Source organism: Sorangium sp. So ce204 (assembly GCF_051526795.1).
Taxonomy (GTDB): Bacteria; Myxococcota_A; Polyangia; order Polyangiales; family Polyangiaceae; genus Sorangium; species Sorangium cellulosum_B.
In genome coordinates this window covers 8,602,566-8,659,933 of sequence record NZ_CP150317.1, presented here as the reverse complement: position 1 = coordinate 8,659,933, position 57,368 = coordinate 8,602,566, and the positions used below count along the sequence as shown (strand labels likewise).

Annotated in this window: 42 protein-coding genes and 1 other RNA gene (1 of these 43 only partly in view); 20 read left to right on the top strand and 23 right to left on the bottom strand. The window is 73.4% G+C overall.

From position 1 onward, the window contains the following. From WMF22_RS32265 to hisF, 5 genes are all read right to left on the bottom strand, one after another. Nucleotides 1–1,147, bottom strand: the 5' portion of a protein-coding gene (locus WMF22_RS32265) for an imelysin family protein (protein ID WP_438032273.1). The gene continues 305 nt to the left of window position 1, outside the view; 1,147 of the gene's 1,452 nt are visible here — the first part of the coding sequence; its start codon is at nucleotides 1,145–1,147; its stop codon lies beyond the left edge, outside the window. 184 nt (nucleotides 1,148–1,331) lie between these two features. Then, on the bottom strand, nucleotides 1,332–3,017 hold the full coding sequence (locus WMF22_RS32260; protein ID WP_437293801.1) for a hypothetical protein: 1,686 nt from the start codon (nucleotides 3,015–3,017) through the stop codon (nucleotides 1,332–1,334). Nucleotides 3,018–3,252: 235 nt separating this feature from the next. Next, nucleotides 3,253–3,636: a TerB family tellurite resistance protein gene (locus WMF22_RS32255; protein ID WP_437293800.1), complete on the bottom strand. Its 384-nt coding sequence runs from the start codon at nucleotides 3,634–3,636 to the stop codon at nucleotides 3,253–3,255. 170 nt (nucleotides 3,637–3,806) lie between these two features. Further along, nucleotides 3,807–6,227 (bottom strand): hypothetical protein, encoded by a 2,421-nt coding sequence (locus WMF22_RS32250; protein WP_438032272.1) that lies wholly within the window; start codon nucleotides 6,225–6,227, stop codon nucleotides 3,807–3,809. After that, nucleotides 6,224–7,036 carry an imidazole glycerol phosphate synthase subunit HisF gene (hisF, locus tag WMF22_RS32245; RefSeq protein WP_437293798.1) on the bottom strand — a complete coding sequence of 271 codons (813 nt, stop codon included), beginning with the start codon at nucleotides 7,034–7,036 and terminating at the stop codon, nucleotides 6,224–6,226. Before hisF ends, WMF22_RS32250 begins: the two co-directional genes overlap by 4 nt. 203 nt (nucleotides 7,037–7,239) lie before the next feature. On the opposite strand from hisF, the gene WMF22_RS32240 reads away from it, so the two are divergent. Continuing rightward, a complete protein-coding gene (locus WMF22_RS32240; protein WP_438032271.1) occupies nucleotides 7,240–9,231 on the top strand; it encodes a zinc-ribbon domain-containing protein in 1,992 nt (663 codons plus the stop codon). Continuing rightward, nucleotides 9,228–10,493, top strand: coding sequence for a hypothetical protein (locus WMF22_RS32235; protein ID WP_437293796.1), 1,266 nt, complete (start codon nucleotides 9,228–9,230; stop codon nucleotides 10,491–10,493). The genes WMF22_RS32240 and WMF22_RS32235 overlap by 4 nt, the downstream gene beginning before the upstream one ends. A gap of 91 nt (nucleotides 10,494–10,584) precedes the next feature. Here the strand turns inward: WMF22_RS32235 and WMF22_RS32230 are convergent, their stop codons facing one another. Further along, the gene (locus tag WMF22_RS32230; protein ID WP_438032270.1) at nucleotides 10,585–12,813 is read right to left on the bottom strand and encodes an alkaline phosphatase D family protein; all 2,229 of its coding nucleotides are present in this window, start codon (nucleotides 12,811–12,813) and stop codon (nucleotides 10,585–10,587) included. Between the two features lie 225 nt (nucleotides 12,814–13,038). Here WMF22_RS32230 and WMF22_RS32225 point away from each other — a divergent pair, with 225 nt between their 5' ends. From WMF22_RS32225 to WMF22_RS32210, 4 genes are all read left to right on the top strand, one after another. Further along, the gene (locus WMF22_RS32225) at nucleotides 13,039–14,472 is read left to right on the top strand and encodes a DUF6986 family protein (protein ID WP_438032269.1); all 1,434 of its coding nucleotides are present in this window, start codon (nucleotides 13,039–13,041) and stop codon (nucleotides 14,470–14,472) included. A 56-nt stretch (nucleotides 14,473–14,528) separates the two neighbouring features. After that, nucleotides 14,529–14,870, top strand: a complete 342-nt coding sequence (uraH, locus tag WMF22_RS32220; protein WP_012238509.1) for a hydroxyisourate hydrolase — start codon at nucleotides 14,529–14,531, stop codon at nucleotides 14,868–14,870. 239 nt (nucleotides 14,871–15,109) lie between these two features. Continuing rightward, on the top strand, nucleotides 15,110–16,321 hold the full coding sequence (locus tag WMF22_RS32215) for a formylglycine-generating enzyme family protein (protein ID WP_438032268.1): 1,212 nt from the start codon (nucleotides 15,110–15,112) through the stop codon (nucleotides 16,319–16,321). Between the two features lie 633 nt (nucleotides 16,322–16,954). After that, nucleotides 16,955–17,392 (top strand): CHRD domain-containing protein, encoded by a 438-nt coding sequence (locus WMF22_RS32210; RefSeq protein ID WP_437293792.1) that lies wholly within the window; start codon nucleotides 16,955–16,957, stop codon nucleotides 17,390–17,392. A gap of 97 nt (nucleotides 17,393–17,489) precedes the next feature. On the opposite strand, the gene WMF22_RS32205 is transcribed toward WMF22_RS32210, so the two are convergent. The 3 genes from WMF22_RS32205 to WMF22_RS32195 form a co-directional block, all read right to left on the bottom strand. Then, nucleotides 17,490–19,043, bottom strand: coding sequence for an allantoicase (locus WMF22_RS32205; RefSeq protein WP_438032267.1), 1,554 nt, complete (start codon nucleotides 19,041–19,043; stop codon nucleotides 17,490–17,492). Beyond that, nucleotides 19,022–20,377 (bottom strand): allantoinase AllB, encoded by a 1,356-nt coding sequence (gene allB / locus WMF22_RS32200; RefSeq protein WP_438032266.1) that lies wholly within the window; start codon nucleotides 20,375–20,377, stop codon nucleotides 19,022–19,024. Before allB ends, WMF22_RS32205 begins: the two co-directional genes overlap by 22 nt. Nucleotides 20,378–20,479: 102 nt before the next feature. Further along, nucleotides 20,480–21,361, bottom strand: coding sequence for an MBL fold metallo-hydrolase (locus WMF22_RS32195; RefSeq protein ID WP_437293789.1), 882 nt, complete (start codon nucleotides 21,359–21,361; stop codon nucleotides 20,480–20,482). Between the two features lie 374 nt (nucleotides 21,362–21,735). On the opposite strand from WMF22_RS32195, the gene WMF22_RS32190 reads away from it, so the two are divergent. Further along, on the top strand, nucleotides 21,736–22,560 hold the full coding sequence (locus tag WMF22_RS32190; protein WP_438032265.1) for a DUF3025 domain-containing protein: 825 nt from the start codon (nucleotides 21,736–21,738) through the stop codon (nucleotides 22,558–22,560). An 85-nt stretch (nucleotides 22,561–22,645) separates the two neighbouring features. On the opposite strand, the gene WMF22_RS32185 is transcribed toward WMF22_RS32190, so the two are convergent. Both WMF22_RS32185 and metH read right to left on the bottom strand, forming a co-directional pair. Further along, the gene (locus WMF22_RS32185) at nucleotides 22,646–23,452 is read right to left on the bottom strand and encodes a class I SAM-dependent methyltransferase (protein WP_438032264.1); all 807 of its coding nucleotides are present in this window, start codon (nucleotides 23,450–23,452) and stop codon (nucleotides 22,646–22,648) included. 118 nt (nucleotides 23,453–23,570) lie between these two features. After that, the gene (gene metH / locus WMF22_RS32180) at nucleotides 23,571–27,350 is read right to left on the bottom strand and encodes a methionine synthase (RefSeq protein WP_438032263.1); all 3,780 of its coding nucleotides are present in this window, start codon (nucleotides 27,348–27,350) and stop codon (nucleotides 23,571–23,573) included. Nucleotides 27,351–27,626: 276 nt separating this feature from the next. Between metH and erpA the strand changes: the two genes are divergently transcribed. Both erpA and WMF22_RS32170 read left to right on the top strand, forming a co-directional pair. Beyond that, nucleotides 27,627–27,950: an iron-sulfur cluster insertion protein ErpA gene (gene erpA / locus WMF22_RS32175; protein WP_437293785.1), complete on the top strand. Its 324-nt coding sequence runs from the start codon at nucleotides 27,627–27,629 to the stop codon at nucleotides 27,948–27,950. Between the two features lie 457 nt (nucleotides 27,951–28,407). Beyond that, entirely contained in the window at nucleotides 28,408–29,259 is an 852-nt protein-coding gene (locus WMF22_RS32170; RefSeq protein ID WP_012238497.1) for a sigma-70 family RNA polymerase sigma factor, read from the top strand. Between the two features lie 66 nt (nucleotides 29,260–29,325). On the opposite strand, the gene rnpB is transcribed toward WMF22_RS32170, so the two are convergent. Then, nucleotides 29,326–29,790, bottom strand: an RNA gene (gene rnpB, locus WMF22_RS32165) — RNase P RNA component class A. 196 nt (nucleotides 29,791–29,986) lie between these two features. Next, nucleotides 29,987–30,844 carry a pyrroline-5-carboxylate reductase gene (gene proC / locus WMF22_RS32160; protein ID WP_437293784.1) on the bottom strand — a complete coding sequence of 286 codons (858 nt, stop codon included), beginning with the start codon at nucleotides 30,842–30,844 and terminating at the stop codon, nucleotides 29,987–29,989. 274 nt (nucleotides 30,845–31,118) lie between these two features. Between proC and WMF22_RS32155 the strand changes: the two genes are divergently transcribed. Continuing rightward, entirely contained in the window at nucleotides 31,119–32,603 is a 1,485-nt protein-coding gene (locus tag WMF22_RS32155; protein ID WP_437293783.1) for a Do family serine endopeptidase, read from the top strand. 143 nt (nucleotides 32,604–32,746) lie between these two features. Here the strand turns inward: WMF22_RS32155 and WMF22_RS32150 are convergent, their stop codons facing one another. Then, on the bottom strand, nucleotides 32,747–33,976 hold the full coding sequence (locus WMF22_RS32150) for a lysylphosphatidylglycerol synthase transmembrane domain-containing protein (protein ID WP_438032262.1): 1,230 nt from the start codon (nucleotides 33,974–33,976) through the stop codon (nucleotides 32,747–32,749). 315 nt (nucleotides 33,977–34,291) lie between these two features. Here WMF22_RS32150 and WMF22_RS32145 point away from each other — a divergent pair, with 315 nt between their 5' ends. Both WMF22_RS32145 and WMF22_RS32140 read left to right on the top strand, forming a co-directional pair. Continuing rightward, entirely contained in the window at nucleotides 34,292–35,416 is a 1,125-nt protein-coding gene (locus tag WMF22_RS32145) for a 6-phosphofructokinase (protein ID WP_437293781.1), read from the top strand. A gap of 230 nt (nucleotides 35,417–35,646) precedes the next feature. Next, complete coding sequence (locus WMF22_RS32140) at nucleotides 35,647–38,877, top strand: response regulator (RefSeq protein WP_438032261.1); 3,231 nt, start codon at nucleotides 35,647–35,649, stop codon at nucleotides 38,875–38,877. Between the two features lie 34 nt (nucleotides 38,878–38,911). Here the strand turns inward: WMF22_RS32140 and cdd are convergent, their stop codons facing one another. Further along, on the bottom strand, nucleotides 38,912–39,376 hold the full coding sequence (gene cdd / locus WMF22_RS32135; protein WP_437293779.1) for a cytidine deaminase: 465 nt from the start codon (nucleotides 39,374–39,376) through the stop codon (nucleotides 38,912–38,914). After that, the gene (locus WMF22_RS32130) at nucleotides 39,373–40,224 is read right to left on the bottom strand and encodes a purine-nucleoside phosphorylase (RefSeq protein WP_437293778.1); all 852 of its coding nucleotides are present in this window, start codon (nucleotides 40,222–40,224) and stop codon (nucleotides 39,373–39,375) included. Before WMF22_RS32130 ends, cdd begins: the two co-directional genes overlap by 4 nt. A 50-nt stretch (nucleotides 40,225–40,274) precedes the next feature. Between WMF22_RS32130 and WMF22_RS32125 the strand changes: the two genes are divergently transcribed. The 3 genes from WMF22_RS32125 (at nucleotide 40,275) to WMF22_RS32115 (ending at nucleotide 43,260) form a co-directional block, all read left to right on the top strand. Next, nucleotides 40,275–40,712 carry a hypothetical protein gene (locus tag WMF22_RS32125; protein ID WP_438032260.1) on the top strand — a complete coding sequence of 146 codons (438 nt, stop codon included), beginning with the start codon at nucleotides 40,275–40,277 and terminating at the stop codon, nucleotides 40,710–40,712. Between the two features lie 335 nt (nucleotides 40,713–41,047). After that, nucleotides 41,048–41,989, top strand: a complete 942-nt coding sequence (locus WMF22_RS32120) for an RNA polymerase sigma factor (protein ID WP_437293776.1) — start codon at nucleotides 41,048–41,050, stop codon at nucleotides 41,987–41,989. Further along, a complete protein-coding gene (locus WMF22_RS32115) occupies nucleotides 41,986–43,260 on the top strand; it encodes a FecR domain-containing protein (RefSeq protein ID WP_438032259.1) in 1,275 nt (424 codons plus the stop codon). Before WMF22_RS32120 ends, WMF22_RS32115 begins: the two co-directional genes overlap by 4 nt. Nucleotides 43,261–43,268: 8 nt before the next feature. Here WMF22_RS32115 and WMF22_RS32110 read toward each other — a convergent pair whose 3' ends face one another. Next, nucleotides 43,269–43,574 carry a PilZ domain-containing protein gene (locus WMF22_RS32110; RefSeq protein WP_012238486.1) on the bottom strand — a complete coding sequence of 102 codons (306 nt, stop codon included), beginning with the start codon at nucleotides 43,572–43,574 and terminating at the stop codon, nucleotides 43,269–43,271. Between the two features lie 73 nt (nucleotides 43,575–43,647). Here WMF22_RS32110 and WMF22_RS32105 point away from each other — a divergent pair, with 73 nt between their 5' ends. Next, nucleotides 43,648–44,847, top strand: a complete 1,200-nt coding sequence (locus WMF22_RS32105; RefSeq protein ID WP_438032258.1) for a hypothetical protein — start codon at nucleotides 43,648–43,650, stop codon at nucleotides 44,845–44,847. A gap of 61 nt (nucleotides 44,848–44,908) precedes the next feature. Here WMF22_RS32105 and WMF22_RS32100 read toward each other — a convergent pair whose 3' ends face one another. From WMF22_RS32100 to WMF22_RS32090, 3 genes are all read right to left on the bottom strand, one after another. Further along, entirely contained in the window at nucleotides 44,909–45,472 is a 564-nt protein-coding gene (locus tag WMF22_RS32100) for a hemerythrin domain-containing protein (protein WP_438032257.1), read from the bottom strand. A gap of 189 nt (nucleotides 45,473–45,661) precedes the next feature. Further along, complete coding sequence (locus tag WMF22_RS32095; protein ID WP_438032256.1) at nucleotides 45,662–47,842, bottom strand: hypothetical protein; 2,181 nt, start codon at nucleotides 47,840–47,842, stop codon at nucleotides 45,662–45,664. A gap of 111 nt (nucleotides 47,843–47,953) precedes the next feature. Next, nucleotides 47,954–48,358, bottom strand: a complete 405-nt coding sequence (locus WMF22_RS32090; protein ID WP_437293771.1) for a PilZ domain-containing protein — start codon at nucleotides 48,356–48,358, stop codon at nucleotides 47,954–47,956. 59 nt (nucleotides 48,359–48,417) lie between these two features. Here WMF22_RS32090 and WMF22_RS32085 point away from each other — a divergent pair, with 59 nt between their 5' ends. The 3 genes from WMF22_RS32085 to WMF22_RS32075 all read left to right on the top strand — a co-directional run bounded on the left by WMF22_RS32085 (nucleotide 48,418) and on the right by WMF22_RS32075 (nucleotide 52,266). Further along, on the top strand, nucleotides 48,418–50,166 hold the full coding sequence (locus tag WMF22_RS32085) for a class I adenylate-forming enzyme family protein (RefSeq protein WP_437293770.1): 1,749 nt from the start codon (nucleotides 48,418–48,420) through the stop codon (nucleotides 50,164–50,166). 52 nt (nucleotides 50,167–50,218) lie between these two features. Beyond that, nucleotides 50,219–51,319: a molecular chaperone DnaJ gene (gene dnaJ, locus WMF22_RS32080; RefSeq protein WP_437293769.1), complete on the top strand. Its 1,101-nt coding sequence runs from the start codon at nucleotides 50,219–50,221 to the stop codon at nucleotides 51,317–51,319. Nucleotides 51,320–51,420: 101 nt separating this feature from the next. Next, on the top strand, nucleotides 51,421–52,266 hold the full coding sequence (locus WMF22_RS32075; RefSeq protein WP_437293768.1) for a pyruvate, water dikinase regulatory protein: 846 nt from the start codon (nucleotides 51,421–51,423) through the stop codon (nucleotides 52,264–52,266). Between the two features lie 19 nt (nucleotides 52,267–52,285). Here WMF22_RS32075 and larE read toward each other — a convergent pair whose 3' ends face one another. Next, nucleotides 52,286–53,146, bottom strand: coding sequence for an ATP-dependent sacrificial sulfur transferase LarE (gene larE, locus WMF22_RS32070; RefSeq protein WP_437293767.1), 861 nt, complete (start codon nucleotides 53,144–53,146; stop codon nucleotides 52,286–52,288). A gap of 100 nt (nucleotides 53,147–53,246) precedes the next feature. Here larE and WMF22_RS32065 point away from each other — a divergent pair, with 100 nt between their 5' ends. Beyond that, complete coding sequence (locus WMF22_RS32065; protein WP_438032255.1) at nucleotides 53,247–54,071, top strand: OmpA family protein; 825 nt, start codon at nucleotides 53,247–53,249, stop codon at nucleotides 54,069–54,071. 80 nt (nucleotides 54,072–54,151) lie between these two features. Here WMF22_RS32065 and WMF22_RS32060 read toward each other — a convergent pair whose 3' ends face one another. Together WMF22_RS32060 and WMF22_RS32055 are read right to left on the bottom strand one after the other, a co-directional pair. After that, entirely contained in the window at nucleotides 54,152–56,620 is a 2,469-nt protein-coding gene (locus WMF22_RS32060) for a fused MFS/spermidine synthase (protein ID WP_437293765.1), read from the bottom strand. A 102-nt stretch (nucleotides 56,621–56,722) separates the two neighbouring features. Beyond that, complete coding sequence (locus WMF22_RS32055) at nucleotides 56,723–57,274, bottom strand: hypothetical protein (RefSeq protein ID WP_437293764.1); 552 nt, start codon at nucleotides 57,272–57,274, stop codon at nucleotides 56,723–56,725. Between the last annotated feature and the right edge of the window lie 94 nt (nucleotides 57,275–57,368).

Below are 57,368 nucleotides of genomic sequence, written 5' to 3'. Positions count from 1 at the left end.
TGGCCTTGAGGTGCGCCGCCGAGGCGAGGGCGAAGCGCGACTCCAGCGCCTCCGGGCAGGTGGGCGTGACGCAGTCCTCGGTGAAGCCGAGCGGGCGCCCGAGCTTCCAGTCCTTCAGCTCCTTCTCGATATAGAACATCGCGTCGCTCACCGCGTTGAGCGCGTCCTGCTCGGTCGCGAAGACGGGGCTCCCCTGGCCGGCCCGGGTGAGCTTCTCCCGGAAGCTCCCCGCCTCGGGCGCCCAGGCGCGCGCGAGCGCGCCTGCCTGGGCGAGCACGTCCGCCGCCGCCGCCGCCGCGTAATCGGCCTTGCGCTGCGCGAGCTCTCCCGCGGAGAGCGCCGCCCAGGTGCGGTTCGCGTTGATGGGGGAGAACTGCGTGCAGGCGTTGTCGCCGCCGCCGTAGAAGACGAGGTACTCGAACGCCGCGAGGCCGCGCCCGTTGATGAGCGACGAGGAGAAGCTCGGCTGCGCATAGGCGCGGCTCACGATCTGCTCGTCGACCTTGCACCGGCTCACGAGGGGCCAGGAGTAGATCTGATCCCGGAGGTCCTGTCCTCCGGGCTGCGTGGAACTCGCCGCGGGGCCGAAGCGGAAGAGCTCCGCCTCCTGCCAGACCGTCATGGCGGCGAGCCAGGCGTCGCGCGCGGCGGCGGCGCTCGGCTCGCCCGGGCCGCGGGCGAGGGCCGCGGCGCTCTCGTGCAGCGCGCGCGCCTGCGCCTCGAACTCGCAGGCGCGGTTCAGCGCGCAGTCCGCCGCCGCGGTGATCAGCTTGGCCTTGCTGAAGGGGCCTTCCGCGACGGGGACCGGGGGGCACACGTCGCCGGGGACCGGCTCGCCGCCCCCCGCGCCCCCGGCGCCGCTGGCGCTCCCGGCGCCCCCCGCGCCAGCGGTCGTGGCGATCGCGGAGGAGGCCGCCGTGGTGCTCGTGGCGCCGCTCCCGGTCGAAGGCTCGGGGGTGGACCCGCCGCTGCCCGGCGGCTGCGCGACGCCGGGCCCCGCGCCCTGGCCCGTATAGACCACCTCGTCCGGGGGCGGCTTGCGGCACCCGGCGGCCGCGGCGACGCCGACGAGCGACAGCAGGAGCGCTGTCGAGAGGCGGCGGCCCGCCCTCCGGGCGCGGTTCATTGTCGGCCTCACGCTGTTCATGCAGCCTCTCCGAGATACGGGCGCTCGCCCGGGGCCCGCCGGCGTCGCGGCGGCCCCGAGCTCGTTTCGCGCGAGAATCGTCCGTCGTACCCCCGCCCGTCAACACGGAGGGAGCGCTCCCCGCCTGCCAGCACGGCGCGGCGGGGGGCGCCTCCCAGCGCGAGTCGAGTCGGTCGTGTGAGCGTCAGTCCCTCTGCGCCGGGACCGGCAGCAGGACCAGCGTCGCGTCGTCGTCCTCGGGCCCGTCGCCGTCGGACCGGTACCCGGCGGCCGCGAGCCATGCGCCGTTCGGCGACAGCGCGACGCCGTAGAGCGAGTCGTCGGGGCGATCGAAGCTGTAGCGCCGGTAGCCGTTCGGATCGAAGCGCGTGTCCAGGGCGCCGTTCTTGTCGAACAGGGCGATCATCCCGTCGACGTTGCCCGTCGCGGGGGTGGCGCTCCCGACCATCACGACGCGATCGTCGGGCAGGGCGAGGAGGTTGCGCCCGCGGTCGTTGTCGCCCGCCACGTCGAGGAGGACGCCGCCGCCCACGCCCCAGGAGGGGTCGAACCCGCCCGTGGCCGTGACGCGGAAGGACACGAGATCCACGGCCCCGCTCTCCTCGGAGCGCCCGTAGCCGGTGGTCACGTACTTGCCGTCCGACTGGCGAGCCGCGCCGTAGGCCTCGGCCATGCCGAGCGGGAACGGCGCGAGCCTCACGACGCCGTCCGACGAGAAGGTCGTGTCCGGGGTGCCGTCCTGGTTCAGCCGCAGCAGCACGATCTGGTTCCTGCCGCCCACGCTCGTGTAGCCGGAAGAGAAGATCTTGCCGTCGGCCTGCACGAACCCGTTGCGCGGGTTGTCACCCAGGTTCAGCCCGTCGACGTCGAGCGTGTGGACGCCCTCCGTCGCGAACGTGGTGTCCAGGGCGCCGTTCGCGGTGAGCCGCACGATCGCGCGATCCCGATCGGCGCGAGCCGCCGCCTTCTTGCTGGCGAAGAGGACCAGCCGATCGTTCGCGTCGCGGTCGACGCCCCAGAGCAGATCGCCCGTGTTGCCCTCGCCGGCGCCGAGATCGTGGATGGCGATGCCCTCCGTGCCGAAGGTCGTATCCAGCGTGCCGTCGGTGTTGAACCGCACGACCGCGAGATCCGCGTCCGACGGCGTGGCGCTCGGGTCGTGCTCGACCTGGCCGGCGAGCACGATCTTCCCGTCCGACTGCAGGACGATGCCGCGCGCGGTCTCCGTGGTCTTGCCTGCGACCACGTTGACCCTCGCGACCCCGTTCGCGCCGAAGGTCGTGTCGAACGAGCCATCGGTCTTGAAGCGCGCCACCGCCATGTACGTGTCGCCCGCCACGGCCACGTGCCCGGCAGCGTAAGCCCTGGACGCGGCGTCGAACGCGACGGCCCAGAAGCGGTCGTCCGTGGCTTCGTCGAGCGCCACGACGCCTGCGAATCCGGTCGACCAAGGCTCCTCGCCGGTGTCGCCGCCGCCGGTGCCGCCGCCCTCGCCAGCGCCGCCGCCGCCTGTGTCGCTGCCGCCGGTGCCGCCGCCCTCGCCGGCGCCGCCGCCGCCTGTGTCGCTGCCGCCGGTGCCGCCGCCCTCGCCAGCACCGCCGCCGCCTGTGTCGCTGCCGCCAGTGCCACCGCCCTCGCCAGCGCCGCCGCCGCCTGTGTCGCTGCCGCCTGTGCCGCCGCCCTCGCCGGCGCCGCCGCCGCCGCTGCTGCTCGTCGAGGGAGCGCCGCCAGCGCCGCCGCCCCCGGAGTTCTCTGGGTCGCCGGAGTCATCTCCGCACGCAGCCACTCCGCCGAGCAGCACGCACCAGGAAAGTCCGAACGTCGCGAGCACGGTCCGCTGCGCGGACAACCAGGTTCTCTTCACAGGCATGGTCGGCAACCCCTTCGTGAACATGAAAATGAAAGTCGTTATCTTTGTTGGATATCGTCTTGCATGCCGTCCACGCTGTCAAGAGATTCTGCTGTCGCTATCCCGCCAGGGCCTTTCCTTGCTGGAAATACCGCCTGGAGGTGAAGGTGTGGAGGTGGTGCGGTGGGTGGGGGAAGCGCGGCGGGAGTCCCGGCGGCGGCCGGGCCAGCTACGTTCAGGCGCCGCGAAGGCTGCGTCAGAGCAAGGTCAGGAGGCGTCGGGCGCGGGCCTCGGCCGCCTGGATGATCTCCGCGGACTCCGGCTCGGGGAGCTCGAGCTTCTTGCTCAGCGCTGCGATGTACTGCTTCTCCGCGTCGTGCTGCTCGCCGTCGACGAACGTGAGCAGCACGGCGTGCTGCAGCAGCGCGCGGCGGTCGTCGCCGCCGAGCTCGCCGAGCGGCACGTCGTCCAGGGTCCTTCGCTGGGAGGCGTAGGCGCGGATCTCCTTCGCCTGGTCCTCGTTCGCCTCGAACGCCGCGATCAGCCCCTCCACCATCTCGCGCTCGGCCTCGTGGAACTCGCCGTCCGCCCACGCCACGCTCACGAGCGACTTCACGATCGCCATGTTCTGCTCTTGCATGGCGACGAGTGTCGTCGCTCCCCCGGGGCAACGTCAATCGCGAGGGGAGCGACGGTCACCCGCTTCGGAGACGGGCCCACCTCGACGTTTTCGGTGCTCAGCGCACCGGAGTGCGCTTGCGCGCCGAAAACGCCGATCTGGGCCCGTCTCCTGTGCGGGTGACCGCCGCTCTAGAGCGCTCCCCGCGCGAGCGGCTCCGTCAGCGAGGCGAAGACCTCCGGCCGCAGCGTTCCAGCGAGCCCGGCGCAGAGCAGGGCGAGCGCGAGGAGCGCAAGCCACAAGGACAGACCTCGCCGGCGCGGGGCCACCAGCGGCACAGGCGGCCTGGTGGCGGCGTCCGTCGGGACGACCCGAGCGGATTCGGGGGGGGCGAGCTCGGATGCAACGGGGCTCAGCGCCCCGGCGAGCGGCGGGCGCGCGCCGGGGATTGCGCGCGCGGAGGTGCCGGAGACAGCAGCGACCGGCGGCGGCGTGAGGGTGAGGTCGAGGCCAGCGAGCGCCTTCATGCTGCGCGCCGCGCGGCGCTGCGTGCTCTGCTCGGACTGCGCGACGAAGCGCGCGACGAGCTCGTCGACCCGGGACGCGCCTGCGCCGACGCCATCCGCGGGAGGGCGCGCGCTCCGGGATCGCCGCGAGGCGTTCCACACGATCGCATCGATGGGACCGAGCTCCGCCGGGCACGGCGTCTCTTGCGGCTCTGCGTCGGCGGGAGGCTGCGCTGACGCTGCATCCGCGGGCGCGAGGTCAGCGGGGGGCTGCTCGGGCGGCAGATCGGCGGGCGGCTGCGCTGACGCTGCATCCGCGGGCGCGAGGTCAGCGGGGGGCTGCTCGGGCGGCAGATCGGCGGGCGGCTGCTCGGGAGGAGCTGCGTCTGCGGGCGGCTGCTCGGGAGCCAGATGAGCGCACGGTTCCTCGGGAGCTGCTGCGTCCGCGGACACTTCCTGGGGCGCTGCGTCCGCGGGCGGCGCGCCGGCGTGCGCGGTTTCCGGGCCGTCGGCCTCCGCCGCCGGCAAGGCCTCGATCGGCGCGGCCGGAGCCGTCGGGTGCGGCGTAGCCGGAGCGTCGTCGTCGCGCTGCGCCGGAAGGGGCCAGGGCAGCGTGTGGCGCGCTGCTGGCGTCTCGTCGAACGGCGCGACGGCCGCTCGAGGAACCGCGGGCACGACGAGGTCTGCCCGACGAACGAGCGGCCAGGTGCCATAGGCCGGTGTGACCTGGAGCGCCGCGTCCGCCGCCATGAACTGGATGGCGGGCGCGCGCGACGTCTCGATGGACTCCGGGACCTCGCTCACGCTGGCAGGCGCGTCCGCCATGTGCGAGAGCGCGGCCCCGTCGGCGGCCTCCCGTTCCTCCCAGACGGCCATGGCCACGGTCGGCGTCGGCTCCTGCGAGAGCGGCGCGACCTCGGCGGGATCCGGGGAGACCTCGACGAGGATCGAATCGGTCGGCGTCGGTTCCCGGGAAGACAGCGCGACGGCGGCGGGACCAGGGGTGAAGTCGACGAGGAGCACCTCGATCCCCTCGGGGCTCGTGAGCGCTTCGCTGCAGGCAGAGGGGCCGCTGACGACGAGCGATGGCGCGGGCACGGGCCGCGCTTCTTCAGGGGCGATCTCCGCCGCCGCGCGCGCGCGCGGCGCCACCGGCGCGATCGTCCGGGCAGGCTCGATGAGCTCCGGGATGGCCGGGATCTCGGCCGGCGCTGCGGCCTCATGGATCTCAACCACCGCCTGCACGACGGTCGGGGTCGGCTCCGGCAGCGCCTCGACCTGCTCGCCGGCGTCCGCAGGCGCTGGCGGGTTCTCGGGACACGGCGCGACAGCTACCGCCCCGGCAGCATCGCCCGCGCTTGCAGGCGCCGGGAGCGCCACCCCGGCGATTGCACACGCGACGAGCCCGGGGCTGAGCGTGAGCTCCACGACCGCAGGTGCGACCGGGCCGGGGCTGAGCGTGAGCTCCACGATGGGATTCGGCAGCGGAGCAGCGGGGGCGTCGCCGCGCGCGGCGGCGGGGGCGTCGCCGCGCGGAGCAGCGGGGGCGTCGCAGTGCGCGGCAGCGGCGATCGCATCGCGCCGCGCTTGCTCCGCTTGCGGCGGCGGCGGCACCTCGTCCGCTTCCGGCGCCGCAGGCCTCGCCTGGACCTCCGGGCGCGGGCGCCTCAGCCGGCCGGCCTCCTTGGCGCGCAGCGTCTCACGGGCGAGCCGCGCCAGCGCCCGCCGGGCGGCGTTGCGGTTCACCGGGATCAGCGCGGCCTCGAGCTCCCGCGCGACCGCTTCCGGGTCCTGCTCGTGCGCGGGGCGCGGGCGCGCCGTCGCCGTGAGGTTGGGCATGCTGCCGGCGGACGCGGCGAGGAGCCGGGCGAGCAGGTCGCGGAGCAGCCGCGCGGCCTCGGCCGGCGCCACCGCGTCGCCGCGCGTGCGCACCGTGACGGTGCCCTCGGTCGTGAGCAGCACCGCGCGATCGTCGAGCCTGAGCGGCAGGCGCGACGTCGCGTCGCTGACGGCGAGCGCGAGGTACCCCGAGGTCTCCGGCACCAGCGAGGCGCTCCGCGCGTGCGCCGCCGCGACGACCTCCTCCAGCGTGACGCAAGCGCTCACGAGCGCCCCCGGCCCGCCGCGTCGCCCGGCTCGCCCGCGCGCGCCGGCCTGACCGGCACCCCCGCCGCCTCGAGGTACGCCTTCGCTTCGCCGATCGTGTACTCGGCGTCGTGGAAGATCGACGCGGCGAGCGCGGCGTCGGCGCCTCCCTCGACGAGGCCGGCGCGCAGGTGATCCAGCGTCCCGACGCCGCCCGAGGCGATCACCGGGACCGGCACGGCCCGCGCGATGGCGGCGGTCAGCAGGAGGTCGTAGCCGTCCCGCGTGCCGTCGCGGTCCATGCTCGTGACGAGCAGCTCGCCCGCGCCCGCCCGCGCGATCTCCTCGGCCCACGCGACCGCGTCGCGCCCCGTGTCCCGGCGGCCGCCGTGGGTCACCACCGTCCAGGCCACGCGCGAGGGATCCGCGATCCGGCGCGCGTCGATCGCCACGACGATCGCCTGCGCACCCCAGCGGTCCGCGGCGCGCCGCACGAGGTCGGGATCGTTGACGGCGGCCGTGTTGATCGCGACCTTGTCCGCCCCCGCGTCGAGGAGCGCCTTGATGTCCTGCTCGGACTTGACGCCGCCTCCGACCGTCAGCGGCGTGAACAGCACCTCCGCCGTGCGCGCCACGACGTCGAGGATGATGCCGCGCTTCTCGTGCGACGCGGTGATGTCGAGGAACGTGATCTCGTCCGCGCCCTCGGCGTCGTAACGGCGGGCGGCCTCGACCGGATCCCCGGCGTCCCGCAGCCCCACAAAGCGGACGCCCTTCACGACGCGGCCGTCCTTGACGTCGAGGCACGGGATGATGCGCTTCGCGAGCATACGTCCCGCGTTAGCCTACCTGCCACGTCAGGGCCAACTGTTGCGCTGTGCGCCCGCTCCGGCGCCGCGGCGGGGGGCGTCCTCGCGCGCCTCTCGCACCTCTCGCACGTTTTGCCGGCATTTCCGGCCGCCGGGGAGGCGCCGCGCGCCGGCCGCAGCGCCCGGAGCCTGACCGCGCCGCGGTTCCTCGCTACCATGGCGCCATGCACTGCCCGCACTGCGGGAGACCCGTACCCGAGGGCTCGATCGCGTGCCCGCACTGCGGCGCCGCGCTCGCGCCGCCGGGCGGAGCGGCCGGCTATTACGGCATGAGGCCCGCGGCCCGCACCATGGTCGGCGTCACGCTCCCCGACCTGCTCCGACAGACGCCGTCCGCCCCCGCCGCTCCGGGCGGCGCGGGCCCCGGCCAGGCCGCGCTGCCGCCCATGGCCGGCGGGCCGGCCGCCGCCTCGCGCACGATCGTCGGTATGCCCGCCGCGATCTTCGGGGCAGCGCCGGCGCCGGCGCAGGCCGATCCGCGCCTGGCCGGGGGCACGCTCGTCGTCGGGACCCCGGCTTCCGTGGCCCCGGGAGCGCGCCTCGACGCGCACGCAGCGCCGGCCGCGCCGCTCCATGCAGCGCCGGCCGCGCCGCTTCACGCAGCGCCGGGCGAGCTGCGCCTCGACCACACCGTGCCGATCGTCCCGGGCGTCGCGGCGCCGCGCGCTCCGGTGCCGCTGCCCACCGTGTCGCGGACGCTGGTCGGCGTCGCCCGGCCGGGCATCGCGCCGCTCGCGCCCGGCGCCTCGGCCGACCCCGAGCCCGATTCCGAGCTCGACGCGCGCTACCAGCCGGCCGGAGAGCTCGGCGCCACGATCGCGCCGGCGCGCTTCCGCGCCCCTCCGCTGCAGAACCCGGCGCTCATGCGCCCCCATCGCCTGAAGCAGCGGCTCCCGCCGCCGAAGGGCGAGAGGCGCCCGCGCACGTCGCGCCGGGCCGTCGCTGTCGTCGTCGCGGGCGGCGTGCTCGCGCTCGGCGCGGTCCTGTTCGCGCTCCTCTGGCCGAGCGCGCCCCCGGTAACCGCGCGCGCCCGCGCCGACGCCGGGGGCCGCGAGGTCATCGAGCTCCGGTGCGACAGCTGTCCGGACGGCACCGCCGTCTCCATCGGCGAGGGGCGCGCGACAACCGCCGGCCGCGTCGCGCAGATCCCGCTCGCGAGCCCGCTCTCCGTCGGCGAAAACCGGATGAAGGTCGCCATCGACCGCCCCGGCAGCGGGCGCGACGAGACGGTCGGCGTCTCCATCCACGTCGCCTACCGGATCCGGCCCGACCTCGGCACCCTGCAAGGCGAGCGGCCCTCGATCCAGGTCGTCGTCGAGGCGAGCAAGGGCACGCAGGTGACCCTCGACGGCAAGGAGGTTGCGCTCACGAGCGGCCGGGCCATCGAGTCGATCGACGTCACCGACGCGGTCGCGGGGCCCTCGGACGAGACGAAGACGCTCAGCCGGCAGGTGCCGTACACCGTCACGCCGCCCGACGGCCCGCGCGAGCAGGGCATGGTGAGCGTCGCGGTCGGCATCGTCCCGCTCACCATCGAGTCGCCCGGCCCGAGCGTGGTCATCGACAAGGAGAGCTTCGTGCTCGCCGGGCGCACGGCCCGCGGCGCGCAGATCTTCGCCGGCGCGCACCCGATCGCGGTTCGCCCCGACGGCACCTTCGCGCACGTGATGAACGTCTCGTCCGTGGGCGCGACCCAGTTCGAGGTGCGCGCGAAGATGCAGGGGATGGCGCCGCGCATCGCGAAGCTCGCGGTGCGCCGCGTCGACCGGCTCGACACCGCCGCGAAGGAGTTCGCCGGCCGCGGCCCGATCGGGTACGCGGAGCTCGCCGCCGGCGGGAAGGACCCCATCGGCAAGCCGATCGCGCTGACCGGCGAGGTCCTCGAGGTGCGCCGGCAGGGATACGCGACGCTGATCCTGCTCTCGATCCCGCCCGCGTCCGGCTGCAAGGAGGGCGGCGCGGCCGCCGCGAGCGCGGGCGCCGCGCCGCGCTCTCCGGAGGCGTGCAAGGTCCGCCTCGTCCATGGCGCCGACAACCCCGCCCAGCGCGGGGACATCCTCACCGCCTACGGCAGCGTCGCGCCGCCGTTCGTCGCGCCGGGCGGCGCCGAGATCCCCGAGGTGCAGGTCGAGTTCACCGTGAAGGGCGGCCGATGAGCGCCGCGCGCGCCACGGCGCCCGGCCCGCGAAGGCCGCGTCGCGCCCGGACGGCGGGCCTCGCCGCGGCCGCGCTCCTGCTCTCCGCCGCGGCGCCGCTCGCCTTCGCCGACGCGGTCGACACGAGCCGGCCGCACACGATCGTCGTCGGCGCGCCCCGCGGCTTCGCCCCGAGCGAGCGGCTCGACGCGCGCCGCACGGGCCGCTCCGCCGCGCGGCTGCCCTTCCCGGCGCGCGAGGCGTGGCGAAAGCAGCTCCGCGGCGGGATCGACGCCGCGCCGCTCGCGGACGCCGCGGGCGATCTCCTCCTCACGCTGACGGTCCCCGAGGTCGTCAAGCTCGGCGCGGACGGCCGGGAGCGCTGGCGCGTCCGCATCGGCGACAGCGCGCCGCTCGCGCCCGCCGTGCTCACGAGCGACGGCACCCTCGCGCTGATCACCTCGTCCGGCGTCGCCGTCGGGCTCACGCCTGCGGGGAGCGTGCGCTTCGCCGTGCCCCTCGGCCTCCGGGGGCGCGACGCCGACGTGACGCCCCTCGCGCTCGACGACGGCGGGCTCGTGGCGGCCCTGGGGCGCTCCCTTGTCGAGCTCGCCGCGGACGGGACCGTGCGCGCCCGCGCCGAGATCGCGGAGCGCGCGACGGGCGCCTTGCTCGCGGGCCCTGAAGGCACGCTCGTGACCACCGAGTCGGGCGCGGTGCTGACCTGGCGTCCGCCCGGCGCGCCGAGGCGGCTCGGCTCTCTCGGGGGTATGCCTCGCCGCGGCGCTGCCCTCGCCGACGCCCGCACGCTGCTCGCGGTCGTCGACGCCCGCCGCCTGGTCGCGCTGGATCTGCCGACAGGGACCGCCGGGGTCCGCGCCGGCGCGGCCTTCAGCGCGCTCGACGGGCCGCCCGCCATCGGCGCCGGGGGCCTGGCCGTTGTCCTGTCGACGACCGGGCTGCTCCTCGGGGTCAACGCGTCGGGCGACGTGGCGTTCCGGGTCGCGATCGACAGGCCTCCTGGGTCCCCACCCGCCGACGGCGGGCTCTCCGGCTTCTTCGGCCCGGTGGACGCGAAGCCGAGCCCGCCGGTGGTGATCGATCGCACCGGCCGCGTCGGCTTCGTGCGCGCGGGCGGACGCGCCGGCGTCGTCGAGGCGGACGGCAATGTCTCCATCGCGGCCGAGCGCGTCTGCTCCGCGCCGGTCGCTGTCATCCCTGCCGGCGAGGAGCGGATGGCGATCGCCTGCCGTGACGGCACCGTGGTGATGCTGGCGCGCTAGCGCGAGCCGTCGCTCGTGCCCGGCGCCGTGTGCCGGCGGCCGAGAGGGTCGGCAGCGCTGACCGCCCAGCTCGGTCGATGGATCCTGCGTCCTAGCTCGCGGTGTCCGGGATCCACTGCTTCCAGGTGCCGTCGTCCTCCCGGTACAGCTCGGACTCGGCCGCCCTCGTCTTGTACCGCGCGATCGTGATCTGTCCGTCGAGCGCCGCCGCGCCGGCCTCGTCGTACAGGGGGGCGGCGAGCGCTTCTTCGGGGATCATGTGCATGCTCACGACGAACTCGTCGGCGTTCGCCTCGACGATACAGAACCCGTTGCTCGTGGCGTTGCTGAAGGCGAGGTACGGATTGGCCTTCTGCATGCTGTCGTCGATGTCCTCCGCCTCCAGGACGTCTTTCAGCGTCGGATGGCTCGCCAGCCGCTTCGCCAGCACCGAGCGGCACGTGGCCGACGAGATCGCGGCGCCGCCGAACTCCACGATCTTGGCCGTGGCGCCCTCCACAGCGGCCGTCCCTGCGAGGAAGGCGCCGAGATCGCCGGTGATCGACACCACGTTGCCCTCGACCGCGGCGAGCATCTCGATGAGCTCGTCCCGCTCCTTGCGGAAGCCGTCCCAGCCGTCGCAGCTCAGGTAGAAGCGCCGGGTGATCGACTCCTGCTCGGGCTCCGCGGGTTGCGTTGTGTGGGCGAGGACGAGCTGTGAAAGGGGGTATTCGGTCCCCCATACCTTCCAGGTGCTCTGGGACTCCTCCATCGTCTTCTGGAACCAGGCTCTCTGCGCTCCTCCCATGACATCCGCGTTGGCGGCGAACGGCAAGTACGGGTCGAAGGCATCCTTGATCACGAAGTAGCGCGACCCGAGCGCGCTGTAGTAGTCCGTCTTTCCGAAATCGGCGTAGGCGAACCCGCTCTCCATGAAGGCGAAGTCGCTCGCCGGGATGGGGGGAATCGGCTCCTTCCCTTGCTCGGCCCTGTGCTCGTTCAGCTTCGCCACGATCTCGTCGACGACCTTGGCGCTGACGGGGCGGAGCTCGCCCTGAGCGAAACCGAGGTTCGGGTCGAATCCGAACAGGACCGCAGCCTCATCCAGCGCCCTCTTGTAGACATCCCAGCCGTCGCCGTTGATGTCCGGGATGTAGCGGCTCGTGTAGGGCAGCAAGTCGGTCAAGCTCTCCCCGAGCTCCGGCTGCTGAACGACGACCTTTCCCGGGAAGGCGTCCTCCGGGATCAGGTGATCCGTGCGGTAGGAGCGGAGATCCGTCATCACGAGGTGGACGTGCTTCCCGAACGGGAAGTCCCGGTAGATGGTGATATCGTCCGGGTACTCGACCGCGCTGTCGTAGCGGAACTCGTCGCCCTTCGGATCATTCGGGTACTCGGCCGGCATGTACTCGAACCAGGCCTGGTTCGCCGCCTTGCGCCGGTACTCGTCCGTCTCCGGCTCTCGGCCGTCCAGGTAGACCGCCGTCGCGCCGTGGCCATCGTCGGAGAACTCGTGATCGCCCCAGACAGCGATCATGGGAAAGAGCTCGTGTACCCGCTGCAGCGCACGGTCGGACCGGTACGCCTTGTAGAGCTCCCGGTAATTGCTCAGCGACTTGGCGGCGTGGTAGGCCGCGCCCTCCGCCGGCTGGAAGGCGATGGCGCCGTCCACGTCGGAGAAGGAGATGCCGCGCTGCCCCGGGGGGGCCTGGAGGCTCGGGTCCCCGGTCGTCTCGTGGATGTAGCCCCCGAGGTGGACGACGAAGTCGAGCTCCTCTTTCGCCAGGGCCACATAAGCGTTGTAGTAGCGACCGATGTAGTCCTGGCCGGACACGAAGGCGAAGCGCACCGGCACGTCCGCGCCCGGCGCGGGCGCCGTCCGCGTCCGCCCGACGCGCGAGCTGACGCAGCCTTCTCCTGTCATGTAGTAGAAGCGGTAATAGTACGTGGTGCCGGGGCTCAGGCCGTCCACCTTGACCTTGACGCAGTGATCGAACTCCGCCCGCGCGGTCACGCGGAGCTGCGTGCTGCCCGACCCCGCCGTGGCCACGTTGTCGGAGCTCGGCGTGAGCACCACGAGCTGCGTGAACCCCTCGTCGAGCGCGACCACGAGCGCCAGGTTGAGATCCGACTGCGGCTGCTTGCTATCGATGAGCCGGGTCCACAGCACGACGCTATCGTGCCGCGGATCGCCGGAGGCCACCGACTGCGGGAAGAACGCGTCATCCTCGTGCACGTCGCATGCGCCGGTGGCGTCACCATCATCGGAGCAGGCAGTCGGCACGACCACCGCACCAGCGGTCACCAGCGTGGCGCGAAGAAAGTCTCGGCGTCTCATCATCGATTCAAGTCCTCCAACGACGGATACACCCCGAGCGCTGCGCGCGCAACGGCGGCGCCGGTGCCGCCGTTGCGCGCGCAGCGCCGCCGCCGCGCGCGGCGCTCCTCGCGCTCGCTCGAGCGGCGCGGGTCGCAGCATGGCGCCTCCTCGCGAGGAGCGCGAGCGCCACTTGACGTGCCGAGTCAGGCGGCATCTCGTGTGCGCCCTACCCGCTGAAGGCACACCATGTTCCAGACGAGCCTCTCCTCCGAAGCCCTGCGCGGCGCGCTCTCGCGCCTCCGCGGCGGGCGTTCTGTCTTCGACCCCACGGGCGCGCGCCAGCCGGTCCACACCGTCTACGGCGGCGCCCACCTGTTCAAGGCCGACACGGCCCGGAAGCTCGGGGCGGTGGCACTCCGCGCCGTCGAGGAGCACGCGCCCGACTTCGCCGCCTTCGCGCGGGCGATCGGCCTGCCGGGGGCCGAGGGGCTCCCGGAGGGGCGCGCCGACGCCCTCGCCCTCGCGGCCGCGATCGAGGCGGGCGCAGGCGCGGCCGAGGGCGCCTCCGGGGCTGCGCGGCTCGCGCACGCGGTGCACACGCGCGTGCTCGACAAGCTCCGCCGCGAGCCCGTGGAGGACCTGCGCATCGATTTCGAGGACGGTTACGGCGTGCGCCCCGGAAACGAGGAGGACGCGCACGCCGCCGCGGCCGCGCGCGAGATCGCCCTCGGCATGGCCGCGCGCAGCCTGCCTCCGTTCCTCGGGATCAGGATCAAGCCGCTCGGCGACGGGTGCGCCGAGCGGAGCCTGAGGACGCTCGACGTCTTCTTCTCGGCGCTCGTCGCCGCGTCGGGCGGCGCGCTCCCGCCCGCCTTCGCGGTGACGCTGCCGAAGGTGGTCGCGCCCGAGCAGGTCGCCGCCCTGGCCGACGCCCTCGACGCGCTCGAGGGCGCGCTGCGGCTGCCGGCCGGCTCGATCCGGATCGAGCTGATGGTCGAGACGCCGGCGTCGATCCTCGGCCCGCGCGGGGAGATCGCGCTGCCCGGGCTGGTCGAGGCGGCCCGCGGGCGGTGCGCGGCGGCGCACTTCGGGGCCTATGACTACACCGCGAGCTGCGAGATCACGGCCGCCCATCAGCACCTCGCCCACCCGGCGTGTGACTTCGCGCGGCACGTGATGCAGGTCGCGCTGGCCGGCTCCGGGCTCTGGCTCTCCGACGGCGCGAGCAACCTCCTTCCCGTCGGCCCGCACCGCGCGCGCCCCGGCGGCGCGCCGCTCACGCCGCAGCAGAGCGAGGAGAACCGTCGCGCCGTCGTGGGCGCGTGGCGCCTGAAGTACGGTCAGGTTCGCCGCGCGCTCGAGGGCGGCTACTACCAGGGCTGGGACCTCCACCCCGCGGAGCTGCCGGTCCGCTACGCCGCCACGTACGCCTTCTTCCTCGAGGGCGTCGATGCGGCCGCCGCGCGGCTGCGGAGCTTCGTCGAGCGGGCCGCCCGGGCGACCGTCGCCGGGACGGTGTTCGACGACGCCGCGACGGGGCAGGGGCTCCTGGGCTTCTTCCTGCGCGCGATCGGCGCGGGGGCGATGACGGAGGGCGACGCGGCGGAGAGGACCGGCCTCACGCCGGACGAGCTCAGGGGCCGATGCTTTCAGGCCATCGTGGCGCGCCGGAGCGCGTGATGGGAGAGCACCGGAATGGCCCGGGTCGCGGAGGGCCCGAGCGGCGAGGAGGACCGATGAGCGCGATCACGACGCACGTGCTGGACACGTCACGAGGCTGCCCGGCGAGCGGCGTGCTGGTGGTGCTGGAGGTCGGCGACGACGGCGGCTACCGGGAGGTCGGACGGGGCACGACCGACGGCGACGGCCGGCAGAAGGGGCTGCTGCCGCCCGGCGAACGGCCCCTCCAGGGCCGCTACCGTCTCACCTTCCACACAGGCGCCTATTACGCGGCGCTCGGATGCGAGAGCTTCTATCCCACGGTGTCGATCCTCTTCGAGATCCGGGACCCGGCGCAGCACCATCACGTCCCGCTGCTGCTCAGCCCTCACGGCTACACCACGTACCGAGGCAGCTGAGCGCGCATCCGCGCGAGAGCGCCGTCCCGCGCGGCGAGCGCGACGCGCGCCTGCCGTCCGTGGTGCGCCTGGAGGCGCCGCGAGGTCGACGGCCGGGCGGGGTGAAGGAGGTGTCCCACATGATACGCTGGCGGGTGCCCGTCGGTGGGCGACTGTGAGGGTGAACGGTGGGCGCTCTACGGATTCGTTCGGGTGAAGCTCGGGATCGCCGGCGCGGGGCTGGCTGGCTGGCCGTCGCGATGGCCACGCTCGGGCCGGGCTGCGAGCAGAAGGTGCGGAGCTTCGTCGATGGCGACGGCGGCGCTGGCGCCGCTGGCGGCGGAGCAGGCGGTGGGTCGGGCACGGCGGTCGGTGGCGGCGGGGCTGGCGGCGGGGCTGGCAGCAGCGCGACGGGGGCCGGTGCGACCGGCGGTGGCGCGACGGGTGGCGGCGCGACGGGTGGTGGCGAGGCCGGTGGCGCAGCGACTGGCGGCGGTGACGCGGGCGGGGGCGGGGGGACCCCTGTCGAGTGCTCTCCCGACGAGGCGCGGTGCGCCGGCGATCTCATCGAGGTGTGCGGCAGCGACGGGCGGTGGGGTCTCGCCGGTTGCGCTGGATGGTGCGGCGCGGGCCGGTGCATCCTGCCGCCGAGCTGCCGCCTAGGCGAGAGCGGGGCGGGCGAGACCTGCGGGCCGGAGCGGAACCAGCCCTGCTGCGCGAGCCTGCGCGTTCCGGGTGGCCGGCACGACCGGAGCAACGACGCGGCGTATCCGGCGGAGGTGAGCGACCTGCGCCTGGATCGCTACGAGGTCACCGTCGGACGGTTCCGCAAGTTCGTCGAGGCCTATCCCGCGAGCCGACCCGCGGCCGGCGCTGGAGCTCACCCGGCGATCCTGCGGAGCGGCTGGGACGCTGCGTGGGACGCCCGTCTGCCCGCGAGCCAGGCGGCGTTGAGGGACGACTTGAAGTGCAACCCGGGATTGCACTCGTGGACCGACGACGCGGGCGGGAACGAGCTCAAGCCGATCAGCTGCGTGAGCTGGTTCGTCGCGTTCGCCTTCTGCGCCTGGGACGGCGGGCGGCTCCCGACAGAGGCGGAGTGGGACTACGCGTCGGCTGGCGGGAGCGAGCAGCGGGCGTATCCGTGGGGCAACGCGTTTCCGAACTCGACCTACGCCGTGTTCAACATGACGGGCAGCGCCGTCGTCGGATCGAGATCGCCGAGGGGTGACGGCCGGTGGGGGCAGGCCGACCTCGCGGGGAACGTGTGGGAGTGGACCCTGGACTTCGAGGGGACGTACCCCCAGCCGTGCCGTGATTGCGCGAACGTCGAGCGCGGCTCCGCGCGGGTGATCCGCGGCGGCAGCTGGTGGCAGCCCAGACCGGAGGACCTCTCCGCTCGCTTGCGGACCGGCTGGGACCCGACCGATGTGACGGACGCGCTCGGCGTGCGCTGCGCCAGGAAGCTGTAGCCCGCGCCGCCCTTCGTGGGGCCGGCGCGCGCCGGGGAACGGGCGAACGCGCGCCGTTCAGGGAGAGATGAGGTAGATGACCGAGAAGGCCACGAGGAGCGTCGTGAACGCGAGCGCGATGAGCTTGGGCATGGTCCAGTCGTCGTTGTCGGTCTTCGAGATCTCTGTGCTCATCGTGTGCCTCCGCCGTGCTCTCCGCGCGCCTCGCGCGCGTCCGTCTCCTGGCAGAAGGCGGACTCGTCGTCAACCCTGAGCCCCCGCCCGCGACGGACCGGGCGCGCTCATGCGGATGCCTCCACCGCGGCTCTGGCCGCGCCCGCGGCCTCTCCGCCCGTGTGGAGCACGGGCCGCCTTGCTGGAGCACGGGCCGCCTTGCTGGAGCACGGGCCGCCTTGCCACCTCGCGCAGGCGACGCCGATTCCCCGCGTCGTGCGCCGATCCGGGTCCGCTGTCCGTCTCTATCTCTCTCCAGCGCGCCTCGGCGATCGGGGCGAGTCGCCGTGTCCGTCGCGGCCTCCTCGCCGCCCCTGCGATCGACCGACGTGCGGGGCGGCTCGCGGCGCGTGGGCGGCGTCGACTTTGCTCTTCGTGGCGCCCTCGAATCGCACATCCCGTGATGTGCAGGAGGGAGACATGCAACACCTCACGATGCTCGCGCTGGGCGCCGTCCTCCTCGCGGCGGCGCTTGCGCGCGCGGCGTTGCCTGAGCGCCCGGTCCGCTCGCTCACGGCGGCGCTCACGGGGCAAGACGAAGTGCCCGGCCCCGGCGACCCGAAGGGGAGCGGCACGGCCCACGTCACGCTCGATCTCGACCGCGGCGAGGTCTGCTTCGACCTCGCGGTGGCCGGCATCGCGCCGGCGACCGCGGCGCGCATCCACGAGGGCTCCGCCGGCCGCGCGGGCCGCGGGATCATCACGCTGATGCCGCCGACCGGCGGCAGCTCCAGCGGCTGCGTGAGCGCAGCCCGCGACGATCTGAGCGCGTTGCTCGGAGATCCGGAGAGGTATTACGTCGCCGTGCGCACCGCCGATTTCCCCGACGGCGCGCTGCGAGGACAGCTCTCGCGCTGAGCGCGCCACGCTCGGACACTCGATCGCCCGGACCCCCGGCGCGCCGGCGCCCCCCTCGCCCGACGCGCTCCCTTCTCGGAGGCCGCGCCCCGGGGCTTTACCCGCCCCACAGGAGCTTCTTCAGCCGGATCGCCGTGATCTTCCGCTGCTCGTCCGCGGCGATGGGCAGCTCCTGCTCCGGCGTGTGCTCGATCCGCGCGCGCAGCGCCTCCAGCATCTCGTCCGCGCTCTTCCCTGTGGCGCAGACGATGTAGATGAACCCGAACTTCTCGTCATAGGCGCGGTTCAAGCGCGCGAGCGCCTCCCGCGTATCGACCGCCGCGGCGCTCATCCCCGCCTGTTCCTGGCTGGAGAAGCGCCTCGCCGTCGCGCTCGCCTCCGCGGCCTCCGCCTGCGGCCTGGTCTCTCCGATGCGGGGGTGCGCGCGGAACGCCTCGATCCAGTCCTCCGGCGCGAGCCGCGCAAACGCCTGCGCCGCCGCCGCGGAGAGGTGCTCCTCGTCGCGGAACGGGCGCGCCGCCGCCACCTGCGACGCCCACGCCGACGCGCCGCACGCCACGCGGAGCTCCGCCTCGGCCTCCGGCTCCGTGAGCGCGTTGAGCCAGCGGAGCCGCTGCTCGGCCGCACCGCTCCGGGTCGCCTCGCCGAAGATCCGGAGCCGGCTCACGCCGCCGTCAGGATAGATGTTCAGGCGCACGTGCGTGAACGGCCCCGTCGCGCGGAGCGCTTCCTCGAAGAGATGACGCGTGTGCGCCTGGAGCTTCGTCCGCGGCACGATCTCCCGCCACTCGCCCGCGCCGGCGAGCTCCGCCGCGGAGCGCCCCGCGGCGTCGATCCCCTCGATCATGCAGCTGTCGGGGTAATTGCCCTTGAAGTGGTTCGTGTCGACCTCGATCCGCGCGATCTCGCCCTGAGCCGCGAGCGCCACGAGCGCCCAGTCGTACCCGGGCCCCCTCCGGCGCCGCGTCTCCCAGCCGTCTCCCATGTTCGCCGCCCGGCCGGGCATGATGAGGTTGTGGCGCACCCCGAAGAACATGTCGCTGCACGAGAGCACGCGCCCGCCGTTCTCCGCGGCCGCGAGGTCGATCTCCGCGCCCGGGCGGCCCTGCCGGCGAACGTCGGGGAGGGCGTCGCCGTGCACCCGGAGCCGCGCCACGCCGCCGTCCGGGTAGATGTTCAGGCGGAGGTGCGTGAACCGCGAAGCGCTGGTCAGCTCGAACGCGTTCTGCGCGTCGCCGGCCAGCGGCGAGCGCGGCAGGATCTCGACCCAGTGCGTCCGTGGGTCGAGCAAGTCCTCGACCCGCGCGTCGGGCCGCGCCGCGCACGCCTCGATGGAGCAGTGCTCGGGGTAATTGCCCCGGAAGAACGCTGTATCGACGATGACCCCGCGGAGGATCCCTGGCAGCCCCAGCCGGACGAGGCACCAGTCGAACCCGGGAGTCCGGCGCCGGCGCGTCTCCCAGCCATCCATCCACTTCCCGCGATCGGTGTACTCGTGCTCGAGGAACACCGCTTTCCCTGCCTTGAGCAGGTTCTCCTTCGGCGCGAAGAACTCGTCGTTCGCCGCGAGCACCGCGCCGCCCAGGCGCTCCGAGGCCAGATCGAGCGCCTCCGCGAACGCCGGCCCCGTCACCCCTCTCGCTTCAGCCATCGCCCTCTCGCCTTCGCGGGGAAGCTCCCGCGCTCATGGACCTTCTCGCCGCGAAGGTAGGTGGCCTCCACGACGCCGTGGAGCTCCTCCCCGGCGTACGGCGTCACCTTGTGCCGGTGCTGGAGGATCGGCGGCTCGACCCGGAAGCTCGCGTCGGGATCCCAGATCACCAGATCGGCGTCGAACCCGCGCGCGATCTCCCCCTTGCGGCGCAATCCGGCGAGCCTCGCGGGCCCGCGGCACAGCCAGTCCGCGAGCCGCTCGAGCGGGATGCCCCGGCGGCGGGCGTCGGTCCAGACGATCGACAGGCCGAGCTGCAGGCTCGAGATCCCGCCCCAGGCGGCGTCGAAGTCGCCGGCTTCGAGCCGCTTGAGCTCGGGGGTGCACGGGGAGTGATCGGAGACGACGAGATCGATGAGGCCGCCCGCGAGCGCGGCCCAGAGCTCCTCGCGGTTCTGCCGCTCCCGGATCGGCGGAGCGCACTTGAAGGGCGTCGCGCCGTCCGGGATCTCCTCGGCGGCGAAGTGCAGGTAGTGCGGCGTCGTCTCGGCGGACAGCGCGGCGCCGCCGTCGCGCGCCCGCCGCAGGACGTCGAGCGCCGTGGCCGACGAGAGGTGGACCACGTGCGCCGCCGCGCCCGTCGCCTGGCAGAGCGACGCGAGCAGGGCGATCGCCTCGTCCTCCGCCTCTCGCGGGCGCGAGCGCAGGTAGGCGGCGTACGTGCGCGGGTCCAGGCCGGCGATCGCCGCGCGCGCCGCGTCGATGGGGCCGGGGAGCTCGGCGTGGACGAGCAGCGGCGCCCCCGTGCCCGCGAGCACCTCGAGCGCCGCCCTGAGGTCCGCCTCGGCGACGTGGCCGAACTCCGCCACGCCCGAGTCGACCATGAAGCACTTGAAGCCGAGCGCGCCGGCCTCGAGCAGCGGGACGAGCTCTCCCGCGTTGCCCGGGACGGCGCCGCCCCAGAAGCCCACGTCGACGAGGCACCGGCCCTCCGCCGCGCGCGCCTTCTTCTCGAGGTGCGCGACCGTGGTCGTCGGCGGGATGCTGTTGAGGGGCATGTCGACGAGCGACGTGACGCCGCCCGCGGCCGCCGCGCGCGTCGCCGTCTCGAAGCCCTCCCATTCGGTCCGCCCGGGCTCGTTGATATGAACGTGCGCATCGACCAGCCCGGGCATCACCACCGCGCCCTGAGCGTCCACGACGGGGCAGCCCTCCGGCAGCTCGTCGTAGCCGGCGACGGAGACGATGGTGCCGCCCTGGATGTGCACCGAGGCCGGCCGCACGGCGCCCCCGGTGACCACCCGCAACCCGCGAACGATGAGGTCCGGCGTCATCAGGGACGCGATCGTACCACGGCGCCCGGCGGCCCGAGGCGGGCCGCTCGCCGGAGCGCGCGCCCGCGCGCGCACGTCGAGGCGCGTGGGCCTGTCCGCGCGTCACGCCATCTTCATGCGATCGATGAGCTCGGCGAGCTCGGCGCGCATGGCGTTCTCGGAGGGAGCGCGGTGCCGGCGGAGGTGGCCTGGCAGGACCCACGTGAACCGGTGCTGGAGGAGGCGCTCCATCGAGCGGATCTGCTCCGCCCAGGAATACCAGCAGACGTCGCGCGACGCGTGGAGTCGCCCGAGCTCGCCGGAGAAGAAGAGATGGTCCCCGGTGAAGAGGTATCGGTCCCGGAAGAGGAGCGCGACGCTGCCCCGCGTGTGGCCCGGGACGGGGATCAACGTGAGATCGGGCGCGAGGGCCACCGGGTCGAGCCCCTTGATCTTCACCTCGGCGAGCGCTGTTCCGTCGTCGATGTCGTCCTCGTGGATCACGCGGTCGCACCCGAAGTTGTCGCGGAAGATCCGGTGATCGGCGACGTCGTCGCGGTGGGTGAGCACCAGGGTCCGGACGCCGCCGAGCTCGCGGATGCGCTTCATGAGCGGCCTGGCGGCGCGGGGCGAGTCGACGAGCACGTTGCCCTCGGGTCGCAGGATGAGATAGCTCGCCGCGCCAAAGGAGGATGACGCGGTATAGCCGCAATAATGGACATCCTCGTCGATCGGCTCGGGGAAGGAGAATGTCGCGGCGGCCATCCCCGGCGCCGGTGCGGAGGTGCCGATGGAGGCGGTCGGACACGACACCAGCGCCATGGCCGCGCGGAGGTGCTCGTCCGGCGTCGCGGGCTGGCGAGCGACGACGCTCTGCTCGACGGCGGGCGAGCGCGCGAACACCGAGGGAGCGAGCTGGCGGCATACGTCGCAGTCGATGCACGACCGGTCGACGAAGTAATCGCCGGGGGCGTTCTCTGGCAGGCGGTCCTCGAGGCGAGCCATCTCTTTATCTCAGGATGACACGCGGGCGGCGGGCGTGGGGGCAGATCCGCTGCGGCGACGTCCTTGGCGAACGGCCATCATTCCAGGTTTGGCCAGGTTTGGCCAGGCTTGGCCAGGCTCGGCGCGATCTCTCGTTGCGTGATGGCTGCATGAGGGCGAGCATGGATATCCAGGGAAGCTGGGTGAGTTGAGACAGGGAGTCTCGGGATACCGGCGCTTTGCTGACCCGCTCTCTGCGCTTGGTCCACCGCGGGCCTGCCGGGCGGCCGGTGGCCCTGGTCTCCGCCTGTGGCCGCCGCCTCGCGATCAGCGCGTCCCGGCGCCGCCTTGCGCGCGGCTTGAGCTCTCGCCGCGGTGCTCCTACGCTGCGCCGCGTGAGCGCCGCCGGCCGAGCTGCGCCGCACCCGAGCGGCGCGCCAGGGAGCACCCCCGTCCCCTGGGAGCCGCTCTTCCACGAGAAGAGCCGGCTCTACTGGCCCATCCGCCCTCTGGCCGAGGCGTTCGCGGGGTGCGCCGGCTGGCCGCCGGTCGAGGACTACAACCGGGCGCTCGGCGAGGGGTTCCCCGTGCGCTTTGCGGAGCAAAAGCCGCGGCCTCGTCGGCGCGGGCGGCGCGGGCCCGTCGACCCCTCGGCGCTCTACGACGCGCGCATCCACGTCGAGGGCTGCGTGCCGACGCGTCCGAGGAACTGGCACGACTTCCTCAACATGCTGGTGTGGGGCGCCTTCCCGCGCGCCAAGGCGGAGCTCCATGCGCGCCAGCACCGGGCGATCGCCGCGCGCCTCCGTCCAGGCGCGGAGGCGCTCCCTCCGGCGCGCACGCGCGAGCTGGACGGGCTCGCGCTCCTCGACGAGGGCGGGCTCCTGCTGCTCCACAACAACGCGCGCGAGGCGCCCCTCCTCGGCGATGCCTCCGATCTGGAGCGCTGCGCCGGCGAGGTGCGGGACGCCGTGCAGCGGGGCGAGGCCGCGGCGCTCGTCTTCGGCCACGCGCTGTACGAGAGCCTCCTCCAGCGCGGACCGATGGTCTACGCGATGGTGCAGTCCATCCCGTGCGACGGACCGCTGCCCGCCGCGCCGGCCGCGCTCGTGGCGCTGGCCGACACGCGCCTCGGCGACGTGCTGCGGTCGCCCGACAGCTTCGCGCGCCCGGAGCGCAGCCCGCGCCTCCCCCTGGACGAGCGCGTCCTGTGCCCGTGATGGCAAGTGACGGCAAGTGATGCCAAGTGACCGCCGCGGCCGGAGGACGGCGACCCCCTGAGCGTGCGAGGGGCTCGCCCCGCTCTCAGACGCGCCGTCGCGCCGCGAGCGCATAGACGAGCGGCAGTCGGCGCTCGAACTTCTTCATGCGGAACTGCCCTGGCGGCCCTTCCACCATGTCCGGAAAGATGTCGTAGGGGGACCAGTCGAGCTCGCTCAGGCGCTCCAGCGTGAGGCCCGCGTCGAGGAGCGCCGACACCACCGTCCCGATCCCGTGGTTGAAGCCGACCTCCTTCAGCACCACGGGCGCGCTCCTGTCGGCGTACGTGCCTGTCTCCTCGGTGACGATCGGCTCCCCGTGTCCGTCGTATGCATAGGTGATCTTCTCGAATGCATCGTCGAAGGTCCACACGAGAGGGTGGAACTCGACGAGGTGCAGGACGCCCCCGGGCTTCAGGCACGCCGCGGCCGCGCGCGCCCAGCGGGTCATGTCCGGGAGCCACCCGAGGACGCCGTACGAGGTGAAGACGATATCGAACGTCTCGCCGCCGAGGGCCGCGGGGGCGTCGTAGACGTTGGCCTCGACGAAGCGCGCGTCCACCGAGAGCTCCTTCGCCAGCCCGCGCGCCGCCGTGATGGCCTCGTCGGAGAGGTCCAGCCCGGTGACGCGGGCGCCCAGCCGCGCCCAGGAGAGCGTGTCCTGCCCGAAATGGCACTGCAGGTGGAGGAGCGTCTTTCCGCGCACATCGCCGACCTGCTCGAGCTCGATCGGCTTGAGAGAGCTCGCGCCGGCCCGGAACGAGCCCAGATCGTAGAATTTCGAGGCCACGTGCACGCGGGTGCGCGCGTTCCAGGCGGCGCGGTTCAGCGCAAACCAGTCGGCTTCGGACATGGGGAGCTTGTTATCACAACGCTCGTCGCGCGGGCCGCGTCGGATCGCTGCCGCGCTCGGATCGCCGCCCCTCTGCTGGAACGTGCGCCCCTGGGCTCATCGCCGCTCCCGCCCGTCGTCACGCCGCCACGACGGCGCTCTCCCCCTCGACTGCCGCCTTCGGGTCATACCCCAGGTTCGGCGACAGCCACCGTTCCACCTCCTCGACCGTCATCCCCTTGCGCTTCGCGTAGTCCGCGACCTGATCCCTGCCGAGGCGCCCCACCATGAAATACCGCGCCTTCGGGTGCGCCAGGTAGATGCCGCTGACGCTCGCCGCCGGCGTCATCGCGCAGCTCTCCGTCAGCTCGATGCCGACTGACGGCGCGTCGAGCAGCGCGAACAGCTTGCGCTTCTCGGTGTGATCCGGGCACGCCGGGTACCCGAACGCCGGCCGGATCCCCCGGTACTTCTCCTCGATGAGCTCCTCGCTCGTCAGCGCCTCTCCCGCGCCGTACCCCCAGTCCTTGCGCGCGCGCTCGTGGAGCAGCTCGGCGAACGCCTCCGCGAGCCGGTCCGCCAGCGCCTTCGCGATGATCGCGCTGTAGTCGTCCCTGTCCTTCTCGTACGCGCGCACGATCTCGTCGAGCCCGAGCCCCGCCGTCACCGCGAACGCGCCGACGTGATCGGCGAGCCCGCGCTCCCGCGGCGCCACGAAGTCGGCGAGCGACAGGTGCGGCCTCACCCCGCCCGCGGCCTTGTCGCCGCCGTCTCCGTCCTCCTCGGCGCCGCCCTGCCCCTTCACCTGCTGCTGGCGCAGCATGTTGAACCGGACGAGCTCCCGCTCCCTCGCCTCGTCCGCGTAGAGCACGATGTCCCGCTGCTCGCCGCTCGCCGGCCAGAAGCCGTAGACGCCCCGCGCCGTGAGCAGGCGACCCTCGATGATCCGCCGCAGCACCTTCTGCGCGTGATCGAACAGCTCGCGCGCCGCCTCGCCGTACTGCGGGTGCTCCAGGATCTGCGGGAACGGCCCCCTGAGCTCCCACGCGGTGAAGAAGAACGTCCAGTCGATGTACCTCGCGACCTCCGCGAGCGGCGCCTCCACCACGCGGCGCCCCGTGAACGACGGCCTCGCGATGTCCTCCGGCCGCCACGCGATCTCGAGCCGCCCCCTGTCCGCCGCGGCGAGCGTCACGAGCGGCTTCGCCCGCTTCCTCGCGAAGAGCTCGCGCAGCCGGGCCTGCTCCTCCCGGTTCTGCGCGTCGAAGGCCGGCCGGTTCGCCCGATCGAGCAGGCTCGACACGACGCCCACGGCCCGCGACGCGTCGAGCACGTGCACCACCGTCCCGCTGAACTCCGGCGCGATCTTCACCGCCGTGTGCTGCCGGCTCGTCGTCGCCCCGCCGATGAGCAGCGGCAGCCGGATCCCGCGCCGCTCCATCTCGCGCGCCACGCTGACCATCTCGTCGAGCGACGGCGTGATGAGGCCGCTCAGCCCGATCATGTCGGCCTCCTCGCGCAGCGCCGCCTCCAGGATCCTGTCCTGGTGCACCATCACGCCGAGGTCGATCACCTCGTAGTTGTTGCACCCGAGCACCACGCCCACGATGTTCTTGCCGATGTCGTGCACGTCGCCCTTCACGGTCGCCATCACGACCTTCCCCTGCGACGACGAGCGCCCGGCGGCCTTCTCGGCCTCCATGAACGGCAAGAGGTGCGCGACGGCGCGCTTCATCACGCGGGCGCTCTTCACCACCTGCGGCAGGAACATCTTCCCGGCGCCGAACAGCTCGCCGACGACCTTCATCCCGTCCATCAGCGGCCCCTCGATGATGGAGAGCGGCCTCTCGTACTTCCTCCGCGCCTCCTCCACGTCCGCCTCGATGAAGTCGACGAGCCCCTTCACGAGCGCGTGCGAGAGCCGCTCCTCGACCGGGCCGTCGCGCCAGGCGAGGTCGAGCTCCTTCTTCTTGCCCTTGCCCTTCACCTGCTCGGCGAGCTCGACGAGCCGCTCGGTCGCGTCCGGGCGCCGGTTGAAGATCACGTCCTCCACCCGCTCGAGCAGGTCCCTCGGGATGTCCTCGTAGACCGCGAGCTGCCCCGCGTTCACGATGCCCATGTCCATTCCGGCCCGGATCGCGTGGAACAAAAAGGCCGAGTGCATCGCCTCGCGGACGACGTTGTTCCCGCGGAACGAGAACGACAGGTTCGACACGCCGCCGCTCACGCGCGCCCCCGGGCAGGTCGCCTTGATGATCCGCGTCGCCTCGATGAAGCTCTTCGCGAAATCGCTGTGTTCCTCGATGCCGGTCGCGATCGCGAGGATGTTCGGGTCGAAGACGATGTCCTGCGGATCGAAGCCCGCCTCCTCGGTGAGCAGCCTGTACGCGCGCTGGCAGATCGCGACCTTGCGCTCCACCGTCTCGGCCTGGCCGATCTCGTCGAAGGCCATCACCACGACCCCCGCCCCGTAACGCCGCACGGCGCGCGCCTTCTCGAGGAAGTCCTCGGGCCCCTCCTTGAGGCTTATCGAGTTGACGATCCCCTTGCCCTGGATGCACTTGAGCCCCGCCTCGATGACCGACCACCTCGAGCTGTCGACCATGACCGGGATGCGGGCGATCTCGGGCTCGGTGGCGACGAGGTTCAGGAAGGTCGTCATCGCCTGCTCGGAGTCGAGCATGCCCTCGTCCATGTTCACGTCGAGGAGGTTCGCCCCGCCGCGCACCTGATCGAGCGCCACCTCCAGCGCGGTCGTGAAGTCGCCCTTCTTGATGAGATCCATGAACCGGGCCGAGCCGGTCACGTTGGTCCGCTCGCCGATCATCAGGAAGTTCGTGTCGGGGCGGATGACGAGCGTCTCCAGGCCGGCGAAGCGCCCGAAGCCGTCGCGCTCCGCGGGCACGGGCCGCGGCGGCAGATCCGCCGTCGCCCGGGCGATCGCGCGGATGTGATCCGGCGTCGTCCCGCAGCAGCCGCCGACGATGTTCACGAGCCCGCTCTCCGCGAACTCCGCGAGCAGCCGCGACGTCGTCTCCGGGAGCTCGTCGTACTCGCCGAACGCGTTGGGGAGGCCCGCGTTCGGGTAGCAGCTCACCCGCGCCCGCGCGAGCTTCGCGAGATCCACGAGGTACGGCCGCATGTCGCTCGCGCCGAGGGCGCAGTTGAGGCCGACGCTGAGCGGGCTCGCGTGCTCCACGCTCGTCCAGAAGGCGTCGATCGTCTGGCCGGAGAGCGTCCTGCCGCTCCTGTCGGTGATCGTCACGCTGAGCAGGATCGGCAGGCGCCGCCCCTTCTCCGCGAAGACCTCCTCCATCGCGACGAGGCACGCCTTCATGTTCAGCGTGTCGAGGAACGTCTCCGCGAGGATCACGTCGACCCCGCCGTCGACGAGCCCGCGCACCTGCTCCGCGAACGCCCGCCGCAGCTCGTCGAAGCCGACGGCGCGGAACGACGGGTCGCTCACGCTCGGCGAGATCGACAGCGTCTTCGGCGTCGGCCCCATCGCGCCCGCGACGAAGCGCGGCTTGCCGGGCGTGCGCGCAGTCCACGCGTCGGCCGCCTTCCGGGCGATCTGGGCCGCGGTCAGGTTGATCTCGTAGGCGAGCGACTCGAGCCGGTAGTCGGCCTGGGCGATCGAGGTGCCCGTGAAGGTGTTCGTCTCGATGATGTCGGCGCCGGCGTCGAGGTACGCGCCGTGGATCTCGGAGATGACGTCCGGCCGCGTCAGCACGAGGAGGTCGCTGTTGCCCTTGAGGTCGATCGCGTGATCGCGGAAGCGCTCGCCGCGGTAGTCGGCCTCGCCCAGGCGGTAGCGCTGGATCATCGTGCCCATCGCGCCGTCGAGGCACAGGATCCGGTGTTCGAGGATCTCCTCGAGGCGCGCGGGGCGTTCGCTTCCGTTCGTGGCTCTGCTCATGTTTAATCTCTCAATCCGGATTAGCAGATTGAGTTCTGCCGGGCCTGCCTGCCGGCGTCAAGCGAAGGGGCGGCCAGGGCGCCGCCTGACGCCGCTCCGGCTGAGGCACTGGCGGATATCGCTGAAGGTGCGTATCTTTGACGAGCCCTGAGCACCCCACCCCAGGGCACGGCCGGCCGGGCTCGCCGCACGGTTCACCTTCCTGCGGGGGCGAGCGCCCCCCAGAGACAGGACCCGCCGTTCCCCGCCGACAAAGCACGCAGAGGAGATTCCAGGATGATCACGATCACGCAGAAGGCAGCCGAGAAGGTGATGGAGATCGCGACAGCGGAGGAGCTGCTGGGGCAGGGGTTGCGCCTGCGCGTCGTGGGTGGCGGGTGCGCCGGCTTCTCGTACGACCTGTACTTCGAGGACAAGCCGACGGAGTTCGACGAGGAGTTCGAGGACAGGGGCATCAAGCTCTTCATCGACCCGCTGAGCTTCCAGTACCTGGACGGCACGGAGATCGACTACGTGGAAGGCCTCCACGGCTCGGGCTTCAAGTTCAGCAACCCGTCGGTGAAGAGCACCTGCGGCTGCGGCTCCTCGTTCTCCGTCTGATCTCCGTCAGATTCCGTCAGGTTCCGTCTGAACACGCGCCCGCTCTCTTCGCGGGCGTCGCTTCCGTCCTGGCTCGCGCCGCTCGTCTCTCGAGCGGCCTACGCGAGATGCACACGGGCCGCGTGAGCGCGTCTGCCCGGAGCATCGCGGCCTTCCTGGCTCTCTAGCGCCTTCGGTTTGGCTCGTCCCTCGCTCGGGCGCGCCTCCGGCGCGTGCGCCAGCGCTTCGCAGCCATGGTGTACAAGCTGCCCGCCCGGGGCGGCATGCCAGCTGCATCGCAGCCTGGGTGGGCTGCTCTCTTCGGAATCTCGAACCAACCACTCCGGCGGCAAGTGCCGGCGGAGCGATCAACGCGATCGAGGCCCGGCCCCGGCCGACCTCGACAGCAGGAGACGGGGTCCGGCGTCGGCCGGCCTCACCAACCGAACCGGGGTCTTCGGACCTCGAAGGAAACCCTGTGCAAACGTCCCGAGATCAGGCCAGCGCGGTTTCGCGCTACATCACGCATGTTCGGCAGATCCCGGAGCTGTCGCGCGAGGAAGAAGTCGAGCTCGCTCGACGGTGGCGGGACCACGGCGACGAGCAGGCCGCAGCCGCGCTCGCGCTCGCAAACCTGAGGCATGTTGTCTCGATAGCGATCAGCTACCGGCGTTACGGGATCCCGCTCGCCGACCTCATCGCCGAGGGGAACTTCGGGATCGTCCACGCGATCCGCAAGTACGACCCGGACCGCGGAAACCGCTTCGTGACCTACGCGGCCTACTGGATCCGGGCGTACATCCTGAACCACGTCATCCACTCCTGGAGCCTGGTCGGCGTGGGCTCGGGCCCGCTCCGCTCGAAGATGTTCTTCCGGTTGAGGCGGGAGCGGGCGCGCATCGCGGGCCTCGTGGGCGAGGGGGAGGAGGGAGATCGGCTGCTGGCCGAGAAGTTCGGCGCGCCCGCGGAGAAGGTGCTGGAGATGGCTCACCGGCTGGAGGCCCGGGACGTCTCGCTCGACACGAAGGTGTTCGAGGACGGCGCCCGGTCGCTCGTCGACACGCTGCCCGCGGACGATCAGGACCAGGAGGAGCGCTTCTCGCGCGCGGAGGAGGGGGCCCTGCTCCGGGAGCGGCTGACGCAGGCAGTGGAGAACCTGGACCCGCGCGAGCGGTACATCGTCGAGACCCGGATGATGGCGGATCCCGAGGAGGAGCTGTCGCTCGCCGAGATCGGGCGTCGCCTGGGCGTGTCGCGCGAGCGGGCCCGGCAGCTCGAGGCGCGCGCCAAGAAGAAGCTGCGCGACCGCCTCCAGCCGCTGGCGGCGTAGCGACTTGCCACAGGTGAGCGGCGGGCGAGCACAAAAGCACGAAGCCCCGCCGGGGCGGAGCTTCGTGGTCGCAGGAGACGTAAGCCGAGTTCTGTTGCGCGGGGAGTCGCCCCCCTCGCGCCGGCGATCATTCCTCTAGGACGCGCGTCGCCGCGCGCCTCAAGCAGCCAACCCGGAGGCCTGGGGCGGGCAGCCCTTGCCGCGGCGGCTGTCGCCGTCGCGGACGCCTCCCTACGCGGCCTTGCTCCAGGTGGGGTTTGCCATGCCGCCCTTGTTGCCAAGGGCGCGGTGGGCTCTTACCCCGCCGTTTCACCCTTGCCGCGCGGCGCGCCTGCGGAGGCGCGGAGCCCGGCCCATCCGGGCTGGAGGCTCGTTGCCCTCGCGAAGCGCGCGGCGCGGCGGTCTGTTCTCTGTTGCACTTTCCTCGAGATCGCTCTCACCGGGCGTTACCCGGCACCCTGCCCTGCGGAGCTCGGACTTTCCTCCCGCGGCCGGGTTTCCCCGTCCGCCGGCGATCGCCTGTCCCGCTGCGACGCGGCGAACATAGTCAAGAGCCGGCCGAACGCCAACACCTGAGGTCGGAGAACGGATGGCGCGAATGCACGTCATGGAGCGACGTGCCCTGTGCTTTCAAGGCCGAGCTCCGGCGGTGACACCGCGCGTGGCGCGGCTGCTCCCCCCCTGGCTCGTGGTCAGCAGTCGGGGACAGGCCCGCTCCTCGTCGGGTTCAGGTGCGGCGGAGCTTCTGCGCCATCTGGGCGCCAAGCTCGGCCGAGCGGTTGGACGCCGCCTCGACCGCGTCGATCAAGGTGCGGCGGAGGCCGCCTGCCTCCAGCGTGTGGAGCCCCGCGATGGCCGTGCCGCCGGGGCTCGTCACCATGTCCTTCAGGCGGCCGGGGTGCTCGCCGGTCTCGAGCTGGAGCTTGGCGGCGCCGTACACCGTCTGCGCCGCGAGCAGCAGCGCCGCGTCCCGGCCGAGGCCGACCTTCACGCCGCCGTCCGCGAGCGCCTCGATCATCAGCATGACGTAGGCGGGGCCGCTGCCCGACAGGCCGGTCACCGCGTCGAGCAGCGACTCGTCGAGCACGACGACGCGGCCGACCGCCTGGAACAGGGTTCGCGCGATCTCGACGTCGTCGCTCGTGGCGTGGCTGCCGGCGGCGATCGCCGTGGCGCCGGCGAGCGCGATCGCCGCGGTGTTCGGCATGCTGCGGATGACGCGCGCTCCCTCGGGCAGGCGCGCCTCGATGGCGTCGATCGGCACGCCGGCCGCCACCGAGATCACGACGTCCGAGCGGCCGAGCCCCGACGAGATGGGGGCGAGAATGCGATCGACGATCTGCGGCTTGACGGCGATGACGAGGACGTCGGCCCACCGGCAGAGCGCGTCGTTGTCCTCGGTGGTCTCGATGCCGTAGCGCCCGTGAAGAAAGGAGAGCCGCTCGCTCTTGAGATCGCTCGCGCGGATCTGCTCCGGGCCCACGGCGCCCCCCTGGACGAGGCCGCGGATGAGCGCCTCGGCCATGTTTCCGCCGCCAAGAAACCCGATCTTGCGCCCTCGCAGCAGACCCTCATCGCTCGCCATCGCTCGCCTCCAGGAGCGCGCACCCTAGCAGCCTTGCCGAGCGCGCGGCTCAAATCTCGACGGACACCGCCGCGCTGCTACGTGCCGTGCGTGCCGCGCGTGCCGCGCGTGCCGTTACGGACGGGCAGGCAGGCGCGGCGCCCGCTTGCGCGGGCCGAGAAGAGCGCTCTTGTCAGCCGAGGCCGCGGCGTTATTGGTGCGGCGGAATGAACGCAGTCGGTCCCATGTTCGTCGATGGCAAGACGGGACCCTTCGACTGCCCGACGGAGATTTCATGATTCAAGCGGTTTCCTATCGCCCTCGCGCTTCGGCCCTCGCGCTGCTCACGGCGGCGGCGCTGGCCATCGGCGGTTGCGGTCAACAGGCCCACGCCACGCCTCCCTCCACCCAGGCCGCCGCCTCGCCGCAGGCCGCGGCGCCGCCGGTCGGGACCGTGACGCTCCCGCCGACGACGGCGCCGGTGCCGGCCACCTTCGATGTCGCCGCCCTGTCAGAGCGGGTCAAGCCGATGGTCGTCAACATCACGACGACGCATGAGGTCAAGGGGCCCGAGGGGCTCGACCCCTTCCAGTTCTTCTTCGGTCCGCAAGGCGGCGGACGGCTCAACCCGCGGGGCCAGCAGCCGACGCAGACGGCGCTCGGGACCGGCTTCATCATCGACCCGAGCGGCTACGTCGTGACGAACGAGCACGTCATCCACGACGCGTCCGGCGTCCGCGTGCGGCTCGCCGACGAGCGGGAGTTCGAGGCCGAGGTCGTCGGCCGCGATCCCAAGCTCGATCTCGCGCTCCTCCGCCTGAAGGGCGCGAGCGGCCTGCCTGTGGCGCCGCTCGGGGCGAGCGAGCAGCTGCGGGTCGGCGAGCACGTGCTCGCGGTCGGCAACCCCTTCGGGCTCGGCCACACGGTCACGCTCGGCATCGTCAGCGCGAAGGCGCGCGCGATCGGCGCGGGGCCGTACGACGACTTCATCCAGACCGACGCGTCGATCAACCCGGGCAACAGCGGCGGCCCGCTGTTCAACTGGCGGGGCGAGGTCGTGGGCATCAACACCGCGATCCGGGCGGGCGCGAACGGGATCGGCTTCGCGATCCCGATCGACGCGCTGAAGGACGTGCTCCCGCAGCTCCGCGAGAAGGGCTTCGTCGAGCGCGGCAAGCTCGGCCTCCTGTTCCAGCCCGTCACGCGCGATCTCGCCGCGGCGCTCCAGCTCGACGGGCCTCGGGGCGCGCTCGTCGCCGAGGTCGAGCCGGGCGGCGCGGCCGCGCGCGCCGGCATCAAGCCGGGCGACGTGATCGTGAACGTGAACGGCGTGCCCATCCACCACGCCGAGGAGCTGCGGCGCAACGTGGCGCGCAACGCGCCTGGCTCGGAGATCGCGGTGACGCTTGTGCGCGCCCAGAAGCAGCAGCAGGTCGTGGCCAAGCTGGACGCGCTCCAGGATGAGGAGGGCGACGCCGCGGGCCGCGCGCGGCCGAACCAGGGCGCCCGACCCGAGCGCCAGCTGAGCGCCGAGAAGCTCGGCATCCAGGTCTCCGAGGTCCCGGGCGGCGGCGTGCGGGTCGACGGGTTCGCCTCGGGCAGCAACGTCCAGGAGATCGAGGTGGGCGACGTGATCCTCGAGGTGAACGGCGCCCCGGTGAAGGACGTCGCCGGCCTCCGGGCGGCCATCGCCAAGCTCAAGGACGGTTCCGTCGCCCTCCTCAAGGTGCGGCGCGGGAAGCTCGTCCAGTTCGCGGCCGTGCCGATCTCCGCGCGCTGATCCTGCGCCGGGCGTGGCTGGCGCGGCTCTCGCGAGCCGGCCTGCGCCAGCCGCGCCGACCGCGTCACGCCATTCCCGCGTCACCCCGTTCCCGCGTCACCCCGTTCCCGCGCCACCCCGTTCCGCGTCACCGCATTCCCGCGTCACCCCACGCCTTGCTGCCGGTCGGTGGTGTCCTCTCCACCCAGCGGCGCCTTCGCGGCGCGCGCCGCCTCCGCGAGCGCGCGCTTCTCCGCCTCCGTCTGCTTCACGCGCTCCTCGAGCACGTCGGTGCCGAGGTAGCGGAAGACGTAGACCCCCCCGACGAACATGCAGAGGAACAGGGTGAGCACCCGCCAGAGGACGACGTACGGCACCACGAACGCGCCGTGGACCCAGGGCGACATGAGCGCGTTCGAGCCGAGCTCGGCGACGCCGCTCGCGCCGGGCGTGGGGGTCATGTAGAGCGCGAAGTTGAGCAGCGTCTGGATCAGGACGACCTGCACGATCGGCGGGCCTACTGAGACGAACGTCGAGGGCGAGGTCGGAATGCCGAGCCCGAGCAGGATGAAGTAGGCGACGGCGAACCGCGAGCAGAAGAAGCCGAACGTGAGCAGCAGCGCGGCGGCGTAGGCGCGCTTGCCGCGGCGCATGTAGATGCGGAAGCCGTGGTGGAACTCGTCCACGCCCAGCAGCAGGCGCGCGGTCGTGGCGCCGGGGGCGGCGAGCGCGGCCTCGGCGCGGGCCCGCAGCCGGGGCACGCGCCGGGCGCCCAGCAGGGCGGCGCGCAGGAGCGTCCCGAGCGGCACCGACAGCGCGCGGACGATCCCCTTGAGGAGCGGCGGGTACGCCGCCGCGGCGATGAGCGCGACGAGGGCCGAGCCGAACATCACGACGGTGAAGAGGAGCAGCCACTCGATCTGCGGGCCCGCCGGCACGACAAGCATCCCGCCCTGCTGCAGCGCGAAGATGGCCACGGCGGACAGGAGGAAGAAGGTGATCGTGCACGAGGCGGTGAGCAGCTCCGCCGTGGCCACGTCGACGAGCCGCATGCCGCCGTGCACGAGCACGGCGGCCTGCGACGGCGCCGCGCCGGCCTGTCCGGGGGTCACCCCGGCGCAGAACATCAGCACGAACTCCGAGGTCACCGCGGTGCGGACGCGGAGCTCGGGCCAGAGGACGCGCCCGAGGGTCCAGATCCTGAGGCCTCCGAACACGCCCTCTTGCAGCGCCAGCACGGCGCCGACGAGCAGCCAGCCCGGGCGCACATGCGCGAACGCGGCGGCGAGGCTCGCCTGCTTGTCGTGGATCTCGCTGTAGAGGACGTAAGCGAACGACGCGAGCGTCAGCGTGACGATGACCTGGATGCCTCGGATCAGGGTGGCGCGGTTCATACAGGGGCACGCAGCCGGGGTGATCGCATGCGCACGCCCCTATACCCTGTCGCCGGCGCTCGCGACCGTCATGCCTGCGCTCCTCCGGATCGACACCCCTCCCGTGGCGGCCCCGACCACACGGCGCACGCGCGCTGGGTGCGAAGGCCGCTTCGCGCAGGCGCTCCTCGCTCGCCGCGCTCCCCGGGCTCGTCCAGCGGGTCGCGATCGCCGCCGTCGCTCCGTCGCATCGCCACGCGCATGTGTGCCTTTCGAGGTCAGGTCGAGGAGATGTCTATTGCGTCGCCGGGGGCGGCTCGCGATCCTGCAAGCCTCATGGCGGCACGAAAGATCGCTATCAGTACCGGCGGAGGCGACGCGCCGGGGCTCAACGCTGTGATCCGCGCGGCCACGCTCGGCGCGCTCGAGCGTGGCTGGGAGGTGTGGGGGATCCGGCAAGGGTACCGCGGGTTGCTCGACGACGCTCCGGACGGGCTCATCCGCCTGGATCGCGAGCGGGTCCGGGGCATCGCGCACCTCGGGGGCACCATCCTGGGCACCGCGAACCGCGGCGATCCGTTCCACTACCCGACGCCTGGCGAGCACGGGCTCGTGCCGCGGGATCGATCCGAGGATCTCGTGCGGCGGTTCCGCGCGGAGGGGTTCGACGCGCTCATCTCGGTGGGCGGAGACGGCTCCATGCGGATCGCGCACGAGCTGCTCCAGCGCGGGCTGCCCCTCGTCATCGGCGTACCGAAGACGATCGACAACGACGTCTGCTGTACGGACCTCACGTTCGGCTTCGACACGGCGGTCTCCATCGCGACCGAGGCGCTCGACCGGCTCCACACCACGACCGAGGCGCACGAGCGGATCATGGTCGTGGAGGTGATGGGGCGGCACGCGGGCTGGATCGCGCTCAACGCCGGGATCGCCGGCGGAGCCGACGCCATCCTGATCCCGGAGATCCCGTTCCGGATCGAGGCGATCGCCGAGAAGATCCGCCTGCGGGAGTCGCGCGGGCGCCGCTTCTCCATCGTCGTGGCGGCCGAGGGGGCGTGCGCGCAAGGGGGTGAGCTGATCATCAAGGACGCGGGCGACGCGTTCCGCCGCACCGCCGTGCTCGGGGGCGTGGCCGAGCGCGTGGCCAAGGAGCTCGCGGCCCGCACCGGCAAGGAAGCGCGCTCGATGGTGCTCGGCCACCTCCAGCGGGGCGGCGGACCCACGACGGCGGATCGCTTGCTCGCCCTCCGCTTCGGCGCGGCCGCGGCGCGCTGCCTCGTCGAGGACTGCGGCAGCGGAATGGTGGCGCTGCGCTCGAACCGGATCGAGCTCGTCCCCCTCGAGGAGGTCGCCGGCAAGACGAAGACGGTGCCGCTCGACTCGGACACGGTCGTCACGGCCCGTGAGATGGGGCTGTGCTTCGGAGACGAGGCGCCCGGCCACTTCGTCGCGCCCTGATCGGCGGGCGCGCGGGTCTTCCGCTGTCTCCCTGCTCCTCGGCAAGAGTTATGTAGGATTGTGCGGTATCGCCCCCGGGCCGGGCGATTTCCGCTCAGCGCCCCGTCGGCAGGATTGGCAGGCGGACGGCGGCCGCGCGATCTGAGCTGCGCCGCCAGCCTCGTGTTTGACACTCGTTGAAGGGGGCCGATATCTTGGTTTCCCCTCCGAACCCGCGCACACCCCGGAACATGACGAAAGTCCTCGTATTTGAGAGCGATCCGGCGTTTGCCGGGGAGCTCCGCACGGAATTGGGCCGCCTCGGCTGCACCGTTCAGGTGGTCGACGACGGCAACGTCGGCCTGCAGGCGGCCGCGGCCGAGCGCCCCGACCTCATCCTGCTGTCGATCGAGCTGCCGCGCATGAACGGCTTCTCGGTCTGCAACAAGCTCAAGAAGGACGTGCAGCTCAAGGACGTCCCGCTCGTCATCATGTCGAGCGAGTCGAGCGAAGAGACGTTCGAGCAGCACCGCAAGCTCAGGACGCGCGCGGAGGACTACATCCACAAGCCGATCGCGTTCGGCGAGCTCCTCGAGCACATCCGCACCTACGTGCCGATCGACGGGGACGACGCGGAGGCCGATCCGATCATGATCGATGAGGCCGAGGTGCTCGAGGCCGACATCGACGAGGACTCCGGCGATCCCACGATCATCACGGCCGCCGTGGGCTCGGGCGGCGCGCCCGGGAGCGTCGCGCCTCCTCCCGTCGTTGCGCCGTCGGTCCCGCCGCCCGTGCCGAGGCCGCCGTCCGCGGCGCCGCCGCCGCCTGCCGCCGCCACGCCGTCCGCGGTACCGCCGCCGCCCGTGCCGAGGCCGCCGTCCGCGGCGCCGCCGTCTGCCGCGCCGAGGCCGACGTCCGCGGCGCCGCCGCCTGCCGCCACGCCGTCTGCCGTGCCGTCGGCGCCCCCTGCCGCCGCTGCGCAGGATCGCGCCCGGGCGTCAGCTCCGCCGAGGCCCCCGCAGGGCGCCGCGGCGCGGTCGGACGCCCGCAAGTCGGACGAGGACATCGAGGAGTTCATCGGCGGCGCGTTCACCCGGCTGATCCGCGACGAGGAGGAGGAGCGCACCGACGTCAGGCCCTCGGTCGCGCCGTCGTCTCGCACGCTGGCGCCCACGAAGACGCCCGTGCCGGCCTCGGCGCCGCCGCCCGTGAGCTCGTCGCCGGTGGCCGCGTACCGTGCTCCGGTCTCCGAGCGCGGGGCCGCGTACCGTGCTCCGGTCTCCGAGCGCGGGGCCGCGTACCGTGCTCCGATCTCCGAGCGCGGGCGGCTGACCCCTGCGCCGCCCGCGCCGCCTCGCTCCGACGCCGACGCGGCCGAGATCGAGCGCTTGCGTGGCGAGCTGGACAGGTCCAAGGGAGAGATCGTCCGCCTCACCAAGGAAGTCGCGGCTGCGCGCGCGACCTCGCTCCGCCTCGAGGGCGAGCTCTCCTCGGCGAACGACGGCAGCCAGGAGGCGGCCCGCCTGCGGCGCGAGCTCGACGAGCTCAAGGTGAAGCTCGCGTCCGGCTCCGGCGCCGGCTCCAGGCCTGGCGGCGTGTCGAGCCGCGAGTTTTTGGATCTGCGCGAGGCGCTCAACAAGAAGGACAAAGAGATCCTCGCGCTCCGCGACCAGATGTCGCGCAAGGACAAGGAGCTGCTGGAGCTCCGGGATCAGTCGCTGTCGCTCGAGCGGGAGAAGGCCGATCAGGTCGACAGGATCCTGGAGCTCGAGCGCGCGAGCGAGGACCTCGACGGACAGGTCGCGTCGCTCCGCGCGGACAAGGAGCTCGCCGCGAAGCGCGCGGACGACTTCAAGGCGCGCGCGGAGAAGCTGCAGGGGCAGATCGCGGCCCGCGACGCCGATCTCTCGTCGGCCCGGCAGGCGCTGATGGACGCGGAGGCGGCGCACACGGAGGCGCTGCGCGCGGCGACGGACGAGAAGACGCAAGCGATCGCGGCCGTCGAGGCCTCGGCGCAGCGCGAGCTCGAGGAGAGCGCGCAGGCGGAGCGCGAGCGCTTCGAGCAGGCGGCCGCGGCGCACCGGGCGGAGGTGGAGCGGCTCAACGCCGAGCACGCCGCCCGGCGCGAGCAGCAGGCCGCCGAGCACCGCGCCGCCATCGAGAAGCTGACCGGCGAGCACGCCGGCGCCATCGAGAAGCTGACCGGCGAGCATGCCACGGCGCTGGACCGCCTCCGGGCCGAGCATGCGGCGGCGGTGGAGGGGGCGAAATCCGATCACGCCGCGGCCATGGAGGGGCTGCGGGCCGAGCACGCCGGGGCGCTCGACGCGTCGAGGCGCGAGCACGAGGCCGCCGTCGAGGCGCTGCGGCGCGAGCACGAGGCCGCGACGGAGCGGCGCGACCGGGAGCACGCCGCCGCGCTGGACACGGCGCGGAGCGAGCACGCCGCCGCCGTGGAGCGCGCCCAGGCGGAGCACGCCGCCGCGCTCCAGGGGGCGCGCGACGAGCACGCCGCCGCGATCGAGAAGCAGCAGGCCGAGCACGCGTCCGCGCTGGAGTCGCTGCGGGGCGAGCACGCGTCCGCGCTGGAGTCGCTGCGGGGCGAGCACGCGAGCGCCCTCGAGGGGCTCCGGAGCGAGCACGCGGACGAGATCGGACGGCGGGATCGCGAGCACGCGGGCGCGCTGGAGTCGCTGCGGGGCGAGCACGCGCGCGCCCTCGAGGGGCAGGCCGAGGAGCATGCGCGGGCGATCGCGCAGCAGACCGAGGAGCACGCGAGGGCGCTCGAGGCCGCGCGAGAGAGCTTCGCAACGCAGCTCGCGGCGCGGGAGCGCGAGCTCATCGAGGAGCGCGAGCAGGCCGTCCGCGACGCCGAGCAGGCCCACGCGAAGCGGGTGGCCGAGCTCGAGGCGCGCGCCGCCGAGCGGCAGGCGCAGCTCGAGGCCGCGCACGCGCAGGCGCTCGCCGACACGCGCGCGGCGCACCAGGCCGAGACCGCCGAGCGGGAGGCCGCCTGGGCGGCGCAGCGGCGCGAGCTGGACGAGGTCGCCCGCGGGCTCTCCACGGAGCTCGGGCAAGCGCGCAGCCAGATCGCGGACCTCGAGGCCCGGAGGCAGGAGCTCGATCGGCAGCTGGAGCAGCGCGCGGGCGAGCTCTCCGCGGCCGCCGCGGAGCGCGAGCGCTTGCTGGGCGAGCTCGCCGAGCGGGCGCAATTCATCGAGGCGCTCCAGGGCCGGCTCGCCGAGGCGGAGCGGCGTGGGAGCGAGCTCGGCGCTCAGCTCTCGCAGCGGACCGAGGAGCGCGACACCCTGCGGGCGAACGGCGAGCAGCTCACCGAGCAGCTGGCCGTCGAGCGCGCCCGCCTCCAGAAGGCGCGCTCGAAGTGGGGTGAGGACCGCGTCTCGCTCGAGCGCGCGCGGGAGGCGCTCGCCTCGGCGCTCTCGCAGATCGATCAAGCCGAGGCGCTCTCGATCGAGTGAGCCCTCGGCGCTCCCTGGAGGGCGCTCGGGGCGATCAGCGCGAGAGCGCGGCCGCCCCGAACGCCTCGGGGAGCAGCGCCGCCAGCGAGGTGGTCCGCGGCGCCACGCCGTCGGCCTCGGCGGCGATGAGGCGGATCGGGAAATCCACGGCGAACTCCGCGAGGGTTTGCCTGCACATGCCGCACGGGCTGCCGAGCACGGGCCCGCTGGTGGCGACGGTGAGCGCGATCGGATCGCGCTCGCCGGCCGCGACCATCTGCACGATGGCGGAGCGCTCTGCGCAGATGGTGAGCCCGTACGAGGCGTTCTCGACGTTGCAGCCGGTGAACACGCGGCCGGATCGCACGAGGATCGCCGCGCCCACCCGGTAGCTGGAGTACGGCGCGTGCGCCCGCGTCCGGACGGCGAGGGCGGCCTGGTCGAGCGCGTCCCAGTCGATCGCCTGCGCCGCTTCGGCCGAGGCGAGCGCGTCGCCCGCGTCGCGCGGAGGGCGGCTCACGACGCCGTGCTCCCGGCCGCGACGTCGGCGCCGACGCGGCGGACCCACGCCGAGAGCAGCGCCGTGAACCGGGCGCGCGCCTCCCGGGCGGTCTCCTCGACCTCCTTGTGGTCGAGCTCGCGCTTGGTCAGCCCCGCGGCGAGGTTCGTGACGCACGAGATGGCCGCGGCGGGCACGCCCATGTGCCTGAGCGCGATGATCTCCGGGACGGTGCTCATCCCGACCGCATCGGCCCCGAGCGTGCGCAGCATCCGGATCTCGGCGGGCGTCTCGTACGTCGGCCCGAGCAGCGCGGCGTAGACCCCCTCGCGCAGGGCGACGCCCGCGTCGCTCGCCGCGGTCTTCGCGAGCTCGATCAGCCTGGGATCGTGCGCGTAGGTCATGTCGGGGAAGCGCTTGCCGAGCGCCTCGTCGTTCGGCCCGACCAGCGGGTTCGCTCCCATCAGGTTCAGGTGATCGGTGAGCAGCATGAGATCGCCGGCGGCGAACCCCGGGTTGATTCCGCCGGCCGCGTTGGTCAGGAGCACGGCGCGACAGCCGAGCCGGGCGAGCACCCGCACGCCGAACACCACCTTCGCCAGCGGGTGCCCCTCGTACACGTGCGCGCGCCCCTGCAGGCAGGCGACCTGCACGTCCCCGACGCGGCCGGCGCAGAGGAAGCCGGGGTGCCCGGCGACGGCCGGCCGGGGCATGCCGGGGATGTCCGCGTAGGGCACCTTCACCAGCTCGGCGAGCTCGTCGCCCCAGCCGCCGAGCCCTGATCCGAGCACCACACCGACGCGCGGAGGCGCTGGAATTCGTTCACGAATGACGCGAGCGGCTTCGTCGAGCTCAGGCAGGAGGGTCACCGTGACAAGCTACCCCAGGGCGGCGCAACGTCGCAGAGCAAACGTCGCAGATGCACGGCGGCGCCGCGCGTGATAGGGTCGCCGCCCTTTCGGGGCAAGTGACGACGATGGCTACCAAGATCGAAGATTTCTTGAAGGAAAAGAAGATCGACCCCCGCCGCATCATCGCGGCGTCGGCGAAGATCGAGCGGCTGCAGCCGGAGGATCGGGCGATCCGCCTGACCAAGCGGCTGGCGCGTGGCAGCGAGGATGCCGCCAAGAAGAAGGAGGCGGCCAGCGCCAAGAAGCCGCGCAGCGGTCGTCCCGTGACCGACCGCACGCTGAGCGCCGCGCTGAAGGGCAAGCCGATCAGCGGCCCCGCGAAGACGCGCGTTCTTCGCGCGGTCAACCGGCTCCTGGAGCAGAAGAAGCAGGAGAAGGTCGAGCTGTCGGCGCTCTTCGACCTGCCCAAGAAGGGCGGCGCGGCGGGGGCCGAGGCCGCGGGCTGAAGCCGACGGGGACGACCCGGACGGCGCCGCGATCACGAGTCGCCCGGCTGGAGCGCTCGTCGGCCTGAGGCCGGCGCGGGCTCCAGCCGGGCTCCTTTTTGTCAGGGGCTGAAGGCGCTCGCTACACGCGATCGCGGCGGCGGGAGCCCAGATCGAGCAGGTCGGCGGCGACGAGGGCCACGGTCAGCGATACGGCGATGAAGATCATGCGCCGGAAGGTCGCGCCGATGTGGCTCAAGGAACAACTTTTCTGCGTTCGGCGTAACCGCCGCCCTGGGGGGAGCGGCCGTGCGGCGCCATGAATGATCGGGCGGCTCGGCGCATCAGAGCCCTCCGTGCATACCGTGGCGGTCGAGACGGGGGCGCTGTGGGTGCACCTCTCGCGGTCGTTCTTCCGTGCTGACGCGGCTGCGCCGGACGGCCGTGGCGACGACCTGCCCGCGTGCGCTGCCAGAGACGCCCACGCGCCGCTCGATGTCGCGTTCGCGGACGGTGACCGCTCTCGTCGTCCGGCGCTCCTCGTCTCTCCGTCGAGCTCCATGAGCGCCGAGGGGGCGGGTAGGCTTCCGCAGGTGACCGAGCCCGACGACGTGGGCGAGTGGATCCGCCGCTTCCAGAGCGGCGACCCGACGGCGTTCGCGGAGATCTTCCGCCGCTACCGCCGCGACGTCGCGCGCCTCGTCTTCAGGATGCTCGGGCCGACCGCCGACGTCGAGGACGTCATCCAGGAGGTGTTCATCCAGGTGCACCGGAGCCTGGGTGACTTCCGCGGGCAATCGAAGTTCACGACGTGGCTCCACCGGGTGACGGTCAACGCCGTGCTGATGGCGCGGCGCGCCGCGCGCTGCCGGCCGGTGTTCGTGGGCGAGCTCGGCGCCGACATCGAGGTGGACCGCGGCATGCTCCCGGACGAGGACGCCGCTCGCGCTCGCAGGATCGACGCCTTTCGGCGGGTGCTGGAGCGGCTCCCCGAGAAGAAGCGGGTCGTCTACGTCCTGCACGAGCTCGAGGGGATCCCGCCGAACGAGATCGCGGAGATCGTCGGCGCGCCGGTCCTGACGGTGCGGACGCGCCTGTTCTATGCGCGCCGCGAGATCGAGGCGATGATGCGCGCCGAGCCCGCGCTCGCCCAGCTCGCCGCCGAGCTGGCCGAGGGCGGCGCGGACAAGGCGGATGGCGCCGGGCCGGCAGCGGCGCGCGCGCGCGTTTCCGTGGGGGGCGCCGCCGTGGGATACCCCGCGGCGGATCCATCGGCTGTCGACGCGGAGGACGCATGAGCGGCGCAGAGCATTACGACCGGGCACGCGAGCACATGGAGCGGCTGCTCCGCGCCGAGCAGCCGCCCGAGCCGCGCTGGGAGACCATCGAGCGCGAGCTGTTCGCGCGGATCGAGCGGGCCGCTCCGGTCCACCGCGCCGCGCCGCCGCAGCGCTCGCCGCTCGGGCGCGCGCTCGGGTTCGCGGCGGCGGCGGCGGCCATCGCGTTCGCGGTCCTCGCGGCCGGGCGCTCCGCCCCGCCCGTCACGGCGACGTCGGCGCCGTCGCGCGCCCGCGATCTCGCCGAGGTCCCCGCGGCAGCCGGCGGCGACCGGGCGTCCGGCGACCTGGACTTCCGCGCCCTCCGGCCCGGCGACTCCGTCGAGTCCGCGGACCACGCGGTCTCTTTCGTCGATGTCGGCTCGGTGCGCTGGACGCTCCTGCCGGACAGCCGCGCCGTCGTGCGCGCCCTGGGCGCGGCGGGGGTCGGCCACGTGATCTCGCTCGAGCGGGGCTCGGTGCGCGCCGACGTCGTCACGCGCGCGCCCGAGGAGGGGCTCGTCGAGGCGTTCGCCGTCGAGGTGGACGGCACCCGCGTCGCGGTGCACGGCACGCTCTTCACCGTGACCCGTCTGGAGGGCCGCGTGGAGGTCGACGTGGAGCACGGCACCGTCGCGGTCGGCCCTGCGGCGTACCGCGGCGCGACCACCGCGCACCTCCTCGTCGGCCCGTCGCGCGGCACCTTCTCGCTCGACGGCGGCCGCGAGGCGCGCCTCCTCGAGCGCCCCGCGCCGCAGGACGGCGCCGCCGCGGTCGCGCCGCCGGAGCCTGCGCCTGCGCCCGCTCCGCCCCAGCCGGCCGTCGGCGCGCGTCCGCCGGGCGGAACCGCTCTGGCCCCGGCGGTCGTGGCGCGCGCGGAGGAGCCCGCCGCCCCTGCGGTCGCCGAGCCGACGGCGCAGCTGTCGCCGCTGACGACCGAGCCCCCGCCCGCCGCCGCGCCGCCGGTCCCGGAGGCGCAGGAGGCGTCTGGCCCGCCGGCGCTCACGCCGGCCTCCGTGCAGTCGCTGCTGTCGAGCTGCTTCGCGCGGGAGAGCGCGGGCGGCAGGTCCTCGGTCCGCCGATCGATCGTCTCGACGCTGCACGTCTCCGTGCGCCCCGACGGCAGCGTCGCCGCCCTGCGCTTCAACCCGCCGCTCCGGCCGGCGCTGCAGGCTTGCGCCGAGGGCCTCTACCGAGGGCGCTTCGCGGGAGGCTCGAGGCAGCTCGACATCCCGCTGACCATCGACGACTGAGCGCCGCTCTAGAGGGAGCCGAGGAGCTGCGTCAGGGCGTAGGTCTCGCGTGCGCCCATCATGCCGAACTGCACTCCCATCCCCTCAGGGGTGGTCCATCGCACAACCGACGGGATCACGGCGACCTGCTTCAGGCCTTGCAGGGACAGCAGAACCTCGACGGTCGCGCCGAAGGGAGCCGGCGAGCTCGTCTCGATGAACATCCCGCCGAGGCTGAGGTCGCGGCATATCGCGTCGACGCGCGGGCCGTCACCGATCCGGAACGCGATCGAGAGCTCGATTTGCTTGCGCGGGTGCTTCCGGTGATCTCGCACGTTCCTCGCTGGCTAGCTGCGCGGCGCTGAGGCGCGCCGCGTGGGGTATTCTGGAGCGCAGAGGAGACGATCAATGTCGCGAGCCGAGAGCGTCGCTGTCAAGCGCCGGGAGCCGCGCTCGAGTTCTTCTTCGAGTCGCTCGAGTCGCTCGAGCCGCACGAGTCGCTCGAGCCGATCGAACAACAGCGGCAGCAGCACCCCCGCGGTCGGGGTCGCGTCGTCCACGAAGGTCGACGCGGAGGCGCGCCGCGGCTGGAAGCGGCACCTCGAGGGCTGGGAGCCGGGGCTCGTGGCCGTGTTCATCGCGGGCTCCGCGGCGATCCTCGCTGTGCCGCGGTCGGTCGAGCCGGCCGAGCTGCCGCTGCCGCTCACCGACGCGCGAGCCCTCGCGCGTGTGCGAGACACGGACATCACCCGCGCCCGCGAGGCCGAGGAGCTCGGGCTCGACGCCGAGGTGCGCGAGCTCGGCTCCGCCGTCCGCGCGTTCGGGCTCGTGGACGCCGACGCGGATCACACCGAGGCCGAGCTCCTCGCCGCGCGCGCGCGCGTGATCGACGCCGTGGGCCGCGCGCTCGCCCAGGGGGACGAAGCGGTGCTCCGGCTGCGCGCCTACCAGCTGAGGGCGTTCGTCCGCGAGGTGCGCCGCTTCGAGGCGACCGGCGAGGAGTCCGACGAGCTCCGCGAGCTCGGCGGCGACTTCCTCGGGCTGCTCCGCCGAAACGGCTGGCTGGGGCAGGGGGACGCGGCGCAGCGCGGCGGCGGGGAGGGGGCCCGCCGCGTCGCCATGGATGGCGTCGTGCTCGGTGTGCTCTTCAAGAAGCGCTGGAGCGCCATCGTCGGCGTCGAGCGAGCTCCGTTCGCCCCGGGGCTCGACGAAGAGCGCGCGCTGTTCAAGTTCTTGCTCGCGCGCCCGCTCGTCGCCGCGAGGAGCGCGCAGACCCTCCCGGCTCCTCCCGACGAGGAGACGGCGGCGCGCCTTGCGCAGGCGGGCGGGTCGGGGCCGCGCTCGCCCGCGGCGGCGCTCCGCGCCGCGGAGGCGCGGCGCGCCGGGGAGCAGTATCGCCTGAAGAAGATCGACGAGCTCGCCGCGCTCGACCCCTCCTATCCCAGGCACCTCGCCCGCGGCGTCACCCTCTATCGGCTGGGGAGCTTCATGCAATCGGCGGAGGCGTTCCGCAGCCACCTGGAGCAGCACCCCGACGGGGCGTACACGCTTCGAGCGCAGAACTACCTGCGCGCCGCGCTCGAGCGCGCGCGCGAGGAGCAATTCTAGGAACGGTCTCCCGTCGGCCGCGCCGAGCGGCCTCGCCCGCGGCGCGTCCCCCGGGGCGGGCCTACGGGCCCCTGCGCATCCCGCCGGGGCGGTAGGGGCGCCCGCTGATGCCCTTGGCCGGGTTGCCTTGCCCGCCGCGCCCTCGGCGCGTCTCCATCTCGTTCCAGATCCCCTGCTTGGCCGAGGCCTGCAGGAACCGGCGGGCGGCCGGAAATACCTCCTGCTCCTCGCTCTCCACATGGCGCTGGTGCGCAGCGCGCAGGTCCTCGATGAGCTGGGGGATCGCCTCCACGGCCTCGGGGCCGCCGTCTCTCTCGATCGCGGCGCGCAGCGCGTCGATCGCGCGCTGCTGCGCCTTGTGCTCCTGCCGGAGGCGATCGAGGGTCGGCGCGATCGCCTCGAGCACCGCGAGCCGCGGGTACAGCGAGCGCTCCTCGTCCTCGCGATGCCGGCTCATCGACCGCTCGAAGTAGGCCACCACGCTGGAGAGACCCTCGAGCGCGGCGGCGCGCCCGCGGGGATCGCTGAGCGCGCGCGCGGCGCGCGCGAGATCGTTCAGGTTCTCTTCCAGGCTCCGGTGAGCGGCGGCGAGCTTCTCGAGCGGATCGATCCGGTCATCGGACATTCATCGATGATCGAACGACAAGGCGCGCGCGTGGAAGCCCTTTATTCCTTCCGCGCGCGATTCGCGCTCCGCGTCGCGCGCGCGGCGTCACGCGCTGGTCATCCGACCCACTCGCCACCTGACCAGCGGAGACCGTATCGCACATCCGGCGCCGGTCATCTCCATCCCGCGCGCGATCGCTGGCGCGTTCTACGGAAGGCCCGCGTTGCGGGGCGGATCGAGGTGCAGCGCGGGCGCCAGCATCTCGCGCGCGAGGTGCACCTCGAGCAGGTCGATCACGGGGCTCTTCGACACCGCGCGGAGCCGCTCGTCCGCGCCGGCATCCCCCGCCGCCTTCCTGGCCATCGCGGTGTAAAATTGCGCCTCCACCCGCTGCGCCGCGCTCCGGGCGAGCCTGCCGAGATCCGCGTCGCTGAGCCCACCGTTCGCCCAGGCCGCGAGCTTTCCCGTCCATGACGCGCGGCTCGTCGCGCTGTCCAGCGCGCGGCCCGCGGTGCCGTCGGTCGCGACGCCGAGGGAGCGCTCCAGCAGAAGGACCCAGAGCCCGCCGTAGATGAGATCGTCCTCGTCCACGTTCGCCTCGAGGCCGCGCTTCAGCGCCCGCCGCGCGGCGGGGAGATCGCGCTCCACGAGCGCGCGCCCCACGGCGTCGAGCATCGTGGCGCCGAGCTGCGGCGGCTCGGCCGCCACCAGGGCGAACGCCCGATCGTACGCCCGGGTCGCGCCCTTCTCGTCGCCATAACCGTCGAGGATGCGCCCGAGCAGCCGCTCCGTCCGCGCCTTGGCGCCGGGATCCCGGGCGCGCTGCCGGGTGTCGAGCGCGGCGGCGAGCGCGGCGTCGAGCGACTCCTTCGCCCGGTCCTGCGTGCCGGCGTCGCGGTGGAGCTCGAAGGCGAGCAGGTGCGCCTGGATGATCTCGAGCGGGGCGCTGCGCGCGTCCGGCGCTCCCAGCGCGCGCCGCACGTCCTCGAGCGCCGCCTGGGGCTCGCCGGACTGCCGCTCGGCCATCGCGAGCACCGTGAGCCCGTTGACCGTCGGCTCGGCCGCCGTCGCCGCGCGGAGCAGCGGCAGCGCGGCCACGAGGTTGCCGGCGCGCAGCTCGAGCGACGCCATGAGAGAACGGACGCGGGCGCCCGACGGATCGAGCGCGCCCCCGCCGCGCGCCGCCCGATCGGCGAGCACGAGCAGCGGCCCCGCCGCGCTGTAGGTGCGCCGGGCCGCGTCGAAATCGTCGTTCGACGCCTCCTCCGAGAGCGCGCTCAGCACGAGCCCGAGCGCGGCCCCGAGCGCGCCCGGGCTCGGCCTGTCGCCGAGCGCGCCGGCGATCACGAGCGGCGTCGCCTCGGACATGCCGAGGCGGATCATCACCTGGGAGAGGAGCGTGGCGCTGTCGTAGTTCTGCGGATCGCGCCGGTAGGCCTCGAGGGCCGCGCCCCAGATCGCCCCGTCGAGCAGGTCCTGCCGCATCCCGGTCTCGGCGTCGCGCTCCTGCGCCTCGTGCTGCGCGAAGGCGGCGGCGAGCGCCTGCCACGAGACCGCGTCGTCGTCGGAGGCGGCGGCCTTGAGCCGCTGGTACAGGCCGGGCGGGATCACCCGGCGCACGCTCGTGCGGTCGATCTGCTCGATCGCGCCCTTCGCGTCGCCGAAGCGGAGGAACAGCGCCGCCAGGCTCGCGCCGCCCGACTCGAGCGCGCGCGCCGCCTCGACCGCCTCCTCGCGCTCCGGCCTCGCGCCGCCCTGCCGGTACTCGATGTTGAACTCGATCGCCCGATCGATCCACGCCACGGTGGCGGCGGCCGCGCGCTGGATCGACTCCGCGCGGCCGTCGACGAGGGCGCGCGCGACGGCCGCGCGCTGATCCGCGCCGAGCTGCTCGAGCGGCCCGCCGGTGCGCGTCTCCTTCATCCACTGCTCGAGCGCGGCGAGGTGCTCGTCGCTCTCGGCGCGGGCCCGGCTCCCGCTCGGCAGCGCGGCGGAGCGGAGCTCCATGAGGGCCCGCACCCGCCCCTCGTCGCCGCGCGGGCTGAGCCGCTCGATCGCGCCGGCGATGGCGCGCTCGCCCACGGCGTCGATCATCTCGGCGCGCCCCTCGCCGGGACGGACGAGGGAGAGCGCGCCCAGGACGCTCTCGACGGCCCGGTCGGGCTGACCTGCGTTGAAGCGCCCGGCGGCGTGCGCGAGCTGCCTGCGGACCACGCCGATGAGCAGGCCCGTGCGCTGCGGGCTCTGCTTGCCGTCGCGCACGATCGTGAACAGGCTGGCGGAGAAATCGGCGTCGCGGACCTCGACGGCAGTTACGCGGCCCTCGGCGCCTGGCGGCCCCTTCGCCCCCGGCGAGCTGGAGGCCCCGCAGGCGACGGAAGAGAGCACGAGGGTGAGCGCGGCGAGACCCCGAGCGAGACGGCGCCGAGGGAACAGGGGCGGCAGCGACATTGCGAGCCAGTGTACACGGGGGGAGCGTGAGCGCACCCCTCGGAGGCGCTACCGCGAGCCGTCGCCGAGCTTGCGGCCGAGCAGCTTGGAGGCGAGCGTCTCGCCGAGCTCGCTCATCATCAGCTGCTCGACCACCGCCTCGGTGGCGGCGCGCTCCGCCTCGCTCGCGTACTGGAACTCGATCCCCATCCCCGCCGGAGCCGACTCCGTCGCCTCGGCGGTCGTGACGATCCACTTCACCCGCCCGCGAAGGCGGAGCGGCTCGGCCAGGTTCCGGATCGAGAGGGCGAACACGAACTCGGTGCCGATAGCGAGCGGGCGATCCGTCCGGATGAACGTCCCGCCTTTCGAGATGTTGCGCGTGTAGTCGGCGAAGAACGTGTTGAGCCGTTTGTACTCTACGCTCAGCTCGATCGCGGCACGCTGGGCTGAGCGGCGGTCAGCTTCCGTCACGGGACCCACCCTACCACGGCGCATGCGGGCCAATGCGGGCCAGAGTAAAGTCGCCGGCCATGCGACTCGAAGGGGTCAGGGCCGCGCTGGCGAGCGGGCGAGGCACGATCGACGCGGCGCTCGCCGCCGGGCGGGCGGTGACGCAGGCGGGGCTGCTCGCCGCGCTGCGTTGGCCGGGGCTCAAGGTGCTCGCGCGCGAGCTCGCGAGAGGCAAGGCGAACCCGTCGCTCCTGTTCCGTTTCCACGCCGAGAACAGCCCGCACCGGATCGCGGTGATCGAGCCGCTGAGCCTCGCGCCCCGCGCGGCGGAGCGAGGCGCGGGGCCCCCGGCCGAGGATCGGGTCTACTCCTTCTTCGCGCTGAACGAGGTCATCGATCGGCTGGGCTGCGCGCTCGACCGGCGCGGCGTCGGCCCGGGCGTCACCGTGCTGCTCGCGCTCAAGAACCGCCCCGAGTTCCTGATGTGCCAGGTCGCGCTGGCCCGCGTCGGCGCGTCCGTCGTGGCGGCCTCGTGGCGATCGACCCCCGCGGAGCTCGCCTACCTCGCCGGCCACTCTGGGGCGCGCCTGCTCCTGTTCGACTCCGACATCGCCGGCGTCATCCGCGAGGCCGCGCCGCGGCTCGAGGGGATCCCGCGCGAGGAGATGATCGCGATCGGCGAGCGCGCCCCGGGCTTCTCGCACCTCGACGACCTCCTCGCCGCGTTCGACGATCTCGCCGCCGAGCGGGGCGCCTCGCCGGATCGGAGCGAGCGCGCCGCGGTGGTGATGTACACGTCCGGCACCACCGGCAAGCCGAAGGGCGCGGTGCGCGGCTTCGGCGGCGGCGTCGTCCTGCCGGCGCTCGGGGCCATCGGCGCGACCCCGATGCGCGCGGGGGACGTGCACCTCGCCGTGTGCCCGCTCTACCACCTCACGGCGCTCGGCTTCGTCAACCTGTCGCTCATCGTCGGCGCCACGATCGTGATCCTCCCGGAGTTCCAGCCCGAGCTCTTCCTCGAGGCGATCCAGCGGTACCGCGTGACCACGACGGCGGTCGTCCCGACGATGCTCCACCGCGTCCTCGAGCTCGGCGAGGCGCGGCTCCGCGCCCACGACACGTCGTCGCTCACCGCGATCTTCGTGGGCGGCGCGCCGCTCTCGCCGGCGCTCGCGGCGGAGGTGATGGCGGCGTTCGGCGACCGGCTCTTCAACTTCTACGGCGCGACCGAGACGGGCATCGTGACGATCGCGGGCCCCGGGGATCTGCGCGCCTCGCCGGGCACCATCGGGCGCCCCGTCGCCGGCAGCGAGCTGCTGCTCCTGCGCGAGGACGGGACGCCGTGCCAGGACGGCGAGGTGGGCGAGCTTTACGTGAGGAGCTCGTTGCTGGTCTCCGGCTACCACGGGGACCCAGGCGCCACGCGCGAGTCGACGCGCGGCGGCTACTTCTCCGTCGGCGACCTCGCCCGCCGCGACGCGCGCGGCTGCTACCACCTCGAGGGCCGCAAGCGGGAGCTCATCATCTCGGGTGGCGTGAACGTGTACCCCGCCGAGGTGGAGTCGGTCCTCCACGACCACCCGGCGGTCGCCGAGGCCGCGGTGGTGGGCGTCCCGGATCGCGCCTTCGGGGAGCGCGTGCGCGCGGTCGTCGCCCTGCGCCCCGGCGCGACCGCGAGCGAGGGCGACCTCCGGGCGCACTGCCGCGCGCGGCTCGCGGGCCCGAAGGTCCCGCGCGAGGTCGTCTTCGTCGACGCGCTGCCGCGCAACCCGACGGGCAAGGTGATGAAGCGCGAACTCGCCGGGCCCGAAGGGAAATCAGCGGATTAGGCGGCCCGGTAGCCGCTGTCCCGGGAGGGCGATCGATGCTATTTCGCACGTCGTGCGGGATCCGTACGAAGTATTGGGCGTCGAGCGTTCCTCGACGCAGGATGAAATCAAGAGCGCCTTCCGGCGGCTCGCCGGCCAGCACCATCCCGACAAGAACCCGGGGGATCAGGGCGCGCACGTCCGCTTCAAGGAGCTGAACGCGGCCTACCAGATCCTGAGCGATCCGCAGAAGCGCGCGGCGTTCGATCGGTTCGGCCCCGCCGCCGTCGGCGCCTCCGCCGGCTCGGGGGTCCCGGGCGTGCCCTTCGACATGCAGGACCTCAACCTGGACGCCATCTTCGGCGATCTCCTCGGCGCCCTGGGCATCCGGGTCGGCGACCGCGGGACGCTCCAGAAGGAGGTGCGGATCACCTTCGAGGAGGCGGCGTTCGGCTGCACGAAGGAGATCACCTACGATCGCGTCGAGCCCTGCGGCGACTGCGCCGGCTCGGGCTCCGCGCCGGGCGCGTCGACCGAGCGCTGCGCGGCGTGCTCGGGCCGCGGCCGGGTCCGGATGCAGCAGGGGATGTTCCCCATCGCGATCGAGCGCCCCTGCGGGCGGTGCCGCGGCACGGGGCGGATCGTGACCGACCCGTGCAGGGCGTGCCGCGGCGCCGGCCTCGCGGCGAAGCAGAAGACCATCGAGGTGACGATCCCTCCGGGCGTGGAGAACGGCGCGACGCGGCTCGTGGAGCGCGGCGGCAACGCCGTCCGCTCCGACCGGGGGCCGGGCGATCTGGAGCTCACCATCCGCGTCTCGCCGCACGAGCTCTTCCGCCGCGTGGGCGACGACGTGGTGTGCTCCGTGCCGATCTCGTTCGCGCGCGCGGCGCTCGGCGGCGAGCTGGAGATCCCGACGCTGGAGGGGAAGGGCCGGCTCCGCATCCCCCCGGGCACGCAGCCCGGCGCGGTGCTCCGGATCAAGGGCAAGGGCATACCGCGTCGCGTCGTGGGCGGGCGCGGCGACCAGCTCGTCGAGGTGAGCGTCGAGGTGCCGACGCAGCTCACCGCGACGCAGCGGGAGCTCATCGCGCAGCTGGCGAAGGAGCTCGGCGAGAACGTGCAGCCTCAGCAGGCCACCTTCATGGAGAAGCTGAAGGGGCTGTTTGGTTGACCTGGCGCGCGGCCACGCGCGATCCTCCGCGCTCTGCTGAACGCCGAGGCACGAGCCCTGCCTCGAGCGCCTGAGCCGAAATGGCGACGGAGGGATCGGACATGGACAAGGCGAAGTTCATCGACGTCCTGAGCGACTCCACCGGAGAGACGGCGGAGAAGGCCGTGCGCGCAGCGCTCCTCCAGTACCCGGACGCGGGGGTGCAGATCCGCCTCCACACCCGGGTGCGCACGCCGGAGGTCGCGCGGCCGGTGCTCGAGCGCGCGGCCCGGGAGGGCGCGCTCGTCGTGTTCACGGTGGTGAGCCCCGAGCTGCGCGAGTTCGTGCATGCGTCCACCGCCGAGCTCAACATCGAGGCGATCGATCTGATCGGCTCGCTCATCGTCCGGCTCGGCACCTTCCTCGACCGGGAGCCGATCAACCTGCCGAGCGCGATGCTCCCGCTGAGCGAGGAGTACTTCCGGCGCATCGAGGCGGTGGAGTTCGCGGTGAAGAGCGACGACGGGAAGGAGCCGCGGAACTTCAAGAGGGCCGACATCGTCCTCGTCGGCGTCTCGCGCACGTCGAAGACGCCGCTGTCGACGCTGCTCGCGCAGCGCGGCCTCAAGGTCGCGAACCTGCCCCTGGTGCTCGGCGTCCCGCCGCCGCTCGAGCTGCTGGAGGCCCCCCAGGATCGGGTCGTCGGGCTGACCATCGGGATCGATCAGCTCTGCGAGATCCGGCAGGCGCGGCTGCGCCAGCTCGGGATGCCCTCCGAGACCAACTACGCGATGCGCGAGCACGTCCGGCAGGAGCTCGACTTCGCGAACCGCCTCTTCGCCGCGCACCCCGAGTGGCCGGTGGTCGACGTCACCAAGCGCGCCATCGAGGAGACGGCGGTGATCATCCTCGAGCACCTGAAGGAGCGCGACGAGCGCGCCAAGGTCGTGCGCTCCTCGCTCGTGTGAGGCGGCGGCTCCAGCGAGCTCAGCTCACGATCTTGAGGGCGCGGCCGACGAGGACCTCGTTGTGGCTGCCGGTCCTGTACCCGCCGAGATCGAGCGTCACGTACCGGAAGCCGTGCCGCTTGCCGGCGGCCACGATCTCGGCGCGCACCGGCGGCTCGGCGGCGCGCGCGAGCTCGCCCGCGTCGAGCTCGATGCGCGCGAGGTCGTCGTGGTAACGGACGCGGACCTGGCGGAACCCGAGGCCGCGCAGCGCCGCCTCGAAGCCGCCGATCTGCGCGAGCCGCTCGCGCGTGACGCTGGTCCCGTAAGGGATCCGGCTGGAGAGGCAGGCCGCGGCGGGCTTGTCCCAGATGGGCAGGCCGACGCGCGCCGCGCCGGCGCGCACGTCGGCCTTGCTGAAGCCGAGCTCGACGAGGGGGCTCAGCACGCCCGCCTCCCGCGCCGCCTCCAGCCCGGGGCGGTAGTCGCCGAGGTCGTCGGTGTTGGTGCCGTTCACGATCGCCGCGAGCGCCCACTCGGACCGCTTCCGCGCGGCGATCCGGTAGAGCTCGCTCTTGCAGTGGAAGCAGCGATCCGGGTTGTTCGCGACGTAGCGCGGATCGTCGATCTCGGACGACTCGACGAGCCGGTGATCGGCGCCGATCAGCCGGGCGATCGAGGTGGCCTCTTCCTTCTCGGCCGGCGCGAGGCTCGGCGAGACCGCGGTCATCCCGACGGCCCTCGGGCCGAGCTCCTGGTGCGCGACCGCGAGGACGAAGGCGCTGTCGACCCCGCCGGAGTAGCAGACGAGGACCGATCCGAGCTCCCGGAGCCGGGCGCGCAGCCCGGCGAGCTTGGGATCGATGGGCGAGCCCTCGGGCGTGGACGACAGCGCGGACATGGCGATCCTCTTACCATAAGCCGCGTTCCGCGCCGGCCGGCCCGGCGTCCGCCAGGTTACTTGCGGTCCGAGCGCCGGTTCTGACACCCTGCAGGGCGAGATGGACCCGAAGAGGAAGCAGGCCGCCCGCACCTCCCTGCCGTTCGCGCTCGCGGCGGCGCTCGCGCCCGCCGCGTTCGCTGGCCAGGGGTGCAGCGACAACCGGCTGCCGCCGCGGGAGCTGCCGCGCGCCGAGGAGCAGCAGGCGCTCCCGCGATGGTACCCGGAGAAGCCCTGGTCGGAGCAGGGCGGGGAGAGCCAGGTCTACATCGAGGGCAAGATCGTCTTCGACACGAGCAAGGCGACGATCCGGCCGGGCAGCGAGAAGACGCTGGAGACGCTGCTCCAGTTCATCAAGGAGCACCCCGAGGTGACGCGGCTGCGGATCGAGGGGCACACGGACGCGCAGTCGAGCGAGGAGCACAACCAGGCGCTCAGCGCGCGGCGCGCCCTCGCGGTCGCCGACTGGCTTGTCGATCACGGGGTCGAGAGCGACCGGCTGATCGCCGTGGGCTTCGGCGAGTCGCGCCCGCTCGGGCCGAACGAGATCGCGGCAGGCCGCAGCGAGAACCGCCGGGTCGAGTTCCACGTGGCCGAGGTGAACGGGCGCCCCTTCCTGGGGCAGGATCCGTACAGGGGCGGCCTGGCGCTGGAGGTGCTGAGCCTCGAGCAGCGCAAGCAGCGCGCGGAGCAGGCCGCGCAGCTCAAGGCGCCCCCGCCCCGCAAGGGCTTCGTGGCGACGGGCGACGAGATCAAGCCGGTGCAGGTCAAGCCGCGGGCCACGTCGGAGGCGCAGGAGGGCGAGGCCCCTGCGCCGAGCGCGCCGGCCAAGGGGAGCGCGCCGCCGCGTGACGGCGGGGGCGCGGCGCCCGCGGGCGGGGGCTGAGCGACTTCAGGGCGCTGCGCCCGCGGGCGGGGGCTGAGCGACCTCAGGGCGCTGCGCCCGCGGGCGGGGGCTGAGCGACCTCAGGGCGCGAGGTGCCGCGCGCGCGGCGCCCGCGTCCGGTACCGCTCGAGGAGCGCGAGCGTCGCGTCGAGCGACGCGCCGTACGGGAGCACGTTCCCCTTCGGCGTGGCGTACTCGAGGTAGAGGTTGTCGTCCGTGGACACGATCGGCCCGCCGTCCTCGGCCGCGTCGGCGATGAGGCGGTCGAGATCGTCGCCCGAGGTCACGAGGGCGTCGAGGAGGTCCTCGAGCCGCGCGCCGGCGAGCGTCGCCTGGAGCGACGGGCGCGCGTCGAGCCCGGCGAGGCGCGCCCCCGAGGCGACGAGCGGCGCGCCGCTCGCGACGAGGATGCCCTGCGCGCCGCCCACGAACAGCGCGACGTGCGGGAACGCGCTGCGCATCGTCCTCACCACGACGGCGAGCTCGCGCCGCCGGATGTGGTGGAGCTGCACCCACTGCTGCAGGACGCCGCCCTCGGTGAGCCGGGACCGGGCCAGCTCGTAGAACTCGTGGCTGTAGAGGCTCGCGGCGCCCGCGAACCAGACGCTGGTGAGCTCGATGGCGATGAGATCGTAGCGGCCCGGGGCGGCGACGAGCAGCTCGTTCCTGCCGTCGTTGAGCGAGAGGCGGACGCGGGGATCGTCGAGCGCGCGGAGGCTCGGGCCGGCGAAGAAGCGCCGAGACGCCTCGACGATCGCGGGCGAGATCTCGGCGACGTCGATGCGCTCGAAGGGGTAGGCCGCGATGGTGCCGGTCGTCGTGCCGGTGCCCAGGCCGATGACGAGCGCGGCGCGCGTGTCGCGGAGGAAGAGCGAGGGGAAGTGCGCGAACCGCCGCTGCGCCGTCATCTCGGGGCCGTCGTCGCCCTGGAACTTGCCGTTCGTGTACATGGTCGTGACGCCGGCGAGGTGCGCGACCGTGGTGACGCCGCCGTGCACGTCCTCGCGCACGAAGTCGATGCGCTCGGGGCGCGGCCCCATGGCGAAATAGACGTTCGCGCCGCTCGTCAGGCGGGCCATGTCCCAGCGGGGCGCGAGCACGGCGAGCGCCCCGGCCGCCGCGGCCAGCGCGAGGGCGCGGGGGAGCTCCGCCCCGGCGCGCGCGGCGGCGAGGACGGCCGTGAGGGCGAACGCGAGCGCGATCGTCAGGAGCGCGCGCTCGGAGCCGAGCGCGGGCAGGATGAGGTACCCGGTGACGATGGATCCGGCGATCGTGCCCAGGGTGTTCGCGGAGGTCAGCCTGCCGACGCGCGCGGCGACGTCCGCGTGCGCGGCGGCGCGCGCGAGGAGCAGGGGGAAGGTGGTGCCCATGCAGAGCGTGGGCAGCGCGAGGATCGCGAGGGCGGCGAGCGCGCGGCACGCCTCGCGGCCGGCCCACCCGTCGACGTGCTTGCCCGCGAAGGCGAAGAGCCGCGGGAGCTGGTCCCAGAGCGGGACGGTGGCGGCGAGCGAGAGCGCGGCGGCGGCGAGCCCCCGGGAGAGCGCGCCCTCGCCGTGGCGGCGCGCGAGGGCAGGCGAGCGCGCCGCGCCGGCCGCGAGGCAGACGAGGAAGACGGCGAGCATCAGCCCGAAGGCGTAGGCGCTGTTGCCGATGAGCAGCGCGAGCAGGTGGGTCTGGACCACCTCGGCGGCGAAGACCAGGAAGCCCGACGCGAACGCGAGCAGGAGCAGGAACGGCGGTTCGGCCCGGCCGGCGGCCGCGGGGGGCGGAGCGTCTGCGGTACGGGCCTCGGGGGAGCGCGCGTCGGGGGCCTCGGGGGAACGCGCGTCGGGGGCCTCGGGAGAGCGCGCGTCGGGGGCCTCGGGAGAGCGCGCGTCGGGGGCGGCGGCGGCAGGCGCCGGGCCGCGCAGCCCGGCGGAGATCGCGACGACGCCGAGGACGAGGTTGGCGATCGCCGCGGACCAGAGCGCGCCTCGGATGCCGAGGTGCGGGAGGACCACGTAGGCGCCGGAGAGCGCGCCGGCCGCGCCGCCGGCCGTGTTGATGGCGTAGAGCGAAGCCAGGCGGCGCGCGGCGTCGTGCTCGGCGGGGGGCGCGCCGCCGTCCGGCGCGGCGCCGGCGCGGAGGATGCGCGAGAGCACCGGGAGCGTGGCGCCCATCGCGACCGTGGGGACGACGACCACGAGCGCGGTCAGCGCGGCGCGCGCCGCGGTGAGCAGCGCGAGCGAGTCGGGCGCTGCGCGGGCGACGGCGACGTAGGCCGAGGTCAGCGCCTCGAACAGGAACGGCGAGACGGCGCAGATCGCGCCGACGATGACCTCGAGCGCGCCGTAGACGACGAGCGGGCGGCGCGCGGACGCGGCGTGGCGTCCGCCGAGGTGCGCGCCGAGGGCGAGGCCGCCCATGAAGGCGGCGAGGACCGTGCTCACGGCATACGCGGTGGCGCCGAAGACGTAGGCGAGCAGCTTGGAGAAGGCGACCTCGTAGAGGAGGCCTGTCGCGCCAGAGACGAAGAACAGGGCGGCCACGAGCGGGAAGCGGGAGCGCACGGCCGCGCACGCTAGTACAGGCGCCCGACGAGCAGGCACCTCAGAGCGCCGAGCACGACATCCCCGGCAGGCGGCCGAGGGCGGGCGCGACGCGCCGCCCCGTCACCAGCCGAGCCGCTGCAGCCGCTCTCTGGCCCCCTTCACCCCGAAGATCGTCTCTTCGCCGGGCGGCACCACGGGCGCGAGCAGCGCCGCCGCGAGCACCGCGGTGACGACCAGGGGCGCTCGCGCGTCGTCGCCGGCGATCAGCGGCTCTCGCACCTGCCAGACCCGCCGCGCCCGCGCGAGCAGCGCGTCGAACCCGCGCCCGCCGATCGCCCGCACCCCCGCCGCGGCGGCGGATCGCACGAGCGGCGCGCGATCGAGCGGCACCGTCATGACGAGCACGCGGCTCGGCGTGCGCGGCGTGGAAGTAGAGGAAGAGGAGATGCGCGCGACGTCCACCTCCACGGCGTCGGCCATCGGCGTGGTCCCCGACGGGTACGCCTTCTTCTGCACGAGCGTGAGCTCCGCTCCGAAGAAGACGCGCGCCTGATGTGCCCAGCGGTGCTCGTCGATCCGCGCCTCGGGCTCCGGCGACAGCAGCGTCCACCCCTGGCTCGGAGGCAGCAGCTCGATACGTCCTTCCGCCCACCCGCTGCCGTCGAATTCCATATGCGTGCCCGCTGCCACGGTAATCCCTGGTTTGACCTGGTCCGGATCGCACGAACGCGCGGCCGGTGGTCTATAGTTGGTGCCATCTAGGGTA

Excerpts from the sequence above, each read along its gene's own strand:
- WMF22_RS32225 (WP_438032269.1), top strand. The coding sequence starts at position 13,039 with ATGTTCCAGACGAGCCTCTCCTCCGAAGCCCTGCGCGGCGCGCTCTCG.
- WMF22_RS32115 (WP_438032259.1), top strand. The coding sequence starts at position 41,986 with ATGAGCGGCGCAGAGCATTACGACCGGGCACGCGAGCACATGGAGCGG.
- WMF22_RS32205 (WP_438032267.1), bottom strand. The coding sequence starts at position 19,043 with ATGGCTGAAGCGAGAGGGGTGACGGGGCCGGCGTTCGCGGAGGCGCTC.
- WMF22_RS32210 (WP_437293792.1), top strand. The coding sequence starts at position 16,955 with ATGCAACACCTCACGATGCTCGCGCTGGGCGCCGTCCTCCTCGCGGCG.
- larE (WP_437293767.1), bottom strand. The coding sequence starts at position 53,146 with ATGTCCGCGCTGTCGTCCACGCCCGAGGGCTCGCCCATCGATCCCAAG.
- hisF (WP_437293798.1), bottom strand. The coding sequence starts at position 7,036 with ATGCTCGCGAAGCGCATCATCCCGTGCCTCGACGTCAAGGACGGCCGC.
- WMF22_RS32155 (WP_437293783.1), top strand. The coding sequence starts at position 31,119 with ATGATTCAAGCGGTTTCCTATCGCCCTCGCGCTTCGGCCCTCGCGCTG.
- WMF22_RS32085 (WP_437293770.1), top strand. The coding sequence starts at position 48,418 with ATGCGACTCGAAGGGGTCAGGGCCGCGCTGGCGAGCGGGCGAGGCACG.
- WMF22_RS32075 (WP_437293768.1), top strand. The coding sequence starts at position 51,421 with ATGGACAAGGCGAAGTTCATCGACGTCCTGAGCGACTCCACCGGAGAG.
- WMF22_RS32235 (WP_437293796.1), top strand. The coding sequence starts at position 9,228 with ATGAGCGCCGCGCGCGCCACGGCGCCCGGCCCGCGAAGGCCGCGTCGC.
- WMF22_RS32215 (WP_438032268.1), top strand. The coding sequence starts at position 15,110 with ATGGCCACGCTCGGGCCGGGCTGCGAGCAGAAGGTGCGGAGCTTCGTC.
- WMF22_RS32185 (WP_438032264.1), bottom strand. The coding sequence starts at position 23,452 with ATGTCCGAAGCCGACTGGTTTGCGCTGAACCGCGCCGCCTGGAACGCG.
- metH (WP_438032263.1), bottom strand. The coding sequence starts at position 27,350 with ATGAGCAGAGCCACGAACGGAAGCGAACGCCCCGCGCGCCTCGAGGAG.
- WMF22_RS32140 (WP_438032261.1), top strand. The coding sequence starts at position 35,647 with ATGACGAAAGTCCTCGTATTTGAGAGCGATCCGGCGTTTGCCGGGGAG.
- WMF22_RS32240 (WP_438032271.1), top strand. The coding sequence starts at position 7,240 with ATGCACTGCCCGCACTGCGGGAGACCCGTACCCGAGGGCTCGATCGCG.
- WMF22_RS32105 (WP_438032258.1), top strand. The coding sequence starts at position 43,648 with ATGTCGCGAGCCGAGAGCGTCGCTGTCAAGCGCCGGGAGCCGCGCTCG.
- WMF22_RS32255 (WP_437293800.1), bottom strand. The coding sequence starts at position 3,636 with ATGCAAGAGCAGAACATGGCGATCGTGAAGTCGCTCGTGAGCGTGGCG.
- WMF22_RS32260 (WP_437293801.1), bottom strand. The coding sequence starts at position 3,017 with ATGCCTGTGAAGAGAACCTGGTTGTCCGCGCAGCGGACCGTGCTCGCG.
- WMF22_RS32195 (WP_437293789.1), bottom strand. The coding sequence starts at position 21,361 with ATGGCTCGCCTCGAGGACCGCCTGCCAGAGAACGCCCCCGGCGATTAC.
- allB (WP_438032266.1), bottom strand. The coding sequence starts at position 20,377 with ATGACGCCGGACCTCATCGTTCGCGGGTTGCGGGTGGTCACCGGGGGC.
- WMF22_RS32125 (WP_438032260.1), top strand. The coding sequence starts at position 40,275 with ATGCACGGCGGCGCCGCGCGTGATAGGGTCGCCGCCCTTTCGGGGCAA.
- WMF22_RS32150 (WP_438032262.1), bottom strand. The coding sequence starts at position 33,976 with ATGAACCGCGCCACCCTGATCCGAGGCATCCAGGTCATCGTCACGCTG.
- WMF22_RS32100 (WP_438032257.1), bottom strand. The coding sequence starts at position 45,472 with ATGTCCGATGACCGGATCGATCCGCTCGAGAAGCTCGCCGCCGCTCAC.
- WMF22_RS32055 (WP_437293764.1), bottom strand. The coding sequence starts at position 57,274 with ATGGAATTCGACGGCAGCGGGTGGGCGGAAGGACGTATCGAGCTGCTG.
- WMF22_RS32230 (WP_438032270.1), bottom strand. The coding sequence starts at position 12,813 with ATGATGAGACGCCGAGACTTTCTTCGCGCCACGCTGGTGACCGCTGGT.
- WMF22_RS32065 (WP_438032255.1), top strand. The coding sequence starts at position 53,247 with ATGGACCCGAAGAGGAAGCAGGCCGCCCGCACCTCCCTGCCGTTCGCG.
- uraH (WP_012238509.1), top strand. The coding sequence starts at position 14,529 with ATGAGCGCGATCACGACGCACGTGCTGGACACGTCACGAGGCTGCCCG.
- WMF22_RS32145 (WP_437293781.1), top strand. The coding sequence starts at position 34,292 with ATGGCGGCACGAAAGATCGCTATCAGTACCGGCGGAGGCGACGCGCCG.
- erpA (WP_437293785.1), top strand. The coding sequence starts at position 27,627 with ATGATCACGATCACGCAGAAGGCAGCCGAGAAGGTGATGGAGATCGCG.
- proC (WP_437293784.1), bottom strand. The coding sequence starts at position 30,844 with ATGGCGAGCGATGAGGGTCTGCTGCGAGGGCGCAAGATCGGGTTTCTT.